This window comes from Paracoccus caeni (assembly GCF_016629665.1).
Lineage (GTDB): Bacteria > Pseudomonadota > Alphaproteobacteria > Rhodobacterales > Rhodobacteraceae > Paracoccus > Paracoccus caeni.
This window is the reverse complement of sequence record NZ_JAEPRQ010000002.1, coordinates 392,742-450,412: the sequence shown is the minus strand read 5'-3', so window position 1 is coordinate 450,412 and position 57,671 is coordinate 392,742. Positions and strand designations below refer to the sequence as shown.

Annotated in this window: 44 protein-coding genes (2 of these 44 cut by a window edge); 23 read left to right on the top strand and 21 right to left on the bottom strand. The window is 64.4% G+C overall.

All coding sequences use genetic code 11. The features are described 5' to 3' along the window. The 3 genes from JJJ17_RS08825 to JJJ17_RS08815 all read left to right on the top strand — a co-directional run. Positions 1–693: the 3' portion of an ABC transporter ATP-binding protein gene (locus JJJ17_RS08825; protein WP_200685526.1), read on the top strand. It extends 174 nt beyond the left edge of the window; 693 of the gene's 867 nt are visible here — the last part of the coding sequence; the start codon falls outside the window, past its left edge; the stop codon is at positions 691–693. A gap of 49 nt (positions 694–742) precedes the next feature. Next, positions 743–1,495, top strand: coding sequence for an ABC transporter ATP-binding protein (locus JJJ17_RS08820; protein ID WP_200685524.1), 753 nt, complete (start codon positions 743–745; stop codon positions 1,493–1,495). Between the two features lie 274 nt (positions 1,496–1,769). Beyond that, positions 1,770–2,828 (top strand): aldo/keto reductase, encoded by a 1,059-nt coding sequence (locus tag JJJ17_RS08815; protein WP_200685522.1) that lies wholly within the window; start codon positions 1,770–1,772, stop codon positions 2,826–2,828. A 76-nt stretch (positions 2,829–2,904) separates the two neighbouring features. Here the strand turns inward: JJJ17_RS08815 and tkt are convergent, their stop codons facing one another. After that, entirely contained in the window at positions 2,905–4,935 is a 2,031-nt protein-coding gene (tkt, locus tag JJJ17_RS08810) for a transketolase (RefSeq protein ID WP_200685520.1), read from the bottom strand. Positions 4,936–5,020: 85 nt separating this feature from the next. Here tkt and JJJ17_RS08805 point away from each other — a divergent pair, with 85 nt between their 5' ends. Genes JJJ17_RS08805 through derI form a run of 3 tightly spaced genes read left to right on the top strand, consistent with a single transcriptional unit; the run spans position 5,021 to position 7,073 of the window. Beyond that, complete coding sequence (locus tag JJJ17_RS08805) at positions 5,021–5,842, top strand: DeoR/GlpR family DNA-binding transcription regulator (RefSeq protein ID WP_267911105.1); 822 nt, start codon at positions 5,021–5,023, stop codon at positions 5,840–5,842. Next, the gene (locus JJJ17_RS08800; RefSeq protein ID WP_200685516.1) at positions 5,839–6,600 is read left to right on the top strand and encodes a triose-phosphate isomerase; all 762 of its coding nucleotides are present in this window, start codon (positions 5,839–5,841) and stop codon (positions 6,598–6,600) included. Before JJJ17_RS08805 ends, JJJ17_RS08800 begins: the two co-directional genes overlap by 4 nt. Positions 6,601–6,611: 11 nt before the next feature. Then, entirely contained in the window at positions 6,612–7,073 is a 462-nt protein-coding gene (derI, locus tag JJJ17_RS08795) for a D-erythrulose-4-phosphate isomerase (protein WP_200685514.1), read from the top strand. 35 nt (positions 7,074–7,108) lie between these two features. On the opposite strand, the gene JJJ17_RS08790 is transcribed toward derI, so the two are convergent. Both JJJ17_RS08790 and JJJ17_RS08785 read right to left on the bottom strand, forming a co-directional pair. Continuing rightward, positions 7,109–7,903, bottom strand: coding sequence for a MurR/RpiR family transcriptional regulator (locus JJJ17_RS08790; RefSeq protein WP_200685512.1), 795 nt, complete (start codon positions 7,901–7,903; stop codon positions 7,109–7,111). Positions 7,904–8,033: 130 nt separating this feature from the next. Then, positions 8,034–9,551 carry a phospholipase D-like domain-containing protein gene (locus JJJ17_RS08785; protein WP_200685510.1) on the bottom strand — a complete coding sequence of 506 codons (1,518 nt, stop codon included), beginning with the start codon at positions 9,549–9,551 and terminating at the stop codon, positions 8,034–8,036. Positions 9,552–9,693: 142 nt separating this feature from the next. Between JJJ17_RS08785 and JJJ17_RS08780 the strand changes: the two genes are divergently transcribed. From JJJ17_RS08780 to JJJ17_RS08760, 5 genes are all read left to right on the top strand, one after another. After that, complete coding sequence (locus JJJ17_RS08780) at positions 9,694–10,620, top strand: DMT family transporter (protein WP_200685508.1); 927 nt, start codon at positions 9,694–9,696, stop codon at positions 10,618–10,620. A 155-nt stretch (positions 10,621–10,775) separates the two neighbouring features. Beyond that, positions 10,776–11,690 carry an ABC transporter permease gene (locus tag JJJ17_RS08775; RefSeq protein WP_200685506.1) on the top strand — a complete coding sequence of 305 codons (915 nt, stop codon included), beginning with the start codon at positions 10,776–10,778 and terminating at the stop codon, positions 11,688–11,690. 3 nt (positions 11,691–11,693) lie between these two features. Further along, a complete protein-coding gene (locus tag JJJ17_RS08770; RefSeq protein WP_200685504.1) occupies positions 11,694–12,620 on the top strand; it encodes an ABC transporter permease in 927 nt (308 codons plus the stop codon). Beyond that, a complete protein-coding gene (locus JJJ17_RS08765) occupies positions 12,613–14,247 on the top strand; it encodes an ABC transporter ATP-binding protein (RefSeq protein WP_200685503.1) in 1,635 nt (544 codons plus the stop codon). The genes JJJ17_RS08770 and JJJ17_RS08765 overlap by 8 nt, the downstream gene beginning before the upstream one ends. Next, on the top strand, positions 14,244–15,191 hold the full coding sequence (locus JJJ17_RS08760) for a 2-hydroxyacid dehydrogenase (RefSeq protein ID WP_200685501.1): 948 nt from the start codon (positions 14,244–14,246) through the stop codon (positions 15,189–15,191). The genes JJJ17_RS08765 and JJJ17_RS08760 overlap by 4 nt, the downstream gene beginning before the upstream one ends. Before the next feature lie 231 nt (positions 15,192–15,422). On the opposite strand, the gene JJJ17_RS08755 is transcribed toward JJJ17_RS08760, so the two are convergent. After that, complete coding sequence (locus JJJ17_RS08755; protein ID WP_200685499.1) at positions 15,423–16,136, bottom strand: GntR family transcriptional regulator; 714 nt, start codon at positions 16,134–16,136, stop codon at positions 15,423–15,425. A 144-nt stretch (positions 16,137–16,280) separates the two neighbouring features. On the opposite strand from JJJ17_RS08755, the gene araD reads away from it, so the two are divergent. From araD to JJJ17_RS08720, 7 genes are all read left to right on the top strand, one after another. Next, positions 16,281–18,014 carry an L-arabinonate dehydratase gene (gene araD / locus JJJ17_RS08750; RefSeq protein ID WP_200685497.1) on the top strand — a complete coding sequence of 578 codons (1,734 nt, stop codon included), beginning with the start codon at positions 16,281–16,283 and terminating at the stop codon, positions 18,012–18,014. 7 nt (positions 18,015–18,021) lie between these two features. Then, the gene (locus JJJ17_RS08745) at positions 18,022–18,747 is read left to right on the top strand and encodes a ribonuclease activity regulator RraA (protein ID WP_200685495.1); all 726 of its coding nucleotides are present in this window, start codon (positions 18,022–18,024) and stop codon (positions 18,745–18,747) included. A gap of 92 nt (positions 18,748–18,839) precedes the next feature. Then, positions 18,840–20,372 (top strand): aldehyde dehydrogenase (NADP(+)), encoded by a 1,533-nt coding sequence (locus tag JJJ17_RS08740; RefSeq protein ID WP_200685493.1) that lies wholly within the window; start codon positions 18,840–18,842, stop codon positions 20,370–20,372. Continuing rightward, entirely contained in the window at positions 20,372–21,274 is a 903-nt protein-coding gene (locus JJJ17_RS08735) for a 5-dehydro-4-deoxyglucarate dehydratase (RefSeq protein ID WP_200685799.1), read from the top strand. Before JJJ17_RS08740 ends, JJJ17_RS08735 begins: the two co-directional genes overlap by 1 nt. Continuing rightward, positions 21,271–22,182, top strand: coding sequence for a dihydrodipicolinate synthase family protein (locus tag JJJ17_RS08730; RefSeq protein ID WP_200685491.1), 912 nt, complete (start codon positions 21,271–21,273; stop codon positions 22,180–22,182). The genes JJJ17_RS08735 and JJJ17_RS08730 overlap by 4 nt, the downstream gene beginning before the upstream one ends. A 124-nt stretch (positions 22,183–22,306) precedes the next feature. After that, entirely contained in the window at positions 22,307–23,827 is a 1,521-nt protein-coding gene (locus JJJ17_RS08725) for an ABC transporter substrate-binding protein (RefSeq protein WP_200685489.1), read from the top strand. Between the two features lie 50 nt (positions 23,828–23,877). Continuing rightward, on the top strand, positions 23,878–24,939 hold the full coding sequence (locus JJJ17_RS08720) for an Ldh family oxidoreductase (RefSeq protein WP_200685487.1): 1,062 nt from the start codon (positions 23,878–23,880) through the stop codon (positions 24,937–24,939). A gap of 15 nt (positions 24,940–24,954) precedes the next feature. Here the strand turns inward: JJJ17_RS08720 and JJJ17_RS08715 are convergent, their stop codons facing one another. The 5 genes from JJJ17_RS08715 to smc all read right to left on the bottom strand — a co-directional run bounded on the left by JJJ17_RS08715 (position 24,955) and on the right by smc (position 31,963). After that, a complete protein-coding gene (locus JJJ17_RS08715; RefSeq protein ID WP_200685485.1) occupies positions 24,955–26,592 on the bottom strand; it encodes an acyl-CoA synthetase in 1,638 nt (545 codons plus the stop codon). A gap of 192 nt (positions 26,593–26,784) precedes the next feature. Beyond that, positions 26,785–27,540, bottom strand: a complete 756-nt coding sequence (locus JJJ17_RS08710; RefSeq protein WP_200685483.1) for a glycerophosphodiester phosphodiesterase family protein — start codon at positions 27,538–27,540, stop codon at positions 26,785–26,787. Then, positions 27,540–27,995: a RidA family protein gene (locus JJJ17_RS08705; RefSeq protein WP_200685481.1), complete on the bottom strand. Its 456-nt coding sequence runs from the start codon at positions 27,993–27,995 to the stop codon at positions 27,540–27,542. Before JJJ17_RS08705 ends, JJJ17_RS08710 begins: the two co-directional genes overlap by 1 nt. Before the next feature lie 7 nt (positions 27,996–28,002). After that, positions 28,003–28,461, bottom strand: coding sequence for a YbjN domain-containing protein (locus tag JJJ17_RS08700; RefSeq protein ID WP_200685479.1), 459 nt, complete (start codon positions 28,459–28,461; stop codon positions 28,003–28,005). 49 nt (positions 28,462–28,510) lie between these two features. Continuing rightward, complete coding sequence (smc, locus tag JJJ17_RS08695; RefSeq protein WP_200685477.1) at positions 28,511–31,963, bottom strand: chromosome segregation protein SMC; 3,453 nt, start codon at positions 31,961–31,963, stop codon at positions 28,511–28,513. Between the two features lie 237 nt (positions 31,964–32,200). Here smc and JJJ17_RS08690 point away from each other — a divergent pair, with 237 nt between their 5' ends. Continuing rightward, entirely contained in the window at positions 32,201–33,340 is a 1,140-nt protein-coding gene (locus JJJ17_RS08690) for a GNAT family N-acetyltransferase (RefSeq protein WP_200685475.1), read from the top strand. 47 nt (positions 33,341–33,387) lie between these two features. Here JJJ17_RS08690 and JJJ17_RS08685 read toward each other — a convergent pair whose 3' ends face one another. Then, on the bottom strand, positions 33,388–33,630 hold the full coding sequence (locus JJJ17_RS08685; RefSeq protein WP_200685473.1) for a hypothetical protein: 243 nt from the start codon (positions 33,628–33,630) through the stop codon (positions 33,388–33,390). Between the two features lie 78 nt (positions 33,631–33,708). After that, positions 33,709–34,800: a hypothetical protein gene (locus JJJ17_RS08680; RefSeq protein WP_200685471.1), complete on the bottom strand. Its 1,092-nt coding sequence runs from the start codon at positions 34,798–34,800 to the stop codon at positions 33,709–33,711. Between the two features lie 136 nt (positions 34,801–34,936). Between JJJ17_RS08680 and JJJ17_RS08675 the strand changes: the two genes are divergently transcribed. Beyond that, positions 34,937–35,470: an AAA family ATPase gene (locus JJJ17_RS08675; RefSeq protein ID WP_200685469.1), complete on the top strand. Its 534-nt coding sequence runs from the start codon at positions 34,937–34,939 to the stop codon at positions 35,468–35,470. Between the two features lie 39 nt (positions 35,471–35,509). Here JJJ17_RS08675 and JJJ17_RS08670 read toward each other — a convergent pair whose 3' ends face one another. Then, positions 35,510–35,995, bottom strand: a complete 486-nt coding sequence (locus JJJ17_RS08670; RefSeq protein WP_200685467.1) for a peroxiredoxin — start codon at positions 35,993–35,995, stop codon at positions 35,510–35,512. An 86-nt stretch (positions 35,996–36,081) separates the two neighbouring features. On the opposite strand from JJJ17_RS08670, the gene JJJ17_RS08665 reads away from it, so the two are divergent. From JJJ17_RS08665 to copM, 3 genes are all read left to right on the top strand, one after another. Further along, positions 36,082–37,284, top strand: coding sequence for an NAD(P)/FAD-dependent oxidoreductase (locus JJJ17_RS08665; RefSeq protein ID WP_200685465.1), 1,203 nt, complete (start codon positions 36,082–36,084; stop codon positions 37,282–37,284). Between the two features lie 88 nt (positions 37,285–37,372). Further along, positions 37,373–37,939 carry an RsmD family RNA methyltransferase gene (locus JJJ17_RS08660; protein WP_200685463.1) on the top strand — a complete coding sequence of 189 codons (567 nt, stop codon included), beginning with the start codon at positions 37,373–37,375 and terminating at the stop codon, positions 37,937–37,939. Positions 37,940–38,032: 93 nt separating this feature from the next. After that, on the top strand, positions 38,033–38,440 hold the full coding sequence (gene copM / locus JJJ17_RS08655) for a CopM family metallochaperone (protein WP_200685461.1): 408 nt from the start codon (positions 38,033–38,035) through the stop codon (positions 38,438–38,440). Between the two features lie 12 nt (positions 38,441–38,452). Here the strand turns inward: copM and JJJ17_RS08650 are convergent, their stop codons facing one another. The 9 genes from JJJ17_RS08650 to JJJ17_RS08610 form a co-directional block, all read right to left on the bottom strand. Beyond that, on the bottom strand, positions 38,453–39,751 hold the full coding sequence (locus tag JJJ17_RS08650; RefSeq protein WP_200685459.1) for a BamA/TamA family outer membrane protein: 1,299 nt from the start codon (positions 39,749–39,751) through the stop codon (positions 38,453–38,455). Between the two features lie 47 nt (positions 39,752–39,798). Further along, positions 39,799–40,971 carry an HlyD family efflux transporter periplasmic adaptor subunit gene (locus tag JJJ17_RS08645; RefSeq protein ID WP_200685457.1) on the bottom strand — a complete coding sequence of 391 codons (1,173 nt, stop codon included), beginning with the start codon at positions 40,969–40,971 and terminating at the stop codon, positions 39,799–39,801. Next, the gene (locus JJJ17_RS08640; RefSeq protein ID WP_200685455.1) at positions 40,968–43,118 is read right to left on the bottom strand and encodes a type I secretion system permease/ATPase; all 2,151 of its coding nucleotides are present in this window, start codon (positions 43,116–43,118) and stop codon (positions 40,968–40,970) included. Before JJJ17_RS08640 ends, JJJ17_RS08645 begins: the two co-directional genes overlap by 4 nt. Positions 43,119–43,124: 6 nt before the next feature. Continuing rightward, the gene (locus JJJ17_RS08635; protein ID WP_200685797.1) at positions 43,125–44,411 is read right to left on the bottom strand and encodes a TolC family protein; all 1,287 of its coding nucleotides are present in this window, start codon (positions 44,409–44,411) and stop codon (positions 43,125–43,127) included. 375 nt (positions 44,412–44,786) lie between these two features. Next, a complete protein-coding gene (locus JJJ17_RS08630; RefSeq protein WP_200685453.1) occupies positions 44,787–48,245 on the bottom strand; it encodes a hypothetical protein in 3,459 nt (1,152 codons plus the stop codon). 272 nt (positions 48,246–48,517) lie between these two features. Beyond that, positions 48,518–49,042, bottom strand: coding sequence for a YcxB family protein (locus JJJ17_RS08625; protein ID WP_200685451.1), 525 nt, complete (start codon positions 49,040–49,042; stop codon positions 48,518–48,520). A gap of 100 nt (positions 49,043–49,142) precedes the next feature. Then, positions 49,143–49,850: a thioesterase II family protein gene (locus JJJ17_RS08620; protein ID WP_200685449.1), complete on the bottom strand. Its 708-nt coding sequence runs from the start codon at positions 49,848–49,850 to the stop codon at positions 49,143–49,145. Then, the gene (locus JJJ17_RS08615) at positions 49,850–51,454 is read right to left on the bottom strand and encodes a condensation domain-containing protein (protein ID WP_200685447.1); all 1,605 of its coding nucleotides are present in this window, start codon (positions 51,452–51,454) and stop codon (positions 49,850–49,852) included. The genes JJJ17_RS08620 and JJJ17_RS08615 overlap by 1 nt, the downstream gene beginning before the upstream one ends. A gap of 1 nt (position 51,455) precedes the next feature. Then, on the bottom strand, positions 51,456–57,671 hold the 3' portion of the coding sequence (locus JJJ17_RS08610) for a non-ribosomal peptide synthetase (protein ID WP_200685445.1). Its footprint extends 1,377 nt past the window's final position; only the last 6,216 of its 7,593 coding nucleotides appear in the window; the start codon falls outside the window, past its right edge; it ends in the stop codon at positions 51,456–51,458.

Genomic DNA, 57,671 nt, shown 5'->3' with positions numbered 1-57,671 from the left:
CCGCCGGGGCGGGTCACGGCGGAGCATATGCGCCTTGGCGATCAGTCGATCCTGAACCTGCCAGAGCGGCGGATGCGCAAGATCAGGGGCAGCCGGATCAGCATGGTCATGCAGGACCCCAAGTTCAGCCTGAATCCGGTCATGACCATCGGCGACCAGATCATCGAGGCCTATCGCCTCCATGCAGGTGGCGGCAAGACCGCAGGCCGTCAGAAGGCGCTGGAAATGCTGCAGGCGGTCCAGATCCGCGATCCCGAACGGGTGCTGAAATCCTACCCGCACGAGGTGTCGGGCGGGATGGGTCAGCGGATCATGATCGCGATGATGCTGGCCCCGGATCCGGAAATCCTGATCGCGGATGAGCCCACCTCGGCGCTGGACGTGTCGGTGCGGACCGAGGTTCTGAATATCATGGACCGTCTGGTCCGCGACCGTGGCATGGGGCTGATCTTCATCAGCCACGACCTGAACCTCGTGGCGCAATTCTGCGACCGGGTGCTGATCATGTATGCGGGCCGCATCGTCGAGACGCTTGCCGCGAAAGACCTGCACAACGCCCGCCACCCCTATACGCAAGGGCTGCTGAACAGCCTGCCGCGCCTCGATGCGCCGGTGGATCGCCTGCCGGTTCTGCAAAGGCAGGAAAGCTGGCGCGATGCGGAGCTGGAAACCTACTTTCCCGGAGGGCTGTGACCATGCCGCTTCTTCGTTGCCTAAATACCGGATCCAGGCGGAACCACCTATGCTGAGGGTCGAAAATCTGGATGTCTGGTTCGGCTTCCCGCCGGACCGGGTGGACGCGGTGAAATCCGCCAGCTTTACCGTCGCCACCGGCGAAACCTTCGGACTTGTCGGCGAATCCGGCTCTGGCAAATCCACGATCCTGCGCGCCATTGCCGGGCTGATCCCGTCATGGTCCGGCAGCATCGAGGTCGCAGGCAAAGCCGTCACCGGCAGCCACCGCGACCGCGCCTTTTATAAGACCGCGCAGATGGTGTTCCAGGATCCCTATGCCAGCCTGCACCCCCGCCATTCCGTCGATGCGGTCTTGTCCGAAACCCTTCGCCTGCAAGGCATGGGCGATATCGACCGCCGCATCACCAAACTGCTCGAAGATGTGGGCCTTGGCCGAGGCTTCCGTTTCCGCTACCCGCACCAGCTTTCCGGCGGCCAGCGTCAGCGCGTCGCCATCGCCCGCGCCCTTGCCGCCGAGCCGCGCCTGCTGCTTCTGGACGAGCCGACCAGCGCCCTTGATGTCAGCGTGCAGGCGGAAATCCTGAACCTGCTCAGCGATCTCCGGCAGGAACATGGCCTCACCTATGTTATGGTCAGCCATGATCTGTCGGTCGTCGGCCATATGTGCGACCGTCTGGCGGTGATGCAGCATGGCCGCATTCTTGAGGTGATGGACGTGGATGCGCTGCGCCGGGGCGAGGGGCAACAGGATTACACCCGCCACCTGATCGCCTCGTCGCTGGGCTATCAGCGCGCCTGATCTTTCCCGAAAGCAGAGGGCTTTGACCAGTCGCGGATGGGCACGGCGACAGATGTATTCTGGCACTTTATCGTGCCACCCCGTCTTACAGTTCTGTTGCGCCTGACCTCACCAAAGTGCCCAGCCGGGGGGCGGCTGGTCACTGCCCGGCGGTGCCTTCGGCACCTCGCTTCCGGGCGGGCTCTATCTTTGCCGGGGTTATCCGTGGGGGTATTCCTCACCGCCGATCTGCCTTAGTTTCAAACCGCTAAAGACATAATAAAAGGGGCAGAGCATGAAGCGCGTGACACTGGGCGGCAGCGAGGTTGAGGTCAGCCAGATTTGCCTTGGCACCATGACCTTTGGCAATCAGACCGATCAGGCCGATGCCCATCGCCAGGTGAACCTTGCGCTGGATGCCGGGATCACCTTTCTTGATTGCGCCGAGATGTATCCGGTCAATCCCGTCCGCCGCGAAACCATCGGTCTGTCCGAGGAAATCCTTGGCCGCTGGCTTGCCCTTCCCGGTATCCGCGACCGGGTTCAGGTGGCGACGAAAATCACCGGCCCCAGCCAGATGGTGCGTGACGGCGCCGATTTCGACGGCGCGACGATCCGCCAGACCATCGATGCCTCGCTGAAGCGCCTTCAAACCGACCGGATCGATCTTTACCAACTGCACTGGCCGGTCCGGGGCAGCTACGCCTTCCGGCAGAACTGGAATTATGACCCCTCGGGCCAGAAACGGCAGCAGACGTTGGACCATATGGCCGATGTTCTTGGCGCGCTGGCTGACGCCCGGCAATCCGGCAAGATCCGCGCCTTCGGTCTGTCCAATGAAAGCGCGTGGGGGCTGACCCGATGGTGCGATGTCGCGGATCGCATGGGCGCACCGCGCGTCGCCGCAATTCAAAACGAATATTCACTTCTCTTCCGCCATTTCGACACCGATCTGGCCGAGGTGGCGGTGAATGAGGATGTGACCCTGCTGTCATATTCCCCGCTCGCGGCGGGTCTGCTGACGAACAAATACGTGGACAAAGCCATGCCCGAAGCCAGCCGCGCCGCCGTTGACAAGGCGTCTGGCGGTTTGGGCAATCTGGGCGGGCGCAAAACCGCGCGGGGTCAAGACGCGACCGAGGCCTATCACGCCCTTGCCGCGGAACATGGCATGGACCCGATCCATATGGCGATTGCGTGGCAACTGACCCGACCTTTCGAGGTGGTCCCGATCATCGGCGCGACCAATGTCGCGCAGCTTGACCACCTGATCGCCGGACTGGATGTGAAGCTGCCAGAGGAGTTGGTGAAGGCAATAGACCGGCTGCACAAATCGCATCCGATGCCGTTCTGAGCAGGGCGGTCGTTCAACCCATCTTGCCCGAAAAGAGCAGACCGGGCGGGAAATCGATCCCGCCCGGTCGCAAAGCTTACTTGCCGCTCAGCGCCTTGGCGCGGGCGACGATGGCTTCCTTGGTGATACCGAACTCTTGATACAGCCGGTCGATCGGAGCCGAGGCGCCAAAGCCGGTCATCCCGATCACATCGTCTTCGCTGGCGACATAGCGGGTCCAGCCGAACTTGCCCGCAGCCTCGATGGCGATGCGCGGGGCGTCGCCAAGGGTGGCCTTGCGGTAGTCCTCGGGCTGGGCGTCGAACAACTCCCACGAGGGCATCGAGACGACGGCGACACTGACACCATCGGCATGCAGCGCCTCGGCGGCTTCGACCGCGATGGCGACTTCGGTGCCGGTGGCGATCAGGGTCACGTCGCGGCCTTCACCGAACTGACGCAGGACATAGGCGCCCTTGGCGGTCAGGTTCTCGTCGCCCGCTTCAAGACGCAGCTGCGGCACGTCCTGACGCGACAGGGCCATCAGCGACGGCACATGGCGGTTGCGGATCGCGATGTCCCATGCTTCCAGCGTCTCGACCGTATCTGCCGGGCGGAACACGGTCAGGCCGGGGATGGCGCGCAGCGAAGCCAGATGCTCGATCGGCTGGTGGGTCGGGCCGTCTTCGCCAAGGCCGATGCTGTCATGGGTCATCACGTAGATCGTGCCCAGACCCATCAGCGCCGACAGGCGGATCGCGTTGCGGGCATAGTCCGAAAAGACCAGGAAGGTGCCGCCATAGGGGATGAAGCCGCCATGCAGGCTGATCCCGTTCATCGCCGCCGACATGCCGAATTCGCGCACGCCATAGCCGATGTAACGGCCCGGAGCCTCGCGCGTATATTGGCTGTCCACCGCCTTCACCCGCGTCAGGTTTGAGCCGGTCAGGTCGGCGGAACCGCCGATCATTTCCGGCACCGCAGCGGTCAGCGGCTCCAGCGCCATTTGGCTGGCCTTGCGGGTCGCGGCTTTCTTCGGCTCGGCGAACAAGGCATCGCGCGCAGCCTTGACGGCGGCGTCATAGCCTTCGGGCAGCTTGCGTTCGTCGCGGCGGATGAATTCGGCCTTCACCTCGGCAGGTTTCGCGGCAAGGCGGGCTTCCCATTCCTCACGCTCTTTCGCACCGCGCACGCCGATGGCGCGCCATTGGTCCAGCAGGTTTTGCGGAATGTCGAAGGGCGCGGCGGTCCAGCCAAGGGCTTCCTTGGTCAGCGCAGCCTCATCCTTGCCCAGCGGCGAGCCGTGGACGGCATAGCTGCCTGCCTTGTTGGGCGAGCCGAAGCCGATAACGGTCTTCATCGCGATCAGCGAGGGCTTGCCGGTCTCGGCCTTGGCGGCGGTGATCGCCTTGTCCAGAGCTTTGCCGTCATGGCCGTCGCAGCTTTGGACATGCCAGCCGCAAGCCGCAAGGCGGGCCGGAACGTCTTCGGAGAAGCTGACCGAGGTGGGGCCGTCGATGGTGATCGAGTTGTCGTCATACAGCACGACCAGTTTGCCCAGACCCAGATGGCCCGCAAGGCTGATCGCCTCTTGCCCGATACCTTCCTGCAGGCAGCCATCGCCAAGGAAGACATAGGTGTGGTGATCGACGATATCGTCGCCGAATTCCGCGGCAAGCTGACGCTCGGCCAGCGCCATGCCGACGGCCATCGCAATCCCCTGACCCAGAGGGCCGGTGGTGGCCTCGACCCCTTTCGCATGGCCGTATTCCGGGTGGCCTGCGGTGATCGAACCCCATTGGCGGAAGTTCTTGACCTGATCCAGCGTCATGTCTTCGTAGCCGGTCAGATAGAGCGCGCTGTAAAGCATCATCGAGGCATGGCCGTTCGACAGCACGAAGCGGTCGCGGTTGGGCCAGTCGGGATGCTTGGCGTCGAATTTCAGGTGCTTGCCGAACAGGACGGCAGCGGCATCGGCCATGCCCATCGGGGCGCCGGGATGGCCGGAATTGGCGGCGTTCACGGCGTCGATCGACAGCGCGCGAATGCAGTTCGCCAAGGCGAAGTTTTCAGGGTCCAGCGCGGCCTTGGCGGCAATGGTGGGATCTTTGGGCGAATCTAAGGGCATTTTAGTCCTCCTTGACGTGGTGGCCATACGCTTTTTGGCGTCTGATCACAACGAATAATCACAATCTAACAGTTTTTATGTTGCGATGTGCAATTCTGGTGTTAGGTTCTGTCCGAACCAAAGGGGTGGTGTTGGTGTGAGACGCGAAGACCGCAGACAGGCGATCATGGACATACTTGTCAAGACACGGGTTGTCGATCTTGAGGATCTGGCATCGCGGTTCGCTGTCTCGAAGATGACGATTCACCGCGATCTGGACGACCTGGAACAGGCCGGTTTGCTGCGCAAGGTGCGCGGCGGCGCGACGGTCGAGGCGGGGACGCAGTTTGAAAGCGATTTCCGCATTCGCGCCATGCAGAACGGCGAGGGAAAAGAGCGGATGTCGCGCGCGGTCGTCGATCTGATCGAGCCGGGGATGAGCGTTCTGGTCAATGATGGCTCGATGGCGGCGCATTTGGCAGGGGTGCTGCTGGAGAAAGCGCCGCTGACCGTCATCACCAACAATGCCGCCGTGATCGACCGGCTGAAGGACGTGGCGCGGGTTTCTCTGATCGCGCTTGGCGGGGTCTATAACGCCAAGTTCAACGGATTTTTCGGCGTAGTGACCGAACAGAGCCTGTCGCGGCTTCGTGCCGATATCGCGCTGATCTCGGTCCCGGCGGTGGACGGGCTTCGGGCGTTTCACATGGATGACGCCGTGGTGCGCTCGAAGCGCGCAATGATGGATGCGGCGGCGCAGTCGGTGCTGATCGTGAACCATCAGCGCTTTGGGCGCTCGGCCCTGCATGTGCTGGCCGATCTGGCCGAGTTCTCGGCGATCATCACCGACGACGCCCCCCCGCCCGAAGATTGCGCGGCCATCCGCCGGGCCGGGCTGCGTTTGACCATTGCGAAGGAGCAGGCATGAGCGATTTCTGGATCGGCACAAGTTGGAAGATGAACAAGCTGCTGGCTGAGGCGCGGGATTTCGCCGAAGCGCTGGCCACCGCCGATGCAGGCCGCGATCCGCGCATCCAACGGTTCGTCATTCCGCCATTTACCGCGGTGCGCGAGGTGAAGGACATCCTTGCCGGAACCAGCGTGAAGGTCGGCGCGCAGAATATGCACTGGGCGGATGAGGGGGCGTGGACGGGTGAGGTCAGCCCGCTGATGCTGAAGGATTGCCGGCTGGATATTGTCGAGCTTGGCCACAGCGAACGACGCGAGCATTTCGGCGAGACCGATGAGACGGTCGGCCTGAAGACCGAGGCCGCAGTCCGCCACGGCCTGATCCCGCTGATCTGCATTGGCGAAACCTTGGCTGAACGCGAGGCGGGCAGGGCGCAAGAAGTGCTGGCGGCGCAGGTTCGTGGCGCGCTTGGGCAGCTCGGCGATCAGCAGAAGGGCGCGACGATCCTGCTGGCTTATGAGCCGGTCTGGGCCATCGGCGTGAACGGGATCCCCGCGACCTCGGATTATGCCGACGCCCGGCAGGCCGAAATCATCGCCGTCGCGGAAGAGGTTCTGGGGCGGAAAGTGCCTTGCCTTTATGGCGGCTCGGTCAACCCGGAAAACTGCGAGGAACTGATCCGCTGCCCGCATATCGACGGGCTTTTCATTGGCCGTTCGGCCTGGCGGGTCGAAGGCTATCTGGACATTCTGGCGCGCTGCGCCGCTGCGATCTGAAGGAGACGAATATGAAACTGGCAATTGCGGGTGACAGTGCGGGCGAAGGTCTGGCCAAGGTTCTGGCCGACCATCTGAAGGACAAGCATGAGGTGTCCGAAATCAGCCGCACCGATACGGGCCCTGATACGTTCTATGCCAATCTGTCGGACCGGGTGGCAAACGAGGTTCTGGCGGGCACCTATGACCGCGCCATTCTGGTCTGCGGCACCGGCATCGGCGTCTGCATCGCGGCCAACAAGGTGCCGGGCATCCGCGCCGCGCTGACCCACGACACCTATTCGGCAGAGCGGGCGGCTTTGTCCAACAATGCGCAGATCATCACCATGGGCGCGCGCGTCATCGGGACCGAGCTTGCCAAGGCCATCGCCGATGCATGGCTGGCCGAGACGATGAATTTCGACGCGAATGGCCGCTCGGCCGGGAATGTCGATGCCATCGATCAGGTCGATGCGAAATATAACAAGGGATAAAGCGGCGGTCGCATTCGTCCGCTGATCGCATGGTCTTAGTGCTGCAGCGGCGTCTGCATGGCGTGATGTCTGACCACAGCGCTAAGCGTTTCGATCGCGGCCAGCACCGGGATTAGCTTGCCGCACGCGCCAAGCTGGCTTCCCGTGGGGCAGATCACCGCATGATCGGCCAATGCGAAAACGGGTGATGTTTCGCTATCCGTCAGCAGGATGATCGTCGCGCCCAGCAGATGCGCGCGTTCGGCCATCTCCAGATCCACGGGCGAATAGGGTTGCAGGCTGAGCGTCAGAAAGACGTGGTCGCGGCTGCCACCCTGCAGCGCGCTTGCAAGCTCCAGTTTGCCCGCGATGGACGGAATTGCCTGCGCGTAACGCAGGCAGGTTTCGCTCGACAGATACATCATCGGCACGAACACCCGGCTGGCTGCGGCCAGATCGCGCGCGGCGGCGCAGATCCGCGCCAGATTATCGGCCTCGGCAAGTTGTGCGACTTGTCGTCCCATTTGCGCCAGCACGTCAGAGGCAATCGCGACGGGGCAGTTCTGGACCAGTCGGATCGTGTCTGGCGGCTGTGCGCCGATGAAGCGTGCGCGGCGGATCAACTGCGCACGTTCGGTTCGCAGATCGTCAAACCCGTTCGCGCCGATGAAATGGGCAAGCCGGGTCATGGTGGCGGGCTGCACGCCAGCCTTGCGGGCCATTTCGCGCATCGAGACAAGCGCGATTTCCCGAGGATGTTCGATCAGGTACAACGCCGCACGTCGCAATTGGGGCGACATATCGTCAAGGCGATCCACCAGCCGCTGTCCAAAGGGACTTTCGTGCGACATTTCCCCTCACCGTCAGGTGTTCCAACAAAGCTTCCTGCGCCGATGTGCAAAAAGCAAACAGATTTGTGTGAAGATTGTAAGAGTTGTCCCAAAAGACGGGTTTGCAGCCGCAGATATGATGGGCGCGGAGCTAGTCTCCGCGCCTCTTTCTGCGCAAGCGCATCCACAGCGCCACACCTGCGGCCACCGCGGCAGTGCCGATCAGCACATGCCGTGAGGTGAATCCCAGCCGGGCCTCGGCGCTGTGCCGATAGCGGGGATCGAAAAAACGGGTATCGGCCAGAAAACGGCCCAAGACCCCCTCGCGTCGCGGAGTGATCGGATGCAGACCGCGCCCGCTGATGTCGTTCAGCGCGTCGATGGCGTCGATCAGGCTGCCGCGTCGACGGATCGCCTGCCGAACCTCGTCGGCGGTGACGCCCAGATGTTCGGCGATCAGCCCGTTGCGGATCTGCAGAATACGCCTGCGGTCCGCCCGCGTCTCGCCAATGATCGCCACGTCACATTCGGTGTCGAAACCCATCGAGCGGCGGTCGATATTGCTGGACCCGATGCGCAGGAAACAATCGTCGATGATGCAGATCTTAGCATGAACATAGATATCCTCGCCCGCATCGTTCACCGGATAGACGATGACGAACCGCCCGTGTGGGTCCTGTTGCGACAGTTCCCGGATCATCCGGCTGCGGGTGATATGCATCGCCCGATCCTCGACCATGCCCTGCGCTTCGTCGGGGTTAATCACCACGATTTCCGGACCATCGGGTTCCTGCAGGCGAAGGCGGATCGCCTCGGTGATGCTGTCTGCCGCGAAATACTGCGATTCCAGATAGATCGTGTCGCGGGCCGAGGCGATGCTGTCCAGATAAAGCCGCTCGATCTCGGCGGTGATCGGGCGGTCGCTTTCTGGCGGTTCGGTGCGGGCGATGGCGACCTCGATCCCGGTAAAGTCGATCTCGACGCTTTTGGGCCAAAGCCGCACGCTCGGGTCGAAATCCTCATCCATCGGCGCGTCATTCGCACGCTCCCACCGATTGCGACAAAGCTCGCTCAGCGCCGCCGCAGCCGGGCCGGACATCACCGTCGTCGCATCGTGCCAAGGCTGGGCGATATCGCCATCGGCATTGGCGCGGCAGGGATCGTTGCTGGCGTGACGCGGCGTGTCCCACCGACCGGCGGTCACATCGATGCCGCCGCAGAAAGCCAGTGAATCGTCGATGACCACCACCTTCTGATGATGGGACGCGCCAATCGGGTGGCGACCGTCGAAGGCAAGGTGGATTTGCTCGGGCGACATGAATTTCACCTGCAACGCCGGCGCAACCCCGCCCGGAGCGATCAGCGCACCGCCGCTCCATTTCAGCAGATAGATGTCCAGCCCCTTTTGGCGGTCCACCAGCGCATCAAGGAAGGGTCCGATTGCATTCGGCAGACCGTCCGGCGCGTTGCCGTCAGCATCGCTTTCGCCGGGAAGCATCTCGATCTCGAAGTCGAAATCCCAACCGATCAGCATGACCAGCCGCCGCGCTTTCAAAAGCGACTGGCGCAGGGCACTAAAATAGGCAGCGCCGTCGATGATGACGGAAAACCTGTCGGCTTTCTCGACGCGCCAGCAATTCTCACCGGGAGTAAAGGAAAGGTCGTTCATGTCGCCTGCTTCGTCCTGATCGTAACCAACGAGGCATAACGCCGTTTGCCCGATTTCGGTTGCGGGGATCGCTTTGCCAGACGGCGATGCAGTCCTATGATTATATTGACACACTAATATTTTAGATTACGGTCCGGCGGGCTTGGACGGCCACCGTCCGGGCTTTTCCAAAGGGGGGCGCGTCTTTCGGCGCGTGATGGGGATGCAGGCGAGTAATCAGCGGCTGGCCGTCACGGCGATGCTTATTGCCGCATTTCTGGCGGGGCTGGATGCCGTCATCGTGCGGTCGTTGGCGGGCGGGGTTCATCCGTTGGTCATCGCCTTCTTCCGCGCCTTTGTTGGGCTGATCGTGGTGCTGCCATGGATCATCGCGCGGGTAGAGCTGCGCGCTTCGCCCTATCGCGGGCTGCACTTTCTGCGCGCGGCGTTGAAACAGGCGTCGCTGGTCGCGCTCTTTCTGGCCTTCACCCACGCCCCGCTGGCCGATGCGACGGCGATCACCTTTACCATGCCGGTCTTTCTGACGCTCGGCGCGTGGTTCTTTCTGGGCGAGTCCATTGGCCCCGCCCGTATCACCGCGATCCTGTTCGGCTTCGTGGGTATCGTCATCATCATCCGCCCCGGCGGCTCGAATTTCGATCCGTGGTTGCTGGCCGCGCTGATTGGCGCGATCCTGACTGCGGTGATTCAACTGATCCTCAGGCGGATGGCGATGTCCGACAGCGCCGACCGGCTGGTCGCGTGGAACCTGCTGGCGATGGCACCTTTGGGACTGATCGCCGCGCTGCCGGTCTGGGTCACGCCGACGCCGGGACAGATGGCGCTTCTGGCTGCTCAGGGTGTTCTTGGCGCGCTGAACATGTCATTGATCACGCGGGCCTTCTCGCTGGTCGAGGCATCGTTTCTGGCGCCGCTGGACTATCTTCGGCTGCCGGTCGTCGCGGTCCTTGCCTATCTGTTCTTTGACGAGTTTCCACCCTGGAACACATGGATCGGTGCGGGGATCATCATTCTTGGCGCGCTGGTCGCAACGGGAGGCGTGATCCGTGGAAGATCGCGCAGGCCCTGAAAACGGGTTCACAAATTCCACAAAGATACTAATATATCACTTGAGCGTCGATGATTCGCCGCTCGCATCGTGGCCAGAGGAGGTGCTGGCCATCGCATCGCAGGGGGTGGGCTGGCCGATCCGTATCCGGCAAAGCCCAAGGGGGAAGGAGTTCCATGAAGACGTTCATCGGCAAACGGGCACTCGCCAGCGCGATATCGCTGGTCGGTCTTGTTATTCTGGTCTTTTTTCTGTCGCGCCTGACCGGCGATCCGACAAACCTGTATCTGCCTTTGGACGCCTCGCTTGAGGCGCGCGAACAGTTCCGCGAGTTGCACGGTTTCAACGATCCGCTGATCGTGCAGTTCGCCCGCTATGTCGGCGATCTGCTGCGCGGCGATTTCGGCCAGTCGATCCGGCAGGCACGCCCGGCGATGGAGGTGGTGCTGGAAGCGTTCACATGGACGCTGTGGCTGGCCTTCATCACCATGACGCTGGTGACGGTCGCGGCAATCATCATCGGCTCGCTGGCGGCGTTCAAGGTCGGCGGCATCTTCGACCGGATCGCCACCTTCTTCTCGCTTGTCGGTGCATCGGCGCCGGATTTCTGGCTGGCGATCGTGGCCATCGTCATCTTTGCGGTAAACCTGCACTGGTTGCCGACCTCGGGGACGGGGACGGCGCTGCACTGGGTCTTGCCGGTGGCGGTGCTGTTCATCCGGCCCTTCGGGCTGATCCTGCAGGTGGTGCGCGGATCGATGATCACGGTCCTGTCCTCGGCCTATGTCAAGACGGCGCGGGCCAAGGGGGTCCGCACCCGCCCGATCATCTTCGTCCACGGGCTGCGCAACGCCATGCTGCCGGTCATCACCGTCATCGGCGATCAGGCCGCCGCGATCCTGAACGGCGCGGTGGTGATCGAGACGATCTTCGGCTTTCCCGGCATCGGCAAGCTGATGATCGATTCCATCCTTCTGCGCGACTTCTCGGTGGTGCTTGCGGCGATCATGGTGTCGGCGCTGGCCATCTTCATCATGAACCTGCTGATCGATCTGGCCTATGCCGCGCTCGATCCCCGTATCCGGTATTGAGAGATGAGCGTGACCGACATTCCGACCAAGACCGAACCCAGGGAACGTGGTGCCGTCAGCGCATGGCTGTCGATGCTCTGGGCCGACAAGCTGGCCTTTTTCGCGGCGCTGTTCCTGCTGATCGTGGTGATCTGCGCGCTGTTCGGGCCGCTTATGTTCGGCGATCTGGCGACGCGGCAGAACCTGCGCGGCCGCAACGCGCCGCCCTTCGATCTGGAGCGTGGCTGGGCCTATGTCCTGGGCGCGGACGCGCTTGGCCGCCCGTTGCTGCTGCGGATCATCGTTGCAGCGCAGAACACGATCATGGTGGCTGCAGGGGCGGTGCTGGCCTCGGCCATCATCGGCTGCGGGCTGGGCCTGATCGCGGGCTATAGCCGCAAGCGCGCGGCGCAATGGATCATGCGTCTGGGCGACGTGATCATGTCTTTTCCGTCGCTGCTGCTGGCGGTGATCGTGCTTTACATGCTGGAACCCTCGGTCGCCAATATCATCATCGTTCTGGCGATCACCCGCATCCCCGTCTATCTGCGCACCACCCGCGCCGAGGTGTTGGAGATCCGCGAGCGGATGTTCGTGCAGGCCGCAAAGGTCATGGGCGCATCCGACCGCCGCATCGTCTTTCGCCATATCCTGCCGGTGGTGCTGCCGACGCTGATCACCATCGCCACGCTGGATTTCGCCTTCGTCATGCTTGCCGAAAGCTCGCTCTCTTTCCTTGGGATCGGGATTCAGGCGCCCGAGATCACCTGGGGTCTGATGGTCTCGCAGGGGCGGCAATATCTGACGACGGCATGGTGGCTCAGCTTCTGGCCGGGTCTGGCGATCATTCTGACCACGCTGTCGCTGAACCTTCTGTCGAACTGGCTGCGCATCGCGCTGGACCCCGCCCAACGCTGGCGGCTGGAAATGAGAGGACGCAAGAATGGCTGATCATCTGCTGGAAGTCTGCGACCTCTCGGTCGAGTTTCACACGGCGGCGGGCACGGTCAAGGCGGTGCAGAACGTCAACTGGCATCTGGACCGGGGCGAGACCTTGGCGATCCTTGGCGAAAGCGGTTCGGGCAAGTCGGTCTCGGCCTCGGCGGTGATGAACCTGATCGATATGCCGCCGGGCAAGATCACCTCGGGGCGGATTCTGCTGAACGGTCAGGACATGCTGAAAATGACGGCCGAGGAACGCCGCCGCATCAATGGCGCAAAGATCGCGATGATCTTTCAGGACCCGCTGGCCCATCTTAATCCGGTCTATTCGGTCGGCTGGCAGATCGCCGAGGCCGTGGTCACCCATGGCGGGCCAAAGGACAAGGCCAAGGCCCGGGCGCTGGATCTGTTGCGCCGTGTCGGTATCCCTGAGCCAGAGCTTGCCATGGGGAAATACCCGCACCAGTTCTCGGGCGGGCAGCGGCAGCGGCTGATGATCGCCATGGCACTGGCCTGCAAGCCCGACATCCTGATCGCGGACGAGCCGACAACGGCGCTGGACGTGACCGTGCAGGCGCAGGTTCTGGCGCTGCTGGAAGAGCTTCAGGCCGAGACCGGGATGGGCCTTCTGCTGATCACCCACGATCTTGGCGTCGTGGCCGAGATCGCCGACCGGGTCGTCGTGATGAACGGCGGCTGCATCGTTGAAACCGGCAATGCCGCCGAGGTCTATCGCAACCCCGCCCATCCCTATACCCGCAAGCTGATCGACGCCGCGCCGGGCAAGGGTGCCATGCCCGAGGAACGCGACCGCAGCGGTGCGCCGCTGCTGGAAGCGGTCAAGCTGCAGAAGCATTACGGGGCGTTCCATGCCCTGAAGGGCGTCGATCTGACGATCATGCCGGGCGAAACGGTGGCCGTGGTCGGCGAAAGCGGCTCGGGTAAATCGACGCTGGCGCGGGCGATCCTGCGGCTGGACGATCCTGACAGCGGCAGCATCCTTTATCGCGGGCAGGATCTGATGACGATGCACCCGCGAGAGCTGTTCGGTCTGCGCCGCGATCTGCAGATGGTGTTCCAAGATCCGACGCAATCGCTGAATCCAAGGATGACGGTGTTCCAGTTGATCGCAGAGGCATGGGTGATCCATCCCGACATTCTGCCCAAGCGCGAATGGAAGGCGCGGGTGGCCGAATTGCTGGAAAAGGTCGGGATGAAGCCCGAACATGCCAGGCGTTATCCGCATCAGTTCTCGGGCGGGCAGCGGCAGCGGATCGCGATTGCGCGGGCGCTGGCGATGCAGCCGAAGCTGATCGTCTGTGACGAGGCGGTGTCCGCGCTGGATGTGTCGATCCAAGCGCAGGTGATCAAGTTGCTGGACGGGCTGAGGCGCGAATTCGGGCTGTCCTATCTGTTCATCGCCCATGATCTGCCGGTGGTGCGCGATTTTGCCGACCGGGTGATCGTGATGAAATCCGGCCAGATCGTCGAGGAAGGGCCGGTGCGCCAGATCTTCGACAATCCGGTTCAACCCTATACACAGGCGCTGCTGGCGGCGAGCCTTGACCCCGATCCCGAGGTTCAGGCCGCCCGCCGCATCGCCCGCGAAGAACTACAGCAACGGATCCCCGCATGAAGCCCGATGTCCTTGTCGCCTATCCCCTACGCCCCCGCCAGATGGCCGAGCTTGAACGGCTTTATAGCCTGCACCGTCTGGACCTTGCCGCGCCGGAAGATCGCGAAGCGGTGCTGGCCAAGGCCGGGCCGGTCTGCACGGCGATGGTGGTCAACGGCCATGTGACCGTGGACCGGGCGTTTCTGGATCAATTGCCGAACCTGCGCCTTGCCGCCTGTTCCTCGGCCGGCTTCGATCAGATGGACCTGCCCGAGATGACCCGGCGCGGCATCCGGCTGACCAATACCTCGGATGCGCTGGTCGATGACGTGGCCGATATGGCGCTGACGCTGATGCTGGCCGCACGGCGCAGGCTGATCGAGGCTGATGCCTATGTTCGCTCGGGTGAGTGGGGGCGGCAAGGGATGTTCCCGCTGACCACCTCGGCCAAGGGCAAGCGGGCCGGGATCGTCGGGCTTGGCAATATCGGCAAGGCCATTGCCCGTCGCTGCGAGGTCTTGGGCATGGAGATCGGCTATTCGGGCCGCAGCCAGAAGGCGGGCGTGGACCATGCCTATTTCGCTGATCCGGTGGCATTGGCGGACTGGGCAGATGTGCTGCTGATCGCGACGCCGGGCGGGGCAGGGACCGAGGGGCTGATCTCGGCCGCCGTGATCGACGCGCTTGGGCCGGAGGGCACGCTGATCAATATCTCACGCGGGACCGTGGTGGATGAGGCGGCACTGATCGCGGCCTTGCAGGCGGGGCGGATCGCCTCGGCCGGGCTTGACGTTTATCTGGATGAGCCGAACCCGGACCCGGTGCTGACGGCGCTGCCGAATGTGGTGGTTTATCCGCACCATGCCAGCGGCACCGAGGAAACGCGGGACGCAATGGCGCAACTGACGCTGGACAATCTGGCAGCGTTCTTTGCCGGTAAGCCGGTGCTGACGCCGGTGAACTGAGGGCATTCCCAATCAAAGCAGAGGGCAGGGCACAGCAGCGGTTGGGCACCTGCTACGCTTGTTCTGAACGCTTTATGGTGCAGTCCCGCCGTCCATATCTGTTGCGCGGAACATCACCAAAGTGCCCAGCCGGGGGCGGCTGTGCACTGCCCGGCGGTGCGTTTCACGCACCTTGATTCCGGGCGGGTGCTTTAACCCCCGCCGTAGGGTGCGTGCTCCGCACGCACCGCCTCACACAAAATAATGCGGAAATTCCTGACGCAGTTCTTCGACCTTGGCGACGGTCTGGCTCAAATGCGCCCGGATGCCCGCGACCGCCGCATCCTCATCGCCTGCGCCGATTGCATCGACGATTGCGCGATGCCCCGAGAGGATGTTCATCACCTTGCCCTTTTCCGGCAGATGCAGACGCCGCACCCGTTCCAGATGGCCGGACCTTTCGCGGATCAACTGATGCAACCCGCCGCGCTTCAGCCCGGCGAACAGCGTCTGGTGAAACAACTCATCCAGTTCCTGAAAAATGGCGATCTGGTCGGGGTCGTCGGAGACCGCTTCCTGCATCTTGATGATAGAACGCGCCCGCGATGCCGTCGCATGATCCTGCGCTGCCGCCAGCCTGCGGCACACCTCGGTTTCAAGCGCGACACGCAGGAAATGCGCCTCGTAGATCTGCGGCACGTCGATGCGCGTCACCACCGTCTTCGACTGCGGATAGATGCGGACCAGCCCCTCTTGTTTCAAAAGCTGCATCGCCTCGCGGATCGGGGTCTGGCTGACTTCATAAGTCTCGGTCAGATCGCTGCGCGACAGGGTGGTGTCGGGCGGAAGCGCAAGGGTGATGATCCGCTTGCGCAGGTCATCATAGACCCGCTGCACCGTGCCGCCCGGAAGCGTCGCGGCATGAGGGTCTGACAAGCCGAAGGTCGAGGCAAGCGATGTGTTCATGGGATCACCCTTTCTGGTTCGACAATAATTCTGCCCGATCTGATGCACAACGATACAAATATAGCTATTGATATAACTCTCCAACTGAAATATTAGTATTGCGGATGGCGCCGAATGATTCCGGCGTGGAAGAGGAGGGGGAAGATGGCGGCACGAAATCCGGCGGATCTGCGGTCTGCCCGGTGGTTCGCACCTGACGATCTGCGCAGTTTCGGACATCGGTCGCGGATGATGCAGCTTGGCTATGGCGAAGAGGATTTTCGCGACAAGCCGATCATCGGCATCCTCAATACCTGGTCGGAACTGAACACCTGCCATTCCCATTTCCGCGAACGCGCCAAGGATGTGCGGCGCGGTGTGCTGCAAGGCGGTGGGCTGCCGGTCGAGATGCCGTCTCTGTCGGTCGATGAAAGTTTCACCAAGCCGACCTCGATGCTTTACCGCAACATGCTGGCGATGGAGACGGAAGAGATGATCCGGTCTCACCCGCTGGACGGTGTGGTGCTGATGGGCGGCTGCGACAAGACCACGCCGGGGCTGGTGATGGGCGCGATCAGTGCGGGCGTGCCGATGATCTACCTGCCTGCCGGGCCGATGCTGCGCGGGAATTATGCGGGCAAGATCCTTGGATCGGGATCTGATGCGTGGAAATATTGGGACGAGCGCCGCGCCGGGAATATCTCGGATGAGGAATGGCTTGGCGTGCAGGGCGGAATCGCCCGGTCTGCCGGGGTCTGCATGACGATGGGCACCGCCTCGACGATGACGGCGATTGCGGATGCCATGGGGATCACGCTGCCCGGCGCCTCCTCGATCCCGGCGGTGGACAGCAACCATCAGCGCATGGGCGCGGAATGTGGCCGCCGCATTGTCGAGATGGTCTGGGAGGACCTGACCCCCGCCAAGATCGTGACCGAGGCCGCCTGTCGCAATGCCGCCGTGGTGGCGATGGCAACCGGCTGCTCGACCAATGCAGTGGTCCATCTGATCGCGATGGCGCGGCGTGCGGGGGTGAACCTGACGCTGGATGACCTTGATGCGCTTGGCCGGATAACGCCGCTGATCGCCAATGTCCGGCCCTCGGGCAAGGACTATCTGATGGAAGATTTCTACTATGCGGGCGGGCTGCGCGGGCTGATGCGGCAGATCGAGGATCGGCTGGATCTTACCTGCCTGACCGTCACCGGCAAGACCATGGGAGAGAACCTTGAAGGCGCGCAGGTCTATAATGACGATGTGATCCGCCCGCTGTCGAACCCGGTCTATGCCGAAGGCTCGCTTGCGGTTCTTCGCGGCAATCTGTGCCCCGATGGTGCAGTGATCAAGCCAGCCGCCTGCGACCCGAAATATCACGTCCATGAAGGCCCGGCGCTGGTCTTTGACAGCTACCCCGAGATGAAGAAGGCGATCGACGATGAAAGCCTTCAGGTGACGCCCGATACGGTACTGGTCCTACGCAATGCGGGACCGCAGGGCGGGCCGGGTTTTCCGGAATGGGGGATGCTGCCGATCCCGAAGGCACTCATCAAGCAGGGTCATCGCGACATGCTGCGGATCTCGGATGCGCGGATGTCGGGCACCTCTTACGGCGCCTGCGTGCTGCATGTCGCGCCTGAAAGCCATGTCGGCGGGCCGCTGGCGCTGCTGAAAACCGGCGATATCGTGCGGCTGGATCTGCCGAACCGGCGGCTGGACATGCTGGTCGGCGACGAAGAGCTGGCCGCCCGCCGTGCCGCATGGCAGGCCCCGCAGCCGCTTTACGACAGAGGTTACGGCTGGATGTTCCAGCGCCATGTGACGCAGGCCGATCAGGGCTGCGACTTCGATTTCCTGCAATCCGACTTTGGCCGCAGCGCGGGCGAGCCGGACATCTTCTGAGGATATCATGAGCGAACACTCACTTTCCGACCAGACCCGCGAGAAGCTAAAAAAGGTCTCGACCGCCTCGATTGCGACGGCATTGTTCAAACGCGGGCTACGAAATCAGTTCATCCAGGGCGTGATCCCGGTCGCGCCGAAGGATGAGAACATGGTCGGCCCGGCCTTCACCTTGCGCTACATTCCGGCGCGGGAAGATCGCAACCCGATCACCGTTTTCCGCAATCCCGACCATCCGCAGCGGGTCGCGGTCGAGACTTGCCCCGAAGGGCATGTGCTGGTCATGGACGGGCGCAAGGATGCCCGCGCGGCGACGGCGGGGTCGATCCTGATCACCCGGCTGGCCATGCGCGGTGCGGCGGGGGTCGTCACCGATGCCGGGATGCGCGATGCCGAGGGGATCGGGCGGCTGGACATGCCCGCGTATTTCGCCAAGTCATCGGCGCCGACCAACCTGACGCTGCATGAGGCGCTGGATATCAATGTGCCGATTTCCTGCGGAGATGCGCCGGTCTTTCCGGGCGACATCATGGTCGGCGACAAGGACGGGGTGATGGTGATCCCGGCCCATCTGGCCGACGAGATTGCCGAGGAATGCACCGGCATGGAAAGTTTCGAGGATTTCGTGCTGGAGGAAGTGCAGGGCGGTGCCCCGATCATCGGGCTTTATCCCGCCACCAAGGACGAGAACCTGAAGAAATACGAGGAATGGCGGTCGCGCACCGGGCGCTGACGGATCGCCCGTATTCTCGACCATCACGGCAGGACAGCGCACGGGCAGGCCCGGCAGCGCGCTGGCTCTGCCATGCCTGAAAGGACCATCTGATGAGCTTCACCCCCCACGGCAAGCACCTGATCGCAGGCGAATGGATCGCCACGGATCAGCGCTTTTCCAGCGAACCGGCGCATGGCCCGGCGCACGACTTCTCGGTCGGCACGGTCGATCTGGTGAACCGCGCCTGTGAGGCGGCGGAAGAGGCGTTCTGGTCCTATGGCTATTCAAGCCGCGAGGATCGCGCCCGCTTTCTCGACGCCATCGCCGATGAGATCGAGGCGCGCGCCGAGGCCATCACCGAAATCGGCACGCAGGAGACCGGCCTTCCCGAAGCCCGCCTGAACGGCGAACGCGGTCGCACGACCGGCCAGCTTCGGCTGTTCGCCGAGCATATCCGCAAAGGCGACTATCTCGACCGCCGCCATGACCCCGCTTTGCCGGATCGTCAGCCGCTGCCGCGTCCCGATCTGAAACTGATCGAGCGGCCCATCGGCCCGGTCGCGGTGTTCGGCGCGTCGAATTTCCCGCTGGCCTTCTCGACGGCGGGCGGCGATACGGCGGCGGCTTTGGCTGCGGGCTGTCCGGTGGTGGTCAAGGGACACTCTGCCCATCCCGGTACCGGCGAGATCGTGGCCGAGGCGATCCATGCGGCCATCGCGACCTGCAATCTGCATCCCGGCACCTTCAGCCTGATCCAGGGCGGCAAGCGCGATGTCGGCACCGCGCTGGTCACACATCCGCTGATCAAGGCGGTGGGCTTTACCGGCAGTCTGGCCGGTGGCCGGGCGCTGTTCGATCTCTGCGCCGCGCGCCCCGAGCCGATCCCGTTCTTTGGTGAGCTTGGCTCGGTCAATCCGATGTTCCTGCTGCCTGCCGCCATGGCCGCGCGGGCAGATCAGATCGGCACCGGCTGGGCAGGCTCACTGACCATGGGCGCGGGCCAGTTCTGCACCAATCCGGGCATCGCGGTGGTGCTGGACGGCGCGGATGCCGACCGCTTCACCGAGGCCGCGAAATCCGCGCTGGAACAGGTTGGCCCGCAGATGATGCTGACGCCGGGGATCGCGCAGGCCTATCACAACGGCAAGGCGCGCTTTGACGGGCGGAATGCGGTGCAACCCGTGCTGACCCATGACGGCGCTGGTCGTGAGGTCAGACCAAACCTCTATCAGACCAGCGCCGAGACTTTCCTGCAGGATCACGCGCTTGGCGAAGAGGTGTTCGGGCCGCTGGGCCTGATCGTCCGCGTCCGCGATATCGATGAAATGGCGCGGCTGGCCCGTGGCTTCGAGGGGCAGTTGACCACCACGATCCACATGGACGACGCCGATCTGGCCGACGCGCAAAAGCTGCGCCCGATCCTAGAGCGCAAGGCGGGGCGCGTGCTGGTCAACGGCTTCCCCACCGGGGTCGAGGTTGCCGATGCCATGGTCCATGGCGGCCCCTATCCGGCCAGCACCAATTTCGGCGCAACCTCGGTCGGCACCCTCTCGATCCGCCGCTTCCTGCGCCCCGTCAGCTACCAGAACTTCCCCGAAGGCTTGCTGCCTCAGGATTTGCTTCCCCAAGGAGACCAACAATGATTGCCCCCAAAGACCTGCAAGAGATCATCCGCACCGGCCTGCTGTCCTTTCCGGTGACGCCCTTCGACGATCAGGATCAGTTCAATCCGAAGCCCTTCGCGGCGCATCTGGAATGGCTGTCCTCTTACCCCGTCGCCGGGCTGATCGTCGCAGGCGGAACGGGCGAGCTGTTCTCACTGACGCCTGCGGAAGTGGTCGAGGTGGTTCGCACCGCACGCGCGGTTGCGGGCGATGCGCCGGTCATTGCGGGGTGCGGCTATGGCACGCGGATCGCCTGTGACATGGCGCGCGAGATCGAGGCGGCGGGTGGCGACGGCATCCTGCTTTTGCCGCATTACCTGACCGAAGCGCCCGCTGAGGGCATCGCCGCCCGCATCCGCGCCGTCTGCAATGCCACCAATATGGGCGTCATCGTCTATAATCGCGGGCAGGCGCGGGTCTCGGCGGAACAGCTTGCGCTACTGGCTGACGAATGCCCGAACCTGATCGGCTTCAAGGACGGCACCGGCGATATCGACACCGTCCGCCGCGTCACCGCGACACTGGGCGACCGGCTGTCCTATATCGGCGGGATGCCCACGCATGAACTGTTCGCGCAGGCCTATAATGGCGCGGGGATGCCGACCTATTCCTCGGCGGTGTTCAACTTCGTTCCGGAAACGGCGCTGAAATTCCACGCCGCCATGACCGCTGGCGACGATGCCACCTGCGAGGCGATGCTGCGCGACTTCTACTACCCCTTCGCCAAGGTCCGCGACCGCAAGGCCGGTTACGCGGTGGCTGCCGTGAAGGCGGGCGTCCGGTTGCGCGGATTTGAGGCGGGTTCGGTGCGCGCGCCGCTGACCGATCTGACCGAGGAAGAGGTCGCGATGATGCAGGCGCTGATCGAGTCGGCGCAATGACCGGGCTTGTCGATGCGCTGACCGGGATCTCTGGGATATTGGTTACGCCTTTCGACGACGGCGACCGGATCGCGCCTGCGCGGCTGCAACCGATCATCGACCGGGCGCTGGAAGCGGGCATGCATATCCCCGTCGTCAACGGCAATACGGGGGAATTCTACGCCCTGACCGTCGATGAGGCCGAGGTGATGTCCCGCGAAGTGGTGGCGATGGTCGCGGGCCGTGCGCCGGTTCTGGCCGGGATCGGACGCTCGGTCGGCGATGCCTGCCGGTTGGCGCGGGCAGCAGTCGAGGCGGGGGCGGCGGGGCTGATGGTGCATCAGCCGCCCGATCCCTTCGCCGCGCCGCGCGGTGTGGTGGACTATGTCAGTCGCATCGCCGAGGCGGGGCAGGGGCTGCCGCTGATGCTTTATCTGCGCAACGATGCCATCGGCACCGCTGCGATTGCCGATCTTTGCGCCATTCCGGGCGTGGTCGGCGTCAAATGGGCGACGCCGAACCCGCAGCGGCTGGCCGAGGCGATTGCCGCCTGCGATCCTTCGGTCATCTGGGTCGGCGGGCTGGCCGAGGTCTGGGCGCCCGCGCTATATGCCGTTGGCGCGCGGGGCTTTACCTCGGGGCTGATCAATCTCTGGCCGGAACGCTCGCTTGCGATCCATGCGGCGCTGGAGGCGGGGGATTTCGGACAGGCCCGCGCCCTGATCGCCGATATGGCCGCCTTCGAGGATGTCCGCGCGCAGGAACTGAACGGCACCAATGTCACCGGGGTCAAGGCCGCGCTGCAAGCGCTTGGGCAGGATTGTGGGGCAACCCGCCCGCCTGCCGCATGGCCGCTGACCGCCGCGCAGCAGGCGCAGATGCAGGACTTTCTGCAGCGAAACGGTCTGCTGCGCGAAAGTGTTAATTGAAATATTAGTGTGCATGTGCATAAGTCATGACTGGAGGGAAGGCTGGGAATCGGGCGCGCGATAAGGCTCGTGTGATCGGGACCGGCTGAGGAACGCCCCGAGCGGGGACAAGGGAGGATGGAAGATGAAAATTGGAAAAGCGGCCTTGTGCCTGACCGGCGCGGCGCTGATGGTGGGAAGCTCACCTGCGCTGGCACAAGACGCCAATCGCGCCGTGACCGTGGTTCTGGCCGAAACCGTCGATGTGGTCGAGCCTTGCATGGCCGCGCGTCAGGATGTCGGGCGGGTCATCTCGGAAAACGTGAACGAGATGCTGATCGAGTTCGATTATGTGAATGGCGGGTTGAAGCCGCGTCTTGCAACGGAATGGAACCAGATCGACGAGGATACCTGGGAATTTAAGTTGCGCGAGGGTGTCAAATGGCATGACGGCGCGCCCTTCACCGCGCAGGATGTGCAATTCACCATCGAGCGGAACAAGAATGCCGATCTGAGCTGTGAAACCGGCGGCAAGTATTTCGGCGGCACCGAATTCACCTTCGAGACGCCGGACGACAACACCATCCTGATTACCACCAACCCGCCGCAGCCGATCCTGCCGCTGCTGATGACAGTGATGCCGGTCCAGTCGGCCGCGACGACTCCGGCGGGTGAATTTGACCGCAAGCCTGTCGGCACCGGGCCTTATGTCTTCACCGATTGGCAGATCGGCCAATCGATCACCGTCGAGCGCAATCCCGACTATTGGGGCGAAGCTCCGCAGGTCGAGAAGGCGACATACCTGTTCCGCTCGGACAGCGCCGTCGCCGCCGCGATGGTCGAGGCAGGAGAGGCCGATATCGTTCCTGCAATCGCCTTGCAGGACGCGAACAACCCCGAAACGGATTTCTCTTACCCGAATTCGGAAACCACCTCGCTGCGGATCGATACGCGCATTGCCCCGACCGATGACCGCCGCATCCGCGAGGCGATGAACCTTGCCATCGACCGCGAGGCGATGATCGGCACATTGTTCCCGGCTGATGCCCAGATCGCCACGCATCTCGTGGTGCCGACGACCATCGGCTATAACCCGGATGTGCCGGTCTGGCCCTATGATCCCGACCGCGCCCGCGAATTGGTGGAAGAGGCGCGGGCCGATGGTGTGCCGGTCGATACGCAAATCCGCATCATCGGGCGCAACGGGCAATATCCGAACGCGACCGAGACCATGGAAGCGATGATGGCGATGATGCAGGATGTCGGGCTGAACGTGAAGCTGGACATGTATGACGTGTCGGTCTGGAACAACTATTTCGTCTCGCCCTATGTGGCGGATAGCGGCCCGACCCTGACGCAGTCGCAGCATGACAACGCCACCGGCGATCCGGTCTTTACCGCCTTTGTCAAATACGCCTCGACCGGCGCGCATTCGATGGTCACCGACCCCGAAGTGGACGAGATGATCGCCAAAGCCACCGAAGCGACCGGCGATGAGCGCACGAAGCTGTGGCAGGAGCTGTTCACCAAGGTGAACACGGACATCATCGCGGATATTCCGATGTTCCACATGGTCGGCTTTACCCGCGTCTCGCCGCGTCTGGACTTCAAACCGACGATTGCCACGAATTCCGAACTGCAGCTTTCGCAAATCGGCTTCAAGTGATCCCGCGCGGGCCGGCCCCCCGGCCCGCGTTTTCCTGACAGGAGATGAAGATGCCCCGTTTCGCCCGTGCTGATCTGCTGAGCTTTGCGGAAACGCTACTGACCCGCGCCGGGATGGAGCCTGACAAGGCCGCCGTCACCGCCGAAGTGCTGATCGAGGGCGACATGATCGGGCATGAAACCCATGGCCTGCAACTGATGCACTGGTATCTGGAATGTCTTGCCGATGGCAGCCTGAACGGCGTCGGCAGCTATGAGGTCGTTTCGGATCGCGGCGCGGCTTTCGTCTGGGACGGGCGGTTGCTGCCCGGCGCATGGCTGCTGGACCGGGCGATGGATCAGGCGATGGAGCGGGCCCGCGATCACGGTATCGTCGCCGCCGCGATCCGCAATTGCCACCATACCTGTGCGCTGTCGGCCTATCTTCGCAAGGCGACAGACCGGGGGCTGATCGCGCAACTGTCGGTCTCGAACCCGGCGGCGGCGCGGGTAGCGCCCTATGGCGGCACCAAACCCGTGCTGACGCCGAACCCGATCGCGATGGGCTTTCCGACAACCAACGATCCGGTAATCGTGGACGTGTCCGCCTCGATCACCACCACCACGATGACGCAGCTTCTGGCGAAAAAGGGCGAGCGTTATCCCGAGGCATGGGGTCTGACCGCCGACGGGCAGCCAACGGACAATCCGCGCGACATCACCGAGCGGGGCGGCACGATGATGCCGCTGGGCGGCGCGCTGAAAGGGCACAAGGGCTACGGGCTGGCGCTGATGGTCGATCTGCTGGGGCAGGGGCTGTCGGGCAAGGGGCGCGCCAACACGACGGCGCCGGGACCGCTGGCGCAAAGCGCGTTCCTGCAGGTCATCGATCCGGCCTTCTTCGCGGGCCTTGATGCCTTTACCGAACAATCCGACTGGCTGGCCGAAGCCTGCCGCAGCAATCCGCCCGCGCCGTGGAATAACGGCCCGGTCCGGGTGCCCGGCGACAGCGCCACCCGCAAACGCCGCGCCGCGTTGGAGCAGGGCGTGCCGGTGGCCGACAGCGATCTGGAGCGGATGGCGAAACATGCCGCCCGGCTACAGGTTGCGCTGCCGCAGCCGGTCGGTGTTTGACCCGGCAGAAAAGCCTCAGTCGCGCAATTCCCGCGCCCGATCCCTTAGCAGAAATTTCTGCACCTTCCCGGTCGAGGTCTTGGGCAAATCGCCGAAGACGAAGGTTTTCGGCACCTTGAACCGCGCCATATGCTGCTGACAGAACTCGCGCAGTTCGACCCCGCCCAGATCCTTGCCGGGTTTCAGCGTCACGAAGGCGCAGGGCGTTTCGCCCCATTTAACATCCGGGCGCGCGACTACGGCGGCTTCCATCACGGCGGGATGGCGATACAGCACATCCTCGACCTCGACGGACGAAATGTTCTCGCCGCCCGAGATGATGATGTCTTTCGAGCGGTCCTTGATCTCGACATAGCCATCGGCATGCATGACGCCCAGATCGCCTGAGGCGAACCAGCCGCCGCGAAAGGCCTTTTCGGTCGAAGCGACGTTCTTCAGATAGCCCTTCATGACGTTGTTGCCGCGCATGAAGATCTCGCCAATGGTCTGTCCATCCGCCGGAACCGGCTCCAGCGTATCGGGATCGGCCACCATCAGATCGCTGAGAACAACGTTTTTCACCCCCTGCCGAGCCTTCATCCGCGAGCGCTGTTCCCCGTCCAGCGCATCCCATTTCCCCTGCCATGCACTGACGACCGACGGGCCATAGCTTTCGGTCAAACCATAAACCTGCGTCACCTCGACGCCCATCGCTTCCATATTCGCGATCACGGCGGCGGGTGGCGGCGCGCCCGCCGTCATCACCTTCACCTCATGGGTGAAATCCTTCAACTCGTCCGGCGCATGGACCAGCATATTCAGCACAATGGGCGCACCGCAGAAATGCGTCACCTTTTCATCGCGGATCAGGCGGAAGATCGGCTCGGCACGCACGGCGCGCAGACAGACGCAAAGCCCTGCATTCGCCGCGATGGTCCATGGAAAGCACCAGCCGTTGCAGTGAAACATCGGCAGCGTCCACAGATAGCGCGAATGATGCGGCATCCCCCATGTGACGATATTCGACAGCGCATTCAGCGCCGCGCCGCGATGGTGATAGACGACGCCCTTCGGATCGCCGGTGGTTCCCGAAGTATAGTTGAGGCTGATCGCGTCCCATTCGTTATCGGGCAGCTTCCATGCGAAATCGGGATCGCCCCCGGCCAGCAACTCGGCATAGGTGGCGCTGCCGATGCGTGTGCCGCCGTCGAAACTGTCATCCTCGACATCGATGATCAGCAGGTCGGTGCGCCCGGTCAGGGTAATCGCCTGCTGCACCAGTTCGGAAAATTCAGGGTCCACCATCACCACCTTGGCCTCGGCATGGGCGAGGATGAAGGCGATGGCATCTGCATCAAGCCGGGTATTGATCGTGTTCAGCACCGCGCCGGTCATTGGCACGGCGAAATGAAGCTCGAACATCTCGGGGATATTGGCCAGCACCACCGAGACGGTGTCGCCCTTGCCGATCCCGCGCGCCGCAAGGGCGCTGGCAAGGCGGCGGCAGCGTTCAAAGGTCTGGGCCCAGTTGCGGCGAACGTCGCCATAGACGACGGCATCGTCGTCGGGATAGATCGCCGCCGTCCGTTCCAGAAACGACAGGGGCGACAGTTGCACGAAATTTGCCGGATTGGGCGGAAGTCCGATCTCGTAGATATCCGATGCTGCGACCATGGCTTCCTCCCCTGAAAAATGACTGGTGACGATCCTGCTTCCTGCACGAACCCGGCAAAGACTGCCGGGCTGCAAGGGTTGGTTCAGAACGATGCAAAACGCAACGGGACGTTAGGCGATCAGCATTCGTGCGCAAAATGCTAACGCGGATATCCGCGTCGCGCAAATGCCGATGAGACTGCCGCGACCGCCTCAGACCGGGGGCAGATAGCCTTCGAAGGTGATGTTATCCGCGATCCTTCGCGCGGCCTCTTCCTCGGCCTCGCTGCGCACCGTCCAGCACAGGATCGGCGCGCCCATTGCCTTCAGCGCATCGACCCGAGGATTACCCAGTTCCACCTTGTCATGCGAGATGAAGGACGCGCCCGAGCGGTCGTAATCGCTGATCCCGGCCAGATAGACCCGCCGTTCGTCATCGATCAACGGCCAGTCCTCGGCCGGGAAATCGCAGGTGGTCAGCCCGACCGGCAGGCCCGGCCGAAGCGCATGAACGGCCTCGACCACATGCGGGTTGAACGACATCACGGCGACCGGCCCGTCATAGCCTTCCAGCACCTCGACGACCTTCTGGTGCAGCGTGCCGATATTCGCGCCAAGATGGCCGTCCTGATCCTTGATCTCGACCAGCAGCGGCACCTTGCCTGCGACCAGTTCCAGAAACTCGGCCAGCGTCGGGACGCCCTGATCCGAGCCAAGAATCCGCATCGCGGCCAGCGCCTCGACATCATACTGACCGATCACGCCGTCCTGACCCACCAGCCGTTTCAGCCGGTAATCATGAAACACCATCGGCGTGCCGTCCGAGGCGGGCTGGATGTCCAGCTCGATCCCGTAACCGGCGTCGATGGCCGCCTGTGCGGCGGCCAGACTGTTTTCGGGCTTGCCCGGCCCGTGCAGCCCGCGATGGGCAATCGGCGCGGACAGGAAGGCATCGGGCAAAGCTGGCATCATTTCACCTCGAAGATCGCTTCGATCTCGACCGCCACGCCCAAGGGCAGCGACGGGGCCGAGACGGCGGCACGGGCATGGCGACCGGCATCGCCGAAAACCTCGACCATCAGGTCCGAGCAGCCGTTGATGACCTTCGGCTGATCTGTGAAGTCGGGGGTCGAGTTGACGAAGCCGGTCAGCTTCACCACCCGCGCCACCCGGTCCAGATCGCCCACGGCGGCTTTCAGTTGCGCAATCAGCGCCAGCCCGCAGCGCCGCGCAGCCTCGGCCCCAGCTTCGGTTTCCATATTCTCGCCCAGCTTGCCGGTGATCAGCCCGCCCTCGTTCGAGCTGATCTGGCCCGAGACGAAGATCAGATTTCCGGTCTGCACGAAGGGCACGTAATTCGCCGCAGGCGCGGGTGCTGCAGGAAGGGTGATGCCTTTTTCGGCCAGGGTTGCTTCGATGCTCATATGGTCCTCACCAGTTGATAAGATTGCGAAATGCGAACAGGCTAGCCGCCCAATGGGTCAGCAACTCGTTGAAATTCGACCTGCCCATGCCATCTGCGCCCAGATTGACATCCATCTCGATGATGGGGTCGCCGAAGCGGTCCAGATAGGCGCGGCTGAAGCGCTGCGTACGGTTCCAGTCGTTCATCACCCGCAGCGAAATCCGCTGATGCGGCCCTGTCTCGTAGCCCGAGATGAATTGCAGCGACCCGCAGGTCTGGCGGCAATCGTGGAAATAGATCGTGAAGCGGATGCCGTCGATGCTGCTGATGATATAGGGCGTGCGGTTCCGCTCGACCCCGCGTTCAACCGGCAGTCCCTGATCCTGCATCAACAGCTCGATCACGTCGGGATCGCCCATCACCTGCGCCGCAGCCGACAGCGGCAGGGCGGCGGCAAGGATCATGCTGGCGACAAAGCGTCTCATCGTGGCGGCGTATTCCCGAAGATTCGCCGCAAGGTTAACGTGGTGTGGATCAGGCGACCAGAGCCTCGGCGCGTTTCAGATCGACGCTGACCAACTGGCTCACGCCCTGTTCAACCATCGTGACGCCAAACAGCCGGTCCATGCGGGACATAGTGACGGCGTGGTGGGTGATGATCAGGAAGCGGGTGTCGGTGCGGCGGATCATCTCGTCCAGAAGGTCGCAGAAGCGGCTGACATTGGCGTCGTCCAGCGGCGCGTCCACCTCGTCCAGCACGCAGATCGGGGCCGGGTTGGCAAGGAACACCGCAAAGATCAGCGCCAAGGCCGTCAGCGTCTGTTCCCCACCCGACAGCAGGCTGAGCGTGGACAGCTTCTTGCCCGGCGGCTGGCACATGATCTCAAGCCCCGCCTCCAGCGGATCATCGGATTCAACCAGCACCAGACGCGCCTCGCCCCCGCCGAAAAGCGTGGTGAAGAGGGTGGTGAAATTGGCGTTCACCGTGTCAAAGGCTGTCAGCAGACGTTCGCGCCCCTCGCGGTTCAGGCTGCCGATCCCGGCGCGCAGCTTGCGGATCGCCTCTTCCAGATCGGTCTTTTCAGCGGCCAGCCGGTCGCGCTCTTCCTCAAGCTCGCGCTTGTCCTCATCGGCGCGCAGGTTGACCGCGCCAAGCCCGTCGCGCTGCGTCCGCAGCCGGGCAATCTGATCTTCCAGCGCGCTGGCAGGCGTGTCGGTGTCGGTCTCACCCAAGGCTTCCAGCAATTGCTGCGGCGTGCCCTCGGTTTCCTCGTGGATACGGGCGCGGGCGCCGGTTTCCGATTCGCGGGCAGCCTCGGCACGGGCCTCGCGGGCGGCGCGCATCTCGCGCGCTTCCGAGGCGTGGCGTTCGGTGTCCCGCTCCGCATGGGCGGCGGCGCGGGCGGCTTCATCAGCGGCGGCCAACGCGTCGCGGGCGGTGACAAGACGCGCCTCGGCCTGTTCCTCGCGCTCGGTCAGACTGGCGCGACGCTCGGCAAGGATTTCGGGCTGGGCCTCGGCGGCTTCCAGTTCGTCGGCGGCGGCATCGCGGCGCGCGGCCAGTTCGGCGGCGCGGGTTCCGGCCTGTTGCAGCCGCAGTTTCCAGCCGGATTCCTCTTTGGCGATTTCCTGCAACCGCTTGATCCGGGCATTCGCCTCGCGCTTCAATTCGTCCAGCGCGGCGCGGCGGGTCATGGTGGCGATCCGCGCAGCCTCGACCCCGGTGCGAGCGTTTTCGACGGCGGCGGCGGCATCGCCACGGTCGGGCAGATCGGCCAAGGCGCGCTCTGCCTGCGTCAGCCGGGTCTGCGCATCCGAGGCATCGGCGCGGTGCCGTGTCACCTCGCCCCGTGCGGATTCCACCCGGCTGTTTGCCATGGCCAGATCGGATTCGGCACGGGTCGCCGCGCGAGATGCATCCGACAGCAGCCGTTCCGCCTCGCGCCGCGCATCGCGGGCCGATTTCTCGACCGCGACCGCTTCGGCAAGCGCGGCACGGGCATCCTCGTTGGTCTCGATAGCGGCACTGGCGCGGGCCTGCATTTCCTCGGCCTGCACGGCGATTTCGTTAAGCTGGTTCACCTTTTGCAGATGCAACGCGGCTGAGGATGAGGCATCGCCCGCCAGCACCCGCATCCCGTCCCACCGGAAAAGATCGCCTTCCGCCGTGACCAGCCGTTGCCCCGGCAGCAGCGCCGCCTGCAATTCCGCGCCGCTGTCGAAATCCGCCACCAGCCCGACCTGCGACAGCCGCCGGGACAGCGCGTCCGGGCCATCGACATGCGCCGCCAAAGCCGTCACGCCCTTCGGCAAGGCCTGCGGCTTGTCCCAGCCGGGCAGATTATGCCAGCCGCTTTCGCCATCCTCGGCAAGCCCGGCGCGCAGATCGTCGCCAAGCGCGGCACCGAAGGCAATTTCAAAACCCTTCGCCACCTGAACCCGGTCAAGGATCGCCTTGCCATCCGATTGCCCGCGTTCCACCAGCCGCTTCAACGCGGCCATTTCCGCCATCAGCGCCCCGGCCTCGCCCTCGGCCTCGGATCGAGCGATCCGGCTGGCCGCTTCCACGCTTTCGGCAGCGGAACGGGCGGTCTCCGCCTCGGCCAGCGCATCCTCGGCCCCTTCCGCACGGTCGCGGGCGGCCTCTTGCGCCTCTTCCGACTGGCGCAGCGCCTCGGCGGCGGCTTCGCCCGCCTCACCGGCACGGGCTGCGGTTTCTTCGGCCTCGGTGGCGGCGCGTTGGGCGCGGTCCAGCATGCTGCGAAGATCGGCGACCAGTCGTTCCGCCGATTGGTGGCGGGCGGCAAGACGCGCGGATTCGTCGGTCAACTCGGCCAGTCGTGCCTCGACCTCGCGCAAGGCGTCGGCGGCTTCGTCGGCAGTTGCCGCGGCGGCGTCCAGCCGGTCGTCATGGCCCTGACCGGCCTTTTCAAGCTCGGTCTTTTCCCAGTCCAACCGCTCGACCACCTCACCCGCATCGCGGTTCAGCGCATCTTCACGCTCGATATCTCGATCAAGCTGGGCAATGCGCGCGGCCAGGGCGCGGATCGCCTCGGTCGCCCGCGCCTCGGCCTCGTCCAGCGCCTCCCGCTCGACCACCACCCGGGACAGAATGGCGGCGGCGATCTGTTCTTCTTCGCGCAGCGACGGCAGCGCGGTATCCGCTGCTTCACGACGCGCCGTCGCCTCACGCGCGGCATGTTCCGCCTCGGACGCGGCTTTCACGGCGGCCTGCAATGCCTCGGCAGCGGCAAGACGCGCAGCCTCGGCCTCGGCCCAGCGGCGATACAGCAACACCCCTTCGGCCAGCCGCAAGGCCGCGCCGATTTCGCGGTAACGGGCGGCGGCGCGGGCCTGACGGGCGAGCGATGCGGCCTGCGTGGAAAGCTGATCCAGCGTATCGTCAACACGGGTCAGGTTGCCCTCGGCCCCGTTCAGTTTCAGTTCCGCCTCATGGCGCCGCTGATAGAGGCCCGAGATCCCCGCCGCTTCCTCAAGGATACGGCGGCGGTTCTTCGGCTTGGCGTTGATGAGCTCGCTGATCTGCCCTTGCCGGACCAACGCCGGAGAATGCGCCCCGGTCGAGGCATCCGCGAACAGCATCTGCACATCGCGCGCCCGCACGTCATTGCCGTTGATCTTGTAGGCAGAGCCCGCATCGCGGGTGATCCGGCGGACGATGTCGAAATGGTCGTGCTCGTTGAACCCGGCGGGGGCAAGGCGGTCGCGGTTGTCCAGCGTCAGCGTCACCTCGGCATGGGCGCGGGCTGAACGGCGCGAGGTTCCGGCGAAGATCACATCCTCCATCCCCTCGCCACGCATGGCGGTGGGGCGGTTTTCGCCCATGACCCAACGAAGCGCCTCCAGAAGGTTCGACTTGCCGCAGCCATTCGGCCCGACAACGCCGGTCAGCCCCTCGCGGATGACCAGATCGGTCGGGTCCACGAAGCTTTTGAAGCCGTTGAGGCGAAGCTTGTCGAAACGCATGGCCTGTCCTTCGTTCTTTTGCCCCCGATTGTGCCAGTGATGCCGCCCGAGTCAACCAAAACCGCTAGATATTGCGGTTCGTGGTGGGGTTATCCACAAAATCCTTGCATCACCCACCGTGGCTATCGGCTCATCGGGCTGTTTCAGCAGGCATCCGCGACCCCGATTCCCACATTCGCGGCGGCTGCACCACCGCAGAGGCTGACAAAGCCCCGGCCAATGCATAGGTTCTGCCGCATGAGCCGCTCTCTGACCCTGTCCACCCATGCCTCGATCACCGATATTCCCGCCGCCGAATGGGACGGGTTCGGCGATGGCAACCCTTTTACCAGCCACCGTTTTCTGGCGGCGCTGGAGGCATCGGGTTCGGTCGGGCGCGGGACGGGCTGGCAGCCGCTGCATCTGTCGGTCTCGGACGGGGAGAGCATCCTTGGCGTGGCCCCGCTTTATGCAAAGTCGCATAGCCAGGGCGAATATATCTTCGATCACGCCTGGGCCGAAGCCTTTCAGCGCGCCGGAGGCAGCTATTACCCGAAGCTGCAATGCGCGGTGCCCTTCACGCCAGCCACCGGCGCGCGCCTTCTGTCGCATGATCCGCAGGCGCGGCAGGCGCTGTTGGCAGGGATGACGCAGGTGGCGGGGCGGGGCGGGGCCTCTGGCGTGCATGTGACCTTCTGCACCGAGGAAGAGGCCGCTTTGGGTGAAGAGGCGGGTTTTCTGCCGCGGATCACCCAGCAATTCCACTGGCTGAACCGGGAATACGGCTCTTACGACGATTTTTTGGGGGCGCTGTCCTCGCGCAAGCGCAAGGCGATCCGAAAGGAACGCGCCCGTGCGCAGGCTTTTGGCGGCCGCATCACCCATCTGACCGGCGATGACCTGAAACCCGCGCATTGGGATGCGTTCTGGGACTTCTACCAAGACACCGGCAGCCGCAAATGGGGCAGCCCGTATCTGACGCGGGAATTCTTCGACTGCATCCACCAGACCATGCGCGACGATATCCTGCTGGTTCTGGCCGAAGACGACGGCACACCCATTGCCGGCGCGCTGAACTTTCTTGGCCCCGACGCGGTCTATGGCCGCTATTGGGGCTGTGTCGAGGATCACGCCTTCCTGCATTTCGAGCTTTGCTACCATCAGGCCATCGACCACGCCATCGCCCACGGCCTTGCTCGGGTCGAGGCGGGCGCGCAGGGCGAGCATAAACTGGCGCGCGGATACGAGCCGGTCCCGATCCATTCACTGCATTGGGTTCAGGATGAGGGGTTCCTGCGTGCCCTTGCCGACTATCTCGACCGAGAGCGTGATGCCATGGGGCAGGAGATCGAGGCCTTGGCTGACTGGACCCCGTTCCGCAAGGGCGCGGTCAGCTAGGGCAACTTTTCCGAAATGGGGCGGCTGGTGGCGCGATCCGCGTTAGGTCAGACCTGCGCCATGTTGGCGATGATGCCGCCGACCAGCATGACGATCAGCCCGGCGGCCACGGCATTTTCCCACAACGGCTTATGCGGCCCAAGATGCGCCTTTGCCGGGTCTTTGCCCTCGCCGTTCCGAAAGCGCTGCATCCGCGCCTCGAACCGGCGGCGAGGGATATCAAGCGTCATGGCCCAAGCATAGACCGGACCGGCGATGAGGCCCGCGATGATGGCGTGCAGATAGGTCATGCGGGTCTCCTGTGTCGCAGTCATGTCGCTGTGACCGACGACCGGCTGAAAATCAACCGGCCATCGCCCCGTGCGGCATCATTTCCAGCTTCTATGGTCGTCCATCACGCAGCCGGACGGCGCATTCTGATCGCCAAACCGGGCCTGCAACTGATCGCAGCCCCATTCGTTCATGAAGCCCGGCAGGATCTGGTTCACCAGCATCCCGTATTGGTCATACTGCGTCGGCGCGCTGGTCACATAGTGAAGCCAATAGCCAAGCGAGCCGATGAAGAGCAGCAGGAACGGCCCGCAGAATGCCACAAGCCCGCGCTTCCAATGCAGCTTCTTCGCCGGAGGGGCGGCGGGAACACCCTCGGCCTGCGCCTCGGACCGGATCTGGGCAAGCGCCGCCTGCCGCTCTTCCGGGGTCAGCGACAAACGCTCAAGCTCGGCATCCAGTAGCACCGGCAGAAGCGCGTCGGGATGCCTGACGCCGATGCCCACGGTCTGCCCGTCCTGATCGAAGGACAGCAGCGGTTGCGCCGGCGCAACGAAGGTCGTGTTCGCCGCCTTGCCGTTCTTGCCGGGCGCGATGCGTTCGGCATAGGTCACATGGGTTTTCCGGCCCCGCTCGAACACGTTGGTCAGCACCACCGGCACCAGCCCAAGCCGCGCCGAACCGGCAATGCCCTTCCTTGCCTTGTTCGCGCGCGCCCGCTGCACGAGGCTAGAGATCACCAGCCCCAGAAACAGCGCGGAAAAGAGGGCCAGAACGATGATCCGGTTCCATAGCTTCTCCAACCCAAGTGACAGGGTGGCAAGCGACGGATCGTCGCCGGAAATGACCACGCTGACCCAGTAATCGCCGGTATGGAAATCGAAGAAGGCCAACTCGATATGGCCGTCATAAGACTGGCCCTCGTAGCTATAGGCGACATCGGCGCTGCAATCGGTGAAAAAGCCCTTGCGGGTCGTGCATTCGCCATTCTCGATCAGCGCTTCCTGAAGCTCGACCGGATTGCGGCTGATCTGCCAGTCGCGATACAGATCCGGCCCTTGAAACCACACCAGAAACCCCAGCAGGCCCAGAAACAGGATCATCGCAAAGATCAGTCCGCGCGGGGGATTGATCGAACCGGGGGCGATGTTCAGGGGGCGGTCGGGAAGGGTAAGTTGCGTGAAAGCCATTGTTCTACCTGAAGAAGGTCAAAATACCTTGGTCGCATGTCACGGATATGTGAGAAGGTCCAGCCTGCCCGGCGGCGGCTCAGCAGGGATTGGCCGTCCGATTGCAGCCTGAAGGGCAACAGATTATGTCAACCGAATGTTGAAAGCGGGCGAAATACTGATCCTGACCGGCACTCCGGGATCGGGAAAGACCACGGTGGCGGCCAGTCTCGCCGCCAGTCCGGGCGTGCCCAAGGTGCATCTTCATTCCGACGATTTCTGGCATGTGATCAAATCCGGCGCGATCGATCCATGGCTGCCGGAAGCGCATGATCAGAACCGCGTGGTCATCGAGGCCTTGGCCGCCACCGCACGCATCTATGCTCAAGGCGGTTATTTCGTCATTGTTGACGGCATTATCGGCCCGTGGTTCTTACCCGCATTCCGGGCGTTGGGCATGCCGCTGCACTACATCGTCCTGCGTCCGTCATTGTCTCAGGCGATCTCGCGTTGTCAGCAACGTGGCGGCGACACGCTTCGCGATCCCGGCACCATCACCGAACTGCATCGCCAATTCGCAGAGCTGGGCGATCTGTCCAACCATCAGTTGCAAACCGACGGCATGTCCGCTGCGGCGGTTCAGACGGCTGTCTTAGATGCCGTTGGCCGCGAAATCTGCAGGCTGAGATAAGAAAGGGCGGCAAGATCGCCGCCCCTCGCTGATCACGGATCAGACTTTTTCCAGCAGCGCCTCGCCCGCGCTGACGCTGCAAAGGCCGGGGCTGTCTTCCACGTCGATCACCTCGACCACACCGTCCCGAAGCAGCGAGGCATAGCGCTTGCTGCGCCCGTAAAGACCGGCGGGGGGTGCGTCGAAGGACAGGCCCAGTGCCTTGGTCACGCTGCCATCGGCATCGGCAAGGATCTCGATCCCGGCATCGCCTGCGCCGGTCGCTTTGGACCATGCGGCGGTGACGAAGGGGTCGTTCACGGTCACGCAGACGATCCGGCTGACGCCCTTCTCGCGGAAGCGGTCGGCGGTGCGGATGAAGCTGGGGATATGCGCGTTCGAACAGGTGCCGGTATAGGCGCCGGGCAGGCCGAACACCACCACGCGGCCTTGCGCCAGATCGGCTGTATCGACCGCTTCGGGCCCGTTTTCACCGACCCTGAGCAGTTGTCCTGCGGGGAAACTCTCGCCTATGGCAATGGTCATCGCGCGTCCTCCTGAATTGCAACGGATTCGCGGCGACTATAGGGTGCCGCCCGGCGACACGCCATAGATCGAGAACGGAGGATTCCATGCGGATCGTGATCCTTGGGGCAGGGCAAGCGGCAGCCTCGATGGCGGCGCGGCTGAGGACGAACGGGCATGACGGGCCGTTGACGATCATCGGCGCGGAACCTGCCGCCCCCTATCAGCGACCGCCGCTGTCCAAGGCCTATCTGCTGGGACAGATGGGTCTGGATCGGCTGGTTCTGCGGGGTGAGGACTGGTGGCAGGAACAGGGGATCGAGTTGCGCCTTTCCTGCACCGCGACCGCGATTGACCGCAGCAACCGCGCGGTCGTCACCGATGCAGGCCCGGTTCCCTATGATATGCTTGCCCTGACACTTGGCGCGACGCCGCGCCGCCTGCCCGCAAAGGTGGGCGGCGATCTGCCCGGCGTCCATGTCGTCCGCACCCTTGCCGATGTCGATGCCATGGCCCCTGCGATGCAGCCCGGACGCCGCCTGATCGTGATCGGCGGCGGCTATATCGGGCTGGAGGCCGCCGCCGTCGCACGCAAGCTGGGGCTTGAAGTGACGCTGATCGAGGCCGCCCCGCGCATCCTTGGCCGCGTTGCCGCTGCCGAGACGGCGGCGCTGATCCGCAACCTGCACCGCGCCCATGGCGTGACGATCCTTGAAGGCACCGGCATTGCCCGCATCACCGGCGACGCCTGCGCGGACGGGGTAGAGCTTGCCGATGGACGCCACCTGCCCGCCGATCTGATCGTCACCGGCATCGGGATCGAGCCGGAAACGGCCTTGGCGCAGGCTGCTGGCCTGACCATCGACAACGGCATCGCCACGGACGAGACCGGGCGCACTTCCGACCCGGCCATCTGGTCTGCGGGCGATTGCGCCAGCTTTCCCGCGAACGGCCAGCGCATGCGGCTTGAAAGCGTCGGCAATGCCATCGACATGGCCGAAGCCGTCGCTGACAATATGCTTGGCGCGGATCGGGCCTATCTGCCGAAGCCGTGGTTCTGGTCCGACCAGTTTGATGCAAAGCTGCAAATCGCGGGACTTGGCACCGGCCATGACCGCATCGTCACACGGCCCGGCGACGGCGAACATGGCGGCTCGGTCTGGTATTTCCGCGACGGGCAACTGATCGCCGTCGATGCGCTGAACGATGCCCGCGCCTATATGATCGGCAAGCGCCTGATCGAGGCGGGACGCAGCGCCGATCCCGACCTTATCCCGACGATCCCGGATTTGAAGGCGCTGATGAAATGACATCCACCGTTGTCGAAAGGCCCTCATGGGCAGCGCAAGCGGGGGGTGCGGGGGGCGGCCAGCCCCCCGTCCGTCGCGGGACGCAAAGATGAGGATCGTCGGAGGCAATCTGCGCGGCCTGAAATTGGCCGAAGTTGGTGAAGGCGACGCTGTGGCGCATCTTCGCCCGACCACCGACCGGGTGCGCGAGTCGATCTTCAACCTGCTGATCAACGGAAGCCACGGCAATCCGATCCCCGGTGCCCGCGTGCTTGACCTTTTCGCCGGGACCGGCGCGCTTGGGCTGGAAGCCTATTCCCGCGGCGCAGCCCATGTCAGTTTCGTGGATGACGGGGTCAAGGCCCGCGCGCTGATCCGCCAGAATGTCGAAAAGGCCCGTGCGACGGGCATCGCGGATATCTGGCGGCGCGATGCCACCAACCTTGGGCCGAACACGGATCCGGCCTACGGGCTGGTGTTTCTCGATCCGCCCTATGCACGGGGTTTGGGTGAACGGGCGATTGTCTCGGCGCTTGCGGGCGGCTGGATCGCGCCGGGTGCCGTGGTGGTCTGGGAAGAGGCGCAGCCGCCCGTCATTCCCGCGCCGCTGGTGCAGATCGACCAGCGCCGCTATGGCAACAGCCTGATTACATTGGCCCGGATGACCGAGGCGTGAACGGGCTTCCGCTGATCGTGATTTCCGTTTTCCCGACAATCCGGCTCAGATCGCGCCCGATCCGCGTCGATCCGAAGATATGAGGGAAGCAGAATGAAAAAAACGATCCGCCGCGCCACCGGGCTTAGCCCGATCCTGTTCGCGCTGGCCTTTGGTGCCTATGCGCAGGAACCGGCGACTGACCATTCCGCCCATGATCATGCCGCCACCGAAAGCGTGGCTGAAACCGCTGATCCGGCCTCGGCGGGTTACTCCGCGGCGATGGACCGGATGCATCAGGACATGGCGGTCGAGCCGACCGGCAATGCCGATGCGGATTTCGTCATCGGCATGATCCCCCACCATCAGGCCGCCATCGACATGGCCAAGGTGGTGCTGGAACATGGCGAGGACCCCGAGATCCGCAAGCTCGCCGAAGAGGTGATCTCGGCACAGGAAGGCGAGATCGCGATGATGCAGGAATGGCTGGAGCGGAACGGCTATGCGCCGCCCGCGAACTAGGCAGTCCCGGATCTAAAAGGTCGCGCTGATCTTGATCCCGAAACTTTGGCGGTCGTCGCCGGGCCGCTCGCGCAGCGGCTCGGCCACGTAAAGCGAGACCGGCGTGCCCGCCAGATCAAACGTCAGCGAAAGACCGATGCTGCTGCGCGAATGCCAGCCGTCGTCGATGCGCCCGCCCAGATCATTGTCCAGATCCCAGACCGAGCCGATCTCGTAGAATACCCCGCCGTGATATTCGCGGTCGTAGAAGGTGAAGGCGCGGCGTAATTCGACCGAGCCGATCAGGTAGCGGTTGCCGCCCAGCATATCGCCCCGATCCGATGGCCCGATGCCGCGTGGTGCGAAGCCGCGAAAGCTGTCGCCGCCGGGATAGAAACGGTCGATGGCGCGGGTGTCATTGTCGCTGAGACCCGCCACGATGCCACCGCTGAGTCCCAGCAGAAGCTCGACCTTCTCCGCAAGGTTCTGGCGCGCGTTCAGCGTGACGCGGGTTTCCGACAGCAGGTCGTCAGTGCCGATGTTCCACAGATACTGGTCAAGCTCGGCCGATGCTCCGCGCGCTGTGGGTTTGCCGTCGTCACCCTCGGCCGCGGTCGCCCATGTCAGGCCAAGGCGCAGGAAGGGCGCATCGATGCTGGTCGCCTCGGATTGCAGCAGCGCGCTTGCATCGGCGTCGATCCCGTCCATCTTGTGTCCGCGATAGCCCAGCCCGTATTCGACGCGCAGATTGTCGTCCGGCGTCCAGGCCATATACCCCTCGGCTTGCACATTGCGGACCGAGAAGGCCAGATCCTCGAAATCCGAGCGTTCCCATTTCAGATCGATCCCGGCATCCAGATCCTTGCCCAGCTGGTCGGGGCGGTAGAGGCTGGCATCGACGCTTTTCACGTCGCGGCTGAATTCCAGATGCACCGCGCCGAACGTGTCGGGCAGAAGGTTGTATTGTTCATATGAGATGCCCCCCGTCAGCCCCTTGTCAGAGGTGTGAAAGACCGATGCCTCGAACCGGCCGGGGCTTTGTTCGATCTCGGTCACGTCGATGATCAGATTGTCGCCTTCGGCCTTCAGGCTGACCGCCTCGAAAACGCCGGTGGACATCAGGCAATCCTCGATCGCGCGCAACTCTATATCTTCCATATAGACGCCCGGCTCGGCACCGCAGGTCTGGCGGATGTCGTCTTCGGGGATCATCTTGGCGCCGCGAACCTCGACTGCCTCATAGGTGCGGGGAAGGGCGGCGCCGGGAAGGGCAAGGCACAGGCCAAGCAGAAGCGGCGGGACGGCGTGGTGGCGGCTTGGATGGAAGGGCAAGGGACTCTCGGCGAATGGTGACGGGTGGCAGGGCGGGAACCGGAACTTCAGCGCAGGCGGGCGCGTAGCAGCGGGCGGGTGAGATAGCTGAGGATCGAGCGTTTGCCGCTTTCGATATCCACCTGTGCGACCATGCCCGGACGGATCGAGAATTTCTCGCCGAAGCGTTCCAGATAGGCGCGTTCGGTCTGGACCATGACGCGGTAGAAATCCTGCGGGCCGTTGGGGGTGTCCTCTTCCACGGTGTCTTCGGAAATCTGGGTGACGGTGCCGCGCAGATCGCCGTAGATCGAAAAGTCATAGGCGGTGATCTTGACGCTGGCGGGCATTTCGGGGGCGATGAAGGCCACATCGCGCGGCAGCACCTTGGTCTCGATCAGAAGCTGGTCGTCCAGCGGCGTGATCTCCATGATCGGCTCGCCCGGCTGGATGACGCCGCCAAGGGTGGTCACGTCGATATTGTTGATCCGCCCCTCGACCGGCGAGCGGATGGTCGTCCGGCTCAACTCGGCCTGTTTCTGGACGACCTCTTGTTGCAGCGCGGCCAGCTTGGCCCGGCGTTCGGCCAGATCCTTGTAGGCGTCCTGCACATAGCCGTTGCGGGTCTCGCTGATCTTGCCTTCCAGTTCCGCCGCCTTCTGGCGCAGTTGCAGCACATCGATGCGGCTGATCGAGCCGCCCGCCGCAAGGGGGGCGGTGATGTCCAACTGCTCCTGCACGGCGGCCCGCTCCTCTTCCAGCGCCGCGACCGAGGCTTCCAGCCGCGTCCGCCGCGCATTGAAAAGGCGCAGTTCGGTGGCCTGCGTCGATGTGGGGTCGGGGCCGAAATCCAGCTTGGGCTGTTCCAGCACCTCGGCATCAAGCCGGGTCACTTCGGCCTCCAATGCCTCGATCTCGGATTGCGCCGACAAGAAGGCCGAGCGCGAGCGGGTCGGGTCCAGATGGGCCAGCGTCTGCCCCTGCTGGACCACATCGCCCTCGCTGACCAGAAGCTCGGCCAGAATGCCGCCTTCAAGGCTTTGGATCGTCTGCATCCGGCGGATCGGGATGACGCGGCCATCGCCCCTTGTGATCTCGTCCACCTGCGCGAATGCCGCCCAGATGATGGAAGCGATGACGGCAAGGACGACGATCTGAATGGTCAGCCGGGCCTTGCGCAGGGCAAGCCGTCGGTAGCTGCCGTCGATATGACTGCTGGTGAATACCTCGGTCCGGCTCATGTCACGGCTTGCACCGGAGCCGCGGCCTGCGATTTGGCGGCGCGGGCCGCGTTCAGGATCTGGATCAGATCACCATCCCGCGCGACCTTGCCATCCTTCAGCACGATGGCGCGGCTGGTCAGCCCCAGAAGGTCGCGCTTGTGGGTCGAGATGATCGTGGTCCGCCCCTCAAGCCATGTCTTCAGATAGGCGATGACCTTCGCTTCGGTCACATGGTCGAAGGCCGAGGTCGGCTCGTCCAGCAGCACGATCCGCGGGTCTTGCAACAGGATGCGGGCCAGCCCGATGGCCTGCCGCTGCCCGCCCGAGACATTGGCGTTGTTGTAGATTTGCAGATCCAGCCCGCGCACATGGCGGCGGACATGGGTGCCAAGCCCCACGGCATCCAGCGCCTCAAGCAGTTCCTGATCGCTGTGCAGCCCGTGATCCAGCAGCAGGTTGTCGCGGAGCGTGCCCTGGAACAGCGCCACGCTTTGCGGCAGGTAGCCGATCTGGCGGCGGCGGTCGATCGGGTCGATCTGGCTCAGCGCCAGATTGTCCACCAGCACGCTGCCGGTCTGCGGATCGGTCAGCCCCGCCAGCATCCGAAGCAGCGTCGATTTGCCCGCCCCGTTGCTGCCCAGCAACGCGACCTTGTCGCCCTTGGCGATGCTGAGCGCGGGGATCGAGATCACCGGAGCAGCCTCGGGTTCGTGGCGATAGGTGGTTTCTTCCAGCCGGTAATCGCCTGCCAGATCGGGGGCGCGGACGTAATGGCGGTCGGCGGGACGCTCGACCGGCATCTTCATGATATTGTCCAGACCTTCCATCGCCGCCTTGACGTGCTGCCAGCGTGCCAGAAGTCCCGCGACCTGTCCCATCGGTTGAAGGGTGCGGCTGGACAGGATGGTGCAGGCGATCAGGCTGCCGACCGTCAACTGGCCCGCGCTGATCAGGTAGACGCCGACGATGACCACGCCCGCATAGCAGAATTTCTGAATGGTCGCGACGGATTGCGACATCACATTGGTCAGGTTGCGCGTCTGCACCGCCGTTGTGGCCATGGTCGCGGTCAGTTGCGCATAGGCGCGCTGCAACCGCCCCTCGGCCCGCGCGGCCTTCACCGTTTCAAGGTTCGAGACCGTTTCCAGCAAAAGCCCGTTCAGCGCCGCCGATTCCCGCGTATTCTCGCGCGAGGCGCGGGCAAGGCGGCGTTGCAGGATCAGCCCCGGCACGATGGTCAGTACCGCCCCGATCAGCGGCACCAGCGCCAGCGGCCCGCCGATGAACCACAGGACCGCAAGAAAGATCAGCACGAAGGGAATATCGCAAAGCGCCGTCACCGTGCCCGAGGTGAAGAACTCTCGCACCGTGGCGAAGTCGCGGACCTGATTGGCGAAAACGCCGGTCGAACGCGGCTGATGCGACAGCCGCAGGTTCGAGACCTGATCGAAAAGCTGCGAGGACAGCCGCAAATCCAGATCGCGCCCCGACACATCGACCAGCGAAGCGCGCATGATCCGCAACAGGATCTCCAGAATGATCGCGATGGCGACGCCGCTGGCAAGAATCCACAGCGTGTCGAACGACTTGTTCGGCACCACCCGGTCATAGACCTGCATCGAGAACAGAGACGTGGCGACTGCCAGCAGGTTCGCAATGAACGAGGCAAGGATCACGTCGCGATAGATCGGCCAGTTGTCCAGAACCGGCCCGATGATCCAGTGACGCTTGTCCTTGTCCGATGGCTCCAGCCGGTCGGAGACGATGTCGATGGGTTTCGAGACAAGAATGCGCCCGTCATGCCGCTCGTGCAGGTCATCCGTCGTCCACAGCGCCCGCCCGCCGCCGGTCTCGGGCAGGATCACCCGGGCGCCGTCGTCACGCAGTTCCTCGATGATGGCGTTGCCGCCATCCTTCAGAAAGATCAGCGCGGGCAGGCTGTGGCGGGGGAAGCTGGTCAGCGTCTCATGGCTGATGCGGCAGCTCATATTCACGCGGCGCAGCGCCAGCGCGGCAAGATCAGGGGTCAGAAGCCCGTCATCGCTGCGCGGCAGGCCATCGGTCAGCCGCGCTTCCGAGGCGGCGATGCCGTGGATGCGGCACAGTTCGACAAGGCCGGTGGCCAGAGGATCTGAATGGGTGCGGGGCTGCTGGCTCTGGCTCATTTAAGGTTATCCGCTTGTGCTTGTCGCAAGGATCAGCGTGCCCAGAACGCCAAGAGCATGTGCGGCGTCGTATTCTGTGCGCTTGCGGCTGTCATAGGTATCGATCTCGGCGATCTGCGCGTCGTAAAGGTCGCGCCCGGTGGTCAGCAGGTCGATCAGCTCTTTCTGTCCGCCGACGAACTGTTCTTCATAAGTGTCCAGCACCTTCACCGACTCGATCAATTGCTGCTGCTGCGACGCCTCGCTGGCGCGCAGGACGCGCAGCCGTTCCAGCGCGGTGCGCGCGGCGTTGGTCAGGTTGCGTTCGACCGCATTCATCGACGAGGTAGCCGCCTCCAGCTCCAGTTGCGCGGCCTGAATCTGGCGACCCCGGAACGCGCCCGAATTCAGATCGACTCCCGCCGTCAGCCCAACGGCCGAACGGCTGCGACCGCCATCCAGATCGGCGCGGCCCTGCGCCTGAAGTTTGATCGTCGGCAGGCGAGAGGCGCGGGCGGTCTGAACCCCGGCCTCGGCCCCGGCAACGCCCGCACGGGCGGCAAGATAGTCGGGCGACATCCGCACGGCGGCGGCGATCTCGGCAGCGTTGCCATAACGGCGCGCGAAGCCCAGTTCCGGCGCATTCGAGGTGCGACCCGGAGACTCTCCCATCAGAAACTGCAACTGGGCCACCGCAAGCGAACGGTCGCCAGATAGTTGTGACAGCCTGTCCTCGGCCCGGACGATTTCCAACTGCGCGCGGGCAACCTCGCCGGTATCGCCGACACCACCTTGGGCGCGGGCATCGGCATGCCCGGCGATGCGATTTGCGAAATCCAGATAATCGCGGGTCCGTGCCAGTTTCCGGTCCAGAACTTCGATATCGAGATAATAATAAGACACGTCGAGCGTCAGTTGCTCGATCGCCATTTTCAATTCGGAAACGGATTTCACCCGTTCCTGTGAGGCGCTGGCAATCTTGCTTTCAATCAGGCCCCAATCGAAAAGAACCTGAGAAACCGTCAGCGTGATTCCGGCACCATTCGCATCGGTCGTGCTGGTATCACCGGAAAGGCTGAATTGCGGATAACGTTCGTCCCGCGCGGCCTGAATATCGACGGTTTTGCGTGCGACCTGCTGGCGCAGCGCGGTAACGCCGGGGTCACGTTCGGACGAGACAAGAACCGCGCGTGCCAGCGCGGTTTGCGACAGACCGATGGACGGAAAAGCGCCAAGCATCAATGCGGTAAGTCCAAGGCCAAGCGCAAGCCGGCCAACCCGATTCGGACGCGCTGCAAGCAGGCGAGATCGCATCGTCACAGGCATGGCACCTCGCAGCCAAAGTGGCATTGCGGGTTTTGCCGAGGGGCGATGAAAGAGTTGGCAACCTCTTTTGCGCAGCGCCTAAAATCTTCCTCGAAGCCGTCATATGACAGCACAAAAACTTTCTCCAAGGATCTTTGCTCCGTGTCCGTTCGGTATTCCGTAACAGTCGAGCTGCAAAACACTCGACCCGAAAGAAACAGCACAGCCAGGGGATGCGCAAACCTACTAGTTAAGAGAACCTTAATTTTGCACGCTTTTGGATTTTAGTCCACTAATGTTCTCGCGGAAAAAGGGAAAATCTGCCGGTGCGACTGCCGCCTCCTGTGCGGGTCGCGATGCTGGCAGGGTGCGATCGGAATTCGATCAGCTATTATTGTCGTCGTTCGACAGCAGGTTCAGCCCGCCCAGCAGGCCGCCGCCCGTATCGGCATCGGCCATTGCCGCGTCGGTTGTGTCATCGCCACCGAACAGGGTCGCAAGAGCGTTTTCAACCGCGCCCGAAGTATCTGCGAACAGGTCGGTCGGGCCGACATCGCCCAGATCCAGCAGCGTGTCGAAGATATCGGTGACGCCGCTTGTCGCGCGCTCGCCGCTGTCGAGAATTTCGTTCAGCAGTGTGTCGATCTCGATGTCCGGCACCAGCCCGGCATCGCCGGTAATATCGTCGATCAGGCCCTGCGTGACCAATGCGCCGCCAAGGGCATCCTCGCCCAAAAGCGCGGCCAGCGGATCGGAACCGCCTGCATGATCGCCCGCAATGTCGATGCCGAATACATCCTCGTCCGACAAGAGCCCTCCAAGAACCGGGTCCGAAGGCATGGCAAGCACGCTTGCCGGGTCTTCGGCAAGGTCAATCGCATCCAGCCGTTCGATCACGCCGTCGCCACCCAGAAGCGAATCGAGGAAGCCGTCATCCTCGGCAACCTCCGCCACGCTTTCTTCGACAGGTGGAACAGGCTCTGCAACGACCTCATGTGCCGGTTCGACAACGGTTTCCGTAACCGTCTCGACCACGGTTTCGGCGGCGCGGCTCCCGAAGAGACCGCCCAGCAGGCCGCCGCCGCCGATAATGCCACCAAGCAGGCCGCCATTTCCAAGAACCGGAGCCAGAAGATCGCCGACATGGCTGTCGTCAAGAACGGTCTCGACAATCGGCACGGGAGCGTCGCTGACGGTCTCGCTGGTCTCCTGCGGCACGTCCTCCTGTGCCAGTTCGACCAGTCCCGACACCGCGCCGTCATTGCCCGGAGCCGGTTGCCCGCCGCCGGTCAGACCCCCCAGCAACCCGCCAAGCAGTCCGTTGCCACCGGTCAACCCGCCGAGCAACCCATCCGAGCCAATCACCGCATCGACGATACCATTTCCGCCCAAGACCGGCTCGGTCGCCGTGGGCGCAGTCTCTTCGGAACCCTCATCCTGCGCAGCACCACCGCCCAGCAATCCACCGAGAAGTCCGCCGCCGACGATCCCGCCGAGCAAGCCGTCCTCGCCTAGCACAGGCTCCAGCACTGCACCGACATTGCCGCCAAGCAAACCGTCAGGGCTGACGATGGCATCGACAATACCGCCTTCGCCCAAGATCGGATCGGTCACCGCCGCAACGGTATCCCCGGAACCTTCATCTTGTGCAGCACCACCGCCCAGCAATCCACCGAGAAGCCCGCCGCCGACGATCCCGCCAAGCAAGCCGTCCTCGCCCAGCACAGGCTCCAGCACTGCGCCGACATTACCGCCCAGCAATCCATCCGGGCTGACGATGGCATCTACAATGCCGCCTTCGCCCAGGATCGGATCGGTCACCGCCGCAACGGTATCCTCGGAACCTTCACCTTGCGGGGAACCACCGCCCAGCAATCCGCCAAGAAGTCCACCGCCGACGATCCCGCCGAGCAGGCCGTCCTCGCCCAGCACAGGCTCCAGCACAGCGCCGACATTGCCGCCAAGCAATCCGTCAGGGCTGACGATGGCATCTACGATGCCGCCTTCGCCCAAGAGCGGATCGGTCACCGCCGCAACGGTATCCTCGGAACCCTCACCTTGCGCAGCACCACCGCCCAGCAATCCACCGAGAAGTCCACCGCCGATGATCCCGCCAAGCAAGCCGTCCTCGCCCAGGATCGGGTCCAGCACAGCGCCGACATTGCCGCCAAGCAATCCATCCGGGCTGACAATCGCATCGACAATACCACCTTCGCCCAGAACCGGGGACAGCAGGTCGTCAAGTCCGGTTCCGCCCAGCAGACCGTCTTCGCCGAGGATCGGGGCCAGCACCGTATCTTGCACCACATCGACGATGCCGGTGACGATGCCGTCTTCACCCAGCAGAGGATCGGTGATGCTGCCGACCAGCCCGTCCTCGCCCAGAAGACCACCGACCAGCCCGTCCTCGCCCAGAAGGCCGCCGACCAGCCCGTCCTCGCCCAGAAGACCGCCGACCAGCCCGTCCTCGCCCAGAAGGCCGCCGACCAACCCATCCTCGCCCAGAAGACCGCCGACCAACCCGTCCTCACCCAGAAGGCCGCCAATCAGCCCGTCCTCGCCAAGGATCGGCTCAAGCACAGCGCCGACATTGCCGCTCAGCAGGCCGTCGGGGCTGATGATGGCGTCGATGATGCCGCCTTCGCCCAGAACCGGGGTCAGCAGATTGTCCAGACCGATCCCGCCCAGCAGGCCATCCTCGCCAAGGATCGGGGCCAGCACATTGTCCGTCACCACGTCAACGATGCCCGGGATCAGCCCGCCATCGCCCAAGAGCGGATCGGTGATGCCGCCGACAAGCCCGCCTTCGCCCAGAAGACCGTCCAGCAGCCCGCCTTCGCCAAGGATCGGGTCCAGCACCGCGCCGATATTGCCGCCCAGCAATCCGTCCGGGCTCAGGATCGCATCGACGATGCCGCCTTCGCCAAGAATCGGATTGACCACCTTGTCCAGACCGATGCCGCCAAGCAGCCCGTCCTCGCCGATGATCGGGGCCAGAACGCCGTCCTGCACCACATCGATAATGCCGGGGATCAGCCCGTCCTCGCCCAGGATCGGCCCGATGACCGGGTCAAGGACGCCGCCCACGATCGGCAACTCGACCGCCGGGTCTTCGGCGCCGGTATCGGTCGAAGGCGCTTCCGGCTCTGCCTCGGGCGGTGCCGTGGTCGTGTCCTGATCGGGGGATGCGGCCTGATCATCGTCCGGGCTGTCCCGCTGATCGTCGCGAGTTTCGCTAGGGCGGGTCAGGTCCGGGGCCGTCGTATTGCCTGCGGGCGGAGCGAAAGAGGCGCCGTTGCCCGAAGATGCCGCGATCGAGGCGGCTGCCGTTCCCGGCGCTGCGGTCGCGATCCCGCTGGCATTGGCGGTGCCGGTCGGTTGGATGGCGCTGGCCGATGATGCCTCGCCCGAGGATGCGGGCTGCGTATCGTCAACAGCAGCGACCTGTGCCGAGGCAAGTGTCGTCGCCATGGCAATCCCGGCTGCCGGAGCGGCCTGATCCAGCGCTGCGATGACCACCGTTTCCGGGGTCGCCTCAGGCGCAGTCTGGGGAATTGCGCCGTCCTGTGCGCCGGACGCAAGGCTTGTCTGATCCGCCTCTTCGCCCGGTTCGCCGCTCAGCGCGGCCTGTCCTGCCTCGGTCGAGCTTTGCACGGCCAGCCCCATGCCGATCGCGCTTGCCCCGGCAACGGCATTGAACGTGCCGCTGGATGGTCCATTGCCAATCTTGAAAAGCCCGTCTTCACGGGTCGCGCGCAGGGCAGCCGAGGCATTGGCCAAAGCATCATCGCCTCCCGCCTGTGGGCGGGACTGCGGTTCTTGCTCTGGTTTCTTCGAGGCCATCGAAGCCCTCCTGAACGCACCTGCTTTTCGTAGCGATACCCATCCTCTCGAAGGGGTAACCGGCGTGGACCGGCAAAAATGCAGATAACTACATACGAGGGTATGTCAAATAACATCCCAATGGCAATAAAAATTGCAGGTATCCGCGGGGGATACTGGCCTTTGGATTGGGTATTTTGACAAGGAGAACGCGGGGTGAGGCGCTTCGGACCACAGGACCGTGCCTCGCGGTGCGGTTACGGAAGGGCGATTCGGCTGGTTCGGGGCCGGGTTCAGAGCTTGCGCAGACCCGACCGCTCGATGGTGTCTAACAAGGACGCGGCCTGTTCATCGCTCAGCGCGTGGCGCGGGATCATCTGGAACAGGACCTGCGATTGCATCAGGATGACCATCTTCTCATCCGCGCTCCAGCCGTAATAGTCGTTCCAAAGCGTCGTGCCAGAGATATGCGCGGTCGAGGCGGAATAGGCCTCGTCCGTCCATGAGGCGCTGACCGGGTGCTGCATGGTCTTTTGCTTGGCATAGATCGACCGCGCCCGTCTTGGCAGAATGACCTTATATGCCAGCAGCGGCATGCCGATGCCGACGCAGAGCCAGCAGATACCGATGATCGTCCATGTCCGGTCGAAACCTGACAGGACCATGACCAGTACCGCCGCAATCAGCAGGGCGGCGACGAACAGTTTCGGCGCCAGATTGACCGCCCAGTGACGACGCGCATGCAGCCGCAGCGCGTTGGCGTAATCCTCGGCGGTGATGGTGAAGTTGGTGAAGGGGGTCGGCTGTGCGTTGGTCATGGTTCGAGGAAGCGGCAAGCCCCCGACAAGGTCAAGCCGCAAAACGCCCCGCGAACCATCGCCGGACGGCGTTGTCCACGGGCGCTTCCCGTCGCGGAGCCTACCATACCAGCCCCGGCCACAATTCGCGCAGCGTCGGGTTCAACGCCGCGAAAGAGCGGGCGTCCAGCATGTGATCGCCGTCGATGACATGCAGTTCCGTCCGCCCGGTCGTATGGCGTGCCCAGTCGGTGGCGCTGTCCTCGCCGACCAGATGGTCGTTCTTGGCGACGAAGACATGGACCGGGCAGGACAACCGATAGCCCGGACCGACATGGCGGTAGCCGTCGCATAACCGGAAATCGTCCCGCAGCGCCGGTTCGAACAAGGCGCGCATATCCGGGTCGCGCAGGATTTCATCGGGAGTGCCGCCGATGCGGGCGATCTCGTCCCAGAAATCGTCGCTGCCCAGCAGATGCAGCCGCTCGGTTCCCTGATGCAGACGGTCGGGCGACAGCGCGCCCAGCACGAACAGCACTTCCGGTCCCGGTCGTCCCATGGCGGCCAGCCGCTCGGCCAGAAGCAGCGCGACGGTGCCGCCCATGGAATAGCCAAAGAGGCCATAGCGCAGCCGCAGCTTTGGCGCGATCTCGACCGCGATCCGGTCGGCAAGACGGCGCAGATCGACCGCCGAGGCTTCGCGGAACCGCCCCTCGCGTCCGGGGATCGAGGGCGCGCGCACGGTCGGGTCGCTGCGTTGCCAGTCGCGGAAGATGCTGGGACCGGCCCCGGCAGGTGGCAGGCAGACAAGATCGGGAAGTTGGCTCATCAGAACTCTACCACCATCTCGCCCTCGACCGTGCTGCCGTCCAGATGCGCTGCCAGATCGGCCAGAACCGGATGATCGAAGACCGCGCGAACGCCCGTCTCAATCCCCAGATCGCGGCGGATGCGGGTGGCGACCTTGGCCGCCAGCAGGGAATGCCCGCCAATCGCGAAGAAATTGTCCGAGGCCAGCGGCAGCGGCGATTTCAGCACTTCGGCCCAGATCGAGGCCAGCGCCTTTTCGGTCGCCGTCTCGGCCGGGCGGCGGTCATGGCGTTCCGCGATACGGGACGCGCTTGCCGCCTCGGCCTGTGCCAATGCTCCGACCAGTTCCAGAACCGGCGTCTCGGGGCGGGCAGTCACCGCGTCAAGCAGCGCGGTGAAGCGGTCAAGGAAGGCCAGCATCTGCGCTTCGGGGATGACGGTCTCGTCATGGCGCAGGATCAGCTTCATCCCGGCGCTGGCAGGGGCGACCAGCAGGGTCAGCGGGAAATGCGTCCATTCGTCGAACTCGATCCGGTCGAGGCGGATGTCGCTGAGACCGTCGCCAGCGGTGACCGGGTAATTCTCGACCACCAGCAGGCAATCAAACAGCGTGCCCATATTGCCCTGAATTTCGCGCAGGGCGACATGTTCGTGCTCGATCGCCGCCGCCTGTTGTGCCTGCAGATCGCGCAGCCATGTGCCGACCGCCTGACCGGGGTCCAGCCTGATCCGCACCGGCAGCGCGTTCAGAAACAGCCCCACCATCTGCATCGCACCGGGAAGCGAGGCCGGACGCCCCGCCGTTGCCGCCCCGAATAGCACATCCGTGCGGCCCAGCCGTTCCGCGATGACCAGCCCAAGCACGCCTTGCAGCAGCGTGTTCAGCGTCACCCCCTTGGTCGCGCAGAAATTGGTCACCTGCCGGGCCAGCGGATCGGGGAACGGCCATTCGCCGCGCCGGAATTGCGGCTGGCGGCCGGCATCGCCAAAGGCAAGGCTGGCCCCCGGCGTCCCCGCCAGATAGTCGCGCCAGAAGGCCAGCGAGGCCGGTTTGTCCTGCCGCTTCAGCCAGCGGATATAATCGGCATAGGGGCGCGGTTCGGGCAGGGTCTGGCCGTGATAGATCGCCATCACATCCTCCAACATCCGCGCCTGCGACCAGCCGTCCAGAATGATGTGGTGATGGCACAGCACCAGCACCTGCCGATCCTCGGCGATCCGCGCAAAGCTGAGCCGCATCAGCGGCGGGCGGCGCAGATCGAAGGGACGCGCGCGGTTCGCCTCGAAAAGCGCGGCCAGATTGGCGGCGGCGTCCTGACCCTGCCAATCCAGTTCCTCCCAGGGCAGCGGCAGCTGGCGATAGACGACCTGAAACGGCTCGTCGCGTTCTTCCCAATGGATGCTGCTGCGAAGCGCCGAATGGCGGGCCAGAACCTGCTCCCACGCGGCGCGCAGGCGCGTGGCGTCGATCCGGCCCGAGAGGTGAAAGGCGATCTGCGGCATATAGACCCCGGACGAGCCGGGGGCCATCAGCGTGTGAAACAGGATGCCTTCCTGCAGCGGCGCCAGCGGGTAGATATTCTCGATATTGCGCCGACGCGCGGCGTCTTCGGTCTCGGCCATGTCAGAGGCTCCGCAAGAGGTCTTCAAGATCGTCCATTCCCAGATCCATGTCGGGAAAGTCCGATGGGGTGAAACCGGCATCCTCGCCGGTCAGGCAATGCCGGGTTAGCGCGTCCAGATGCCGGGCGAAACCATCGGCCAGCGCGGCCATCGCGGCAGGTGCGATCCGGGCCGGACCATAGTTCCAGCCAAGCCGCAGCCCGTCGTCACCGGCGATGATGTTCAACTCGATTGGCACATCGCGGGGGTTTTCCGCCCCGCGTGCCGGGCCTGCGCCTTCCGGGGCGGGACGCAACAGGCTGTCGGCGGACAACAGCCCCCCGGCCTGACCCAGATAGTTGAACCGGACCTGCGCGGGCGCGGACGAAACAGCCCCCGCCATCCGCAGGACGCCATAGCCGACACCTTCGTTCGGCACCCGGCGCAGGCTTTCCTTGGCCATGCGCAGCACGTCCTCGGGGCGCGCATCCGGCGTCGTCAGATGCACCGGATAGGCCGCTGTCAGCCAGCCGACGGTGCGGCTCAGATCGATCTGCGGCGACAGATCGGCGCGGCCATGGCTTTCCATCTCGACCGCCAGCGCCTCGGCCCCGGTCCAGTCGCGCATCGCCAGATACAGCGCCGAGACCAGCAGTTCCGGCGCTGTGACCGGATAAGCGGCAGGCACGTCATGCAGCACCTGCCGGGTCAAGTCGGCATCGATCCGGCTGTCCAGACGATCCGCCGCACCCTCGGTATCCGCCACCTCGGCCAGCGGCAGCGACGGTGCGGTCTGCGCTGCGATTTCGGTCCAATAGGGCAGTTCGGCGGCCAGCAGCGGGCTGTCGGCAAGGAAATCGGCCCATGCCCCGGCGCTGGTGCCGCGTTGCAGAGGCTCGGGTTCAATGCCCGCTTCCAACGCCAGATAAATCCGTTGCAGATCGCCCAGCAGGATGCGCCATGACACCCCATCGACCAGCAGGTGATGCGCCGCGACCGCCAGCCGCTGACCGTCCCCGGTCTGAACCAAAGCCGCGCCCCACAACGGACCGTCTGTCAGATCGAAACCCGATTGCAGGCCGGTCGCCGCCTCGGTCACATCGCCGCTGGCCTGCACCAAGGTCACACCCAATCCCGGCTCGGCATAGCTTTGTTCCCAACCGGCATCGCCCTTGCGGAAGCGTGCGCGCAGCGCGTCGTGGCTGTCCGACAGCATGGTCAACGCCCGGCCCAGCAACGCCGGATCCAGCGGCCGGGCAGGGGTCAGCACCATGGCCTGATTCCAGCGATCCGCCTGCGGCAGATCGCGGTTCAACAGCCAGTGCTGGATCGGCGTCAGCGCCTGCCGCCCGGTGACCGGACCGCCTGCGGTATCGGTCAGGCTGCGATCCGCCGCCGCCTCGGCCAGCGCGGCAAGATCGCCATATTGGAACAGATCACGCGGAGACAGCGCAATCCCGCCCTCACGCGCCTGTGCGACCACCTGAATGGCAAGGATGGAGTCACCGCCGATGGCGAAGAAATTGTCCTGACGGCTGACCGTCTCGACGCCCAGAACCCGCTGCCAGATCGCCGCCAGCCGCGTCTCCAACCCCGGCTGAGGCTCGGCGCGTTGATCGGGCATCGAGGCCTCGGCCGCATTGGGCGCGGGCAGCGCCTTGCGGTCCAGCTTGCCATTCGGCAGACGCGGCAAAGCAGGCACCACCACGAAGAGCGTCGGCACCAGATGGGCGGGCAGACGCTCGACCAGCGCTGCCGTCAGATCGGGGGTGCGGACATCGCCCTCGACCCATGCGGTCAGGCGTGCATTGCCGTCTGCGTCGCGCCAGATATCCACCGCCGCGCCGGTGACGCCGCGGATCAGGGTCAGCGCCGTCTCGACCTCGCCCGGTTCGACCCGGAAGCCGCGCACCTTCACCTGCCGGTCGCCCCGCCCGAGATAGTCGAGGCTGCCGTCATGCGTGCGGCGCACCTTGTCGCCGGTGCGATACATGATGCCGTCGCCCGCGAAGGGATCGGGCAGGAAGCGGTCCGCGCTCAGATCGTCGCGGTTCCAGTAGCCCTGCGCCACGCCCGCCCCGGCAAGGTAAAGCTCACCCGGCATTCCGGGCGGCACCGGCTGGCCATGCGCGTCCAGCACATAGGCGCGGGTATCGGGAAGCGGTTGGCCGATGTTGAAGCCACCCTCGCGCGGCAGGATCATGCCTGTCGAATAGGTGGTATCCTCGGACGGGCCGTAGAGGTTCCAGACCTTCGGCGCACCCGGTTCCTGATGCAGCCGTTTCGCCAGCGCGGGGGGCAGCACCTCGCCCGCAAGACAGACGGTGCGGATCGAGCCGGGCAGCGGGCCAAGGCGCAGCAATTCGGCCATGGGCGTGGGCACGGTATTGATCAGGGTCACCTGATCCGCGAAAGGCGCATCTGGCAGCGCGAACAAATCCTCGACCAGCATCAGCGTGCCGCCCAGCGACAGGGTGACGAAAATCTCGAAGACCGAGAGGTCGAAACAGATCGAGGTCGAACCCAGCATCCCCGCCAGTTCCTCAGGCGCAAAGGCCCCCTCGGCCCAGCGGATCAGCGCCGCCGCATTGCGATGCCGGATCGCCACGCCCTTCGGATTGCCCGTCGAGCCGGAGGTATAGATCAGGTAAGCCAGATCACCCGGATCGCTGTCCACGACAGAGGGGCGCGACGCCTCGCCGTTTCGGGTCTCACCCTGTCCCGGCGCGCCGTCCCAGAAGCCCGCCAGATCCATCCCGCCCGCGCCAAGGATCAGCGCAAGCTGCGCATCCCCGGCGATATAGGCGATACGCTCGGCCGGATAGCGCGGGTCCAGCGGCCCATAGGCCGCGCCGGTCTTCAGAACCGCCAGCAGCGCCGTTATCAGATCGATGTTACGCGGCAGGGCGATCCCCACGCGGTCGCCGCGTCCGATGCCCTTGCCTTGCAGATGCGCCGCCAGCACATCGCTGCGCCGGTCCAGCGCGGCATAGGTGATCGCGCCCTGCATATCCCGAACAGCCAGCCGCTCACCCGAACTCGCGGCCTGTTGCGCGAACAGCGAATGCAGGAGCTGCGGCCCGCTTTGCGGCGACGGGGTGGTGTGGTTCCACGCCGCGATCTGCGCGGCCTGATCGGGATGCAGCAGCGACAGCCGGTCGGTCGCCAGATCGGGCGCATCCAGCAGCGCATCGATCAATGCCTGAAAGGCCAGTGCCATATTCTCGGCCGTCTCGGGCCGGAACAGATCGCGGCGATATTCGATCCGTAGCGCGAAATCATCGCCCCGGTCCAGCACGCCCAATGTGATGTCCAGTTTCGAGGTGCTACTGTCGATCCGCAGCGGCTGCCAGTCGGGCGTGCCCTGCACATCCTCCGTGCCCTCGCGCGTTTTCCACGAGAACATCGCCTGAAACACCGGATTGTGGCTCCAGCTTCGTTCGGGCTCCAGTTCCTCGACGATCCGCTCGAACGGGGCGTCCTGATGCTCAAGCCCGGCCAGAACCCGGTCGCGGCAGGTATCAAGCAACGCGCCGAAGCCGTTGTCGTCGCGGGCGGGCAGGCGGAAGGCCAGCGTGTTGACGAACATCCCCGCCAAGCCTTCCAGATCAGGATGGGGGCGGGCGGTGACGGGGGTGCCGATGACCACCTCGTCCGTCTCGGCATAGCGGCCAAGCAGGGCAGCATAGGCGGTCATCATCGCCATATAGGGCGTCGCGCCATGCCGGGCGGCAAGGTCGCGCAGGCGCTGCGCCTTGACTGCGGGCAGGGTGAAATCGACGCTGCCACCGGCAAAGCCCTGCCGCGCGGGGCGGGGAAAATCGGTCGGCAGATCCAGAAGCGGCGGCGCGCCGCGCAGGTGGTTTACCCAGAAGCGGGTGTGTCGGTCCAGATCCTGCTGGCGTTGCCATGCCGCGAAATCGGCATATTGCACCGGCAGCGGCGCGGGACGATGCGCCGGATCGGCATCCAGCGCGGCATAGATCTGCATCAGGTCGCGCAGCACGATCTGCAGCGACAGGGCGTCGCCGATGATGTGATGCAGGACCAGCAGCAGGACATGATCGCCCCCGACCCGCCACAGCTTCAACCGGGCCAGCGGACCGCGCGACAGGTCGAAGGGTCGCGCCGCCTCGGTCCGCAAAGTGTCGGGCAGGGCAGTCTCGGTCGTGTCGTCCTGTGCCATGGGCGAAAGTCCCGGAAGGATTGCCACCCCCGGCTTGCCCGCTGTCGCCGGATAGGCGCTGCGCAGAACCTCGTGCCGCTTGGCGACCAGTTCCCATGCGCGGGCAAGGCGGTCGGCCTCGACCGCGCCGGTCAGGCGCAGGGCGGCGGGCAGGTTATAGGCTGACTGCCCCGGATCAAGCGCCGCCAGCGTCCATTGCCGGGTCTGCGCGAAAGAGAGCGTTCGTTCGGCGTTCTCGGGCAGGCGCGGGATCGGCGCGACGGTGCCCGGTCGGATCAGGCCTGCGCCATCCAGCGCGGCGGCGAAATCGGCAAGGCGGGGATTTTCGAACAGAAGTCGCAGCGGCACGGCGCGGTTTCCTTCATGCGGCAGCCTTGCGATCATCCGCATGGCCATCAGGGAATGCCCGCCCAGAGCGAAGAAATCGGCATCGCGATCCGGGGCGGGGATGTTCAGAAGCTCTTGCCAGAGCCGGGCAAGGATCGCCTCGGTCCCGGTGCGTGGCCCAGAGGTGCTTCCGGCGGTGATCCCGGCGCGGCTGGCAGGCGCGGGCAGGCGGGCGCGGTCCACCTTGCCATTGGCATTCAGCGGAAAGCGGTCCAGCACGACGAAAGCAGCGGGCATCATATAGCCCGGCACGGTCTCGGACAGGCGCGCGCGCAGGCGCGGCTCCAACACCTCGGGCAGTGCGGTCGAGCGGCAATAGGCGACCAGCGCGGCATCATCCCCCTCGCCATGCAGCGAGACGACGGCCTGATCGACCTCGGGATCGGCGGCAAGCTGCGCCTCGATCTCGCCCGGCTCGATGCGAAAGCCGCGCAGCTTCACCTGAAAGTCCAGCCGACCGAGATAGATCAGCGTGCCATCGGCAAGGCGCTTCGCCCGGTCCCCGGTGCGATAGAGCCGCTCGCCTCGGATAGTGACGAAGCGGTCGGCGGTCAGGTCGGCGCGGTCCAGATAGCCGGGCGACAGGCCCGCGCCGCCGATATGCAATTCGCCCGCCACGCCCGGTGGGCACATCTGCCCGCCCGCGTCCAGCACATGCAGGGTGGTATTGGCGACCGGCTGGCCCAGCGGGATCAGGGCGCGGGCGGCATCCGCGTCAGAGATGTAGGCACAGGCGGACCAGATCGTCGTCTCGGTCGGGCCGTAGAGGTTCCAGACTTCGCCACCCGCATTCAGCAGATCCCGTGCCAGTGCCGGGTCCAGTGCCTCGCCCCCGGTCAGGACGCGGAAGCCTTGGGGGGCTTGCCAGCCTTCCTCGATCAGCAGCCGCCATGTCGCGGGGGTGGCCTGCATCAGCGTGGCCTTGGTCCGGGAGATCAGGGCGGCCAGCGCGTGACCGTCGATCACGTCATAGGGGTCGGCCAGAACCAGCGTGCCGCCGGTCAGCAGCGGCAGGAACAGTTCCAGCGCGGCGATGTCGAAAGCGGGGGTGGTGACGGCGATCAGAGTATCGGCATCGGTCATGCCGGGTCGTTCGGCCATGCTGGTCAGCAGGTTGACCAGCGCGGATTGCCGGATTGGCACACCCTTCGGCCTGCCGGTCGTGCCCGAGGTGAAGATGACATAGGCCAGATCGTCGCCGGTGATAGGGCGGTTCAGGGCCGTGGCCGGACAGGCGGCAATTGCGTCCCGGTTGCTGTCGAGGTCGATCACGGTGCAATCGGGCGTCACCGGAACGCTGCCCGCCGTCAACATCAGCGCGGGGGCGGCATCTTCAAGGATCAGTTGCAGCCGTTTCGGCGGATGGTTCGGGTCCAGCGGCACATAGGCCGCGCCGAGCTTCAGCGCCGCCAGCAGCGCCACGACCAGATCGGCGGTGCGCGGAAGGCAAATCGCGATCCGCGCGCCCTGTGTCACCTGCGGTGCAAGATAATGCGCCAGCCGGTTCGCGGCGGCGTCCAGTTCAACGTGGCTTAACCGATGCTCGCCTGCGATCAGCGCGGTGGCGTTGCTCTGTGAGGCTGCAGCGGCGATCAGGCTGGCAAGATCGCTTTCATGGATCGGTCGGGCGCTGTCGTTCAGCGCCGAAAGCCGGGCAAGATCGTC

Excerpts from the sequence above, each read along its gene's own strand:
- tkt (WP_200685520.1), bottom strand. The coding sequence starts at position 4,935 with ATGCCCTTAGATTCGCCCAAAGATCCCACCATTGCCGCCAAGGCCGCG.
- JJJ17_RS08685 (WP_200685473.1), bottom strand. The coding sequence starts at position 33,630 with ATGACCTATCTGCACGCCATCATCGCGGGCCTCATCGCCGGTCCGGTC.
- derI (WP_200685514.1), top strand. The coding sequence starts at position 6,612 with ATGAAACTGGCAATTGCGGGTGACAGTGCGGGCGAAGGTCTGGCCAAG.
- JJJ17_RS08700 (WP_200685479.1), bottom strand. The coding sequence starts at position 28,461 with ATGAGACGCTTTGTCGCCAGCATGATCCTTGCCGCCGCCCTGCCGCTG.
- JJJ17_RS08705 (WP_200685481.1), bottom strand. The coding sequence starts at position 27,995 with ATGAGCATCGAAGCAACCCTGGCCGAAAAAGGCATCACCCTTCCTGCA.
- JJJ17_RS08730 (WP_200685491.1), top strand. The coding sequence starts at position 21,271 with ATGACCGGGCTTGTCGATGCGCTGACCGGGATCTCTGGGATATTGGTT.
- JJJ17_RS08770 (WP_200685504.1), top strand. The coding sequence starts at position 11,694 with ATGAGCGTGACCGACATTCCGACCAAGACCGAACCCAGGGAACGTGGT.
- JJJ17_RS08620 (WP_200685449.1), bottom strand. The coding sequence starts at position 49,850 with ATGAGCCAACTTCCCGATCTTGTCTGCCTGCCACCTGCCGGGGCCGGT.
- JJJ17_RS08675 (WP_200685469.1), top strand. The coding sequence starts at position 34,937 with ATGTTGAAAGCGGGCGAAATACTGATCCTGACCGGCACTCCGGGATCG.
- JJJ17_RS08710 (WP_200685483.1), bottom strand. The coding sequence starts at position 27,540 with ATGCCAGCTTTGCCCGATGCCTTCCTGTCCGCGCCGATTGCCCATCGC.
- JJJ17_RS08670 (WP_200685467.1), bottom strand. The coding sequence starts at position 35,995 with ATGACCATTGCCATAGGCGAGAGTTTCCCCGCAGGACAACTGCTCAGG.
- JJJ17_RS08765 (WP_200685503.1), top strand. The coding sequence starts at position 12,613 with ATGGCTGATCATCTGCTGGAAGTCTGCGACCTCTCGGTCGAGTTTCAC.
- JJJ17_RS08740 (WP_200685493.1), top strand. The coding sequence starts at position 18,840 with ATGAGCTTCACCCCCCACGGCAAGCACCTGATCGCAGGCGAATGGATC.
- JJJ17_RS08805 (WP_267911105.1), top strand. The coding sequence starts at position 5,021 with ATGTGCAATTCTGGTGTTAGGTTCTGTCCGAACCAAAGGGGTGGTGTT.
- JJJ17_RS08815 (WP_200685522.1), top strand. The coding sequence starts at position 1,770 with ATGAAGCGCGTGACACTGGGCGGCAGCGAGGTTGAGGTCAGCCAGATT.
- JJJ17_RS08725 (WP_200685489.1), top strand. The coding sequence starts at position 22,307 with ATGAAAATTGGAAAAGCGGCCTTGTGCCTGACCGGCGCGGCGCTGATG.
- JJJ17_RS08760 (WP_200685501.1), top strand. The coding sequence starts at position 14,244 with ATGAAGCCCGATGTCCTTGTCGCCTATCCCCTACGCCCCCGCCAGATG.
- JJJ17_RS08715 (WP_200685485.1), bottom strand. The coding sequence starts at position 26,592 with ATGGTCGCAGCATCGGATATCTACGAGATCGGACTTCCGCCCAATCCG.
- JJJ17_RS08800 (WP_200685516.1), top strand. The coding sequence starts at position 5,839 with ATGAGCGATTTCTGGATCGGCACAAGTTGGAAGATGAACAAGCTGCTG.
- JJJ17_RS08745 (WP_200685495.1), top strand. The coding sequence starts at position 18,022 with ATGAGCGAACACTCACTTTCCGACCAGACCCGCGAGAAGCTAAAAAAG.
- JJJ17_RS08640 (WP_200685455.1), bottom strand. The coding sequence starts at position 43,118 with ATGAGCCAGAGCCAGCAGCCCCGCACCCATTCAGATCCTCTGGCCACC.
- JJJ17_RS08680 (WP_200685471.1), bottom strand. The coding sequence starts at position 34,800 with ATGGCTTTCACGCAACTTACCCTTCCCGACCGCCCCCTGAACATCGCC.
- JJJ17_RS08755 (WP_200685499.1), bottom strand. The coding sequence starts at position 16,136 with ATGAACACATCGCTTGCCTCGACCTTCGGCTTGTCAGACCCTCATGCC.
- copM (WP_200685461.1), top strand. The coding sequence starts at position 38,033 with ATGAAAAAAACGATCCGCCGCGCCACCGGGCTTAGCCCGATCCTGTTC.
- JJJ17_RS08690 (WP_200685475.1), top strand. The coding sequence starts at position 32,201 with ATGAGCCGCTCTCTGACCCTGTCCACCCATGCCTCGATCACCGATATT.
- JJJ17_RS08820 (WP_200685524.1), top strand. The coding sequence starts at position 743 with ATGCTGAGGGTCGAAAATCTGGATGTCTGGTTCGGCTTCCCGCCGGAC.
- JJJ17_RS08615 (WP_200685447.1), bottom strand. The coding sequence starts at position 51,454 with ATGGCCGAGACCGAAGACGCCGCGCGTCGGCGCAATATCGAGAATATC.
- JJJ17_RS08645 (WP_200685457.1), bottom strand. The coding sequence starts at position 40,971 with ATGAGCCGGACCGAGGTATTCACCAGCAGTCATATCGACGGCAGCTAC.
- JJJ17_RS08720 (WP_200685487.1), top strand. The coding sequence starts at position 23,878 with ATGCCCCGTTTCGCCCGTGCTGATCTGCTGAGCTTTGCGGAAACGCTA.
- JJJ17_RS08775 (WP_200685506.1), top strand. The coding sequence starts at position 10,776 with ATGAAGACGTTCATCGGCAAACGGGCACTCGCCAGCGCGATATCGCTG.
- JJJ17_RS08790 (WP_200685512.1), bottom strand. The coding sequence starts at position 7,903 with ATGTCGCACGAAAGTCCCTTTGGACAGCGGCTGGTGGATCGCCTTGAC.
- JJJ17_RS08785 (WP_200685510.1), bottom strand. The coding sequence starts at position 9,551 with ATGAACGACCTTTCCTTTACTCCCGGTGAGAATTGCTGGCGCGTCGAG.
- JJJ17_RS08625 (WP_200685451.1), bottom strand. The coding sequence starts at position 49,042 with ATGACCAACGCACAGCCGACCCCCTTCACCAACTTCACCATCACCGCC.
- JJJ17_RS08635 (WP_200685797.1), bottom strand. The coding sequence starts at position 44,411 with ATGCGATCTCGCCTGCTTGCAGCGCGTCCGAATCGGGTTGGCCGGCTT.
- JJJ17_RS08630 (WP_200685453.1), bottom strand. The coding sequence starts at position 48,245 with ATGGCCTCGAAGAAACCAGAGCAAGAACCGCAGTCCCGCCCACAGGCG.
- araD (WP_200685497.1), top strand. The coding sequence starts at position 16,281 with ATGGCGGCACGAAATCCGGCGGATCTGCGGTCTGCCCGGTGGTTCGCA.
- JJJ17_RS08665 (WP_200685465.1), top strand. The coding sequence starts at position 36,082 with ATGCGGATCGTGATCCTTGGGGCAGGGCAAGCGGCAGCCTCGATGGCG.
- JJJ17_RS08660 (WP_200685463.1), top strand. The coding sequence starts at position 37,373 with ATGAGGATCGTCGGAGGCAATCTGCGCGGCCTGAAATTGGCCGAAGTT.
- smc (WP_200685477.1), bottom strand. The coding sequence starts at position 31,963 with ATGCGTTTCGACAAGCTTCGCCTCAACGGCTTCAAAAGCTTCGTGGAC.